Source organism: Pseudomonas sp. PDM05 (genome assembly GCF_014851685.1).
Lineage (GTDB): Bacteria > Pseudomonadota > Gammaproteobacteria > Pseudomonadales > Pseudomonadaceae > Aquipseudomonas.
Genome location: NZ_JACVAC010000010.1, coordinates 57,672 through 114,869 on the forward strand (window position 1 = coordinate 57,672; position 57,198 = coordinate 114,869).

Sequence of the window (57,198 nt, forward strand, 5' to 3'; positions counted from 1 at the left end):
ACCTGCCAGAGCTGGCTGCTGACCACCCAGATCGAATGTGACGAAAGCCTGTTCTCACAAAAAATGTGGATGGCCCTCGACCGCACGCGCTACATGCAGTCCTCGAAAACCTTCGTGATGGTCGACCGCCCCTTCTGGAAAGACAAAGACCCGGAAACCGGTCGCGACCTGATGAGCATGACCCTCACCGATCGCCTGACCCGTGGCACCTACCTGTTCGACAACGGTGACGACAAGCCGGGGGTGATCTGCCTGTCCTACGCGTGGATGAGCGACGCGCTGAAAATGCTCCCGCAACCCATCGACAAACGCGTGAAGCTGGCCCTCGACGCCCTGAAGAAGATCTACCCGAAAGTCGACATCAAGGCGCGCATCATCGGCGACCCGATCACCGTATCCTGGGAAGCCGACCCGCATTTCCTCGGGGCCTTCAAAGGCGCGCTGCCCGGTCACTATCGCTACAACCAGCGTATGTATGCGCACTTCATGCAGAAGGACATGCCCGCCGAACAGCGTGGGATCTTTATCGCCGGTGACGACGTTTCCTGGACACCGGCATGGGTAGAAGGCGCCGTGCAAACCTCGCTGAATGCTGTATGGGGCATCATGACCCACTTCGGCGGCAGCACTCACCCCGAGAACCCGGGGCCAGGCGATGTGTTCGATGAAATCGGCCCGATTGCCCTGCCTGAGTAAGGAGTTGACCATGCGTGTCGCCTTGTACCAATGCCCGCCGCTGCCACTGGATGTGGCCGGCAACCTGGCACGCCTGCACCAGCTGGCGCATGAAGCGTCCGGTGCGGATGTGCTGGTGTTGCCGGAAATGTTCCTCAGCGGCTACAACATCGGCGCCGAGGCGGTGGGGGCCTTGGCCGAGGCCCAGGATGGTCCGTCCGCGCAGAGAATTGCCGCGCTGGCGCAAAGTGCCGGGCTGGCAATTGTCTACGGCTACCCGGAGCGGGCCGACGACGGGCAGATCTACAACGCCGTGCAACTGATAGACGCCCACGGCCAGCGCCTGTGCAACTACCGCAAGACGCATCTGTTTGGCGATCTGGATCACGGGATGTTCAGTGCCGGGGGCGATGACTTCCCGGTAGTGGAACTCAACGGTTGGAAGCTGGGCATGCTGATCTGCTACGACCTGGAATTCCCGGAAAACACCCGCCGCCTGGCCCTGGCCGGTGCCGAGCTGATCCTGGTGCCCACCGCGAACATGGTGCCGTTCGACTTTGTCGCCGATGTCACCGTGCGAGCGCGGGCCTTCGAGAACCAATGCTACGTGGCCTACGCCAATTACTGCGGGCATGAAGGCGACATCCACTACTGCGGGCAAAGCAGTATTGCCGCGCCGGACGGCCAGCGCATTGCCCAGGCCGGACTGGATGAAGCGCTGATCATCGGCACGCTGGATCATCAATCGATCCTCACCGCCCGCGCCGCCAACCACTACCTGCACGACCGCCGTCCCGAGCTGTACAGCGCGCTGCACAAGCCCTGACCTTGTGGGTTTGTTAGCATAGGCACTTCCTACGTTTCGGAAGTGCCCATGCCTGCGCCGGCCCACCCTCTTCACCGTCAACTGACCCTGGCCAATGGCCTGCGGGTTTCCCTGCGCCATGCGCCGCGCTTGAAGCGCAGCGCGGCGGTTTTACGGGTCGCCGCCGGCAGCCACGATGTGCCCCTGGCCTGGCCGGGGTTGGCGCACTTTCTTGAGCATCTGCTGTTCCTCGCAACCGAGCGTTTTCCCACAGACGAAGGGCTGATGGCCTACGTGCAACGTCACGGCGGCCAGGTCAACGCCAGCACCCGCGAGCGCACCACGGACTTCTTCTTTGAACTGCCGGTGTCGGCCTTCGCCGATGGCCTGGAGCGCTTGGCCGACATGCTGGCCCAGCCGCGTCTGGCGCTGGAAGATCAACTGCGCGAACGCGAAGTGCTGCACGCGGAGTTTGTCGCCTGGTCCCAGGATGCCAAGGCCCAGCAGCAGGTGGCGTTGTTCGCAGGGCTGGCGGCGGATCATCCACTGCGCGGTTTTCATGCGGGCAACCGCGACAGCTTGCCGGTGGAAAGTCAGGCATTTCAGCAGGCATTGCGGGAATTTCATCAGCAGTTCTACCAGAGCGGACAAATGACCTTAAGCCTTGCAGGCCCACAGTCGCTGGACGCACTGGAAACTCTCGCGCAGCGATTCAGCACTGTGTTGAATTCGAGCCCTCAACGCCCACAACTCGCACCACCGCCGTTGATGCCCGGTGACGTCCAGGGCTACCAGCACAAAGCTGACAATCACCTGCACCAAGTCATCACTTGCAACGCGCCCCGCGCAGCCCTGGAGTTCCTCTGCACCTGGCTCAACGCTTCGGCTCCAGGCGGATTGTTGGCCGAACTGCAAACACGAAAACTGGCCACCGACCTGCAAGCGAGGGTGCTGTATCACTTTGCCGGGCAAGCACTGTTGGACGTCGATTTCACCCTCGACACTCAAGATGAACCGGCGACAGCGATTGAAGCATTGCTGCACGACTGGCTGAGCTTTTTCGCACACAGCGATTGGACGGCACTGCAAGAAGAATTCGCCCTGCTGGCCTCTCGCCAGCAACAAACCGGCGGCGCCCTCGCCTTGGCTCGACACGACAGCGAAGACCTGTCGGAGCAGGCCCTCACGGCCCTCAAAACCCTGCTCGCCGCCCTGCACCTGCCACCGGCGCAGCACACGTGGCAACTGCCACCGAACAATCCATTCCTGCGCCCGCCGGCCAAGGAAGAGCGTGCGGGCCTGATTCGTGGCCAGACCAGCGCCCACCGCGGTTTGCGCACCTTCGCCCAGGACCGTTCACGGGGCCGCCGGGAAGTGTCGGCGCTGTCCTTCAGCCAAGCGTGGGCGAATGACACCGATGAAGCCGCGCTGTACCTGCGCTGGCGCTCTGCTCCCAGCGACCTGCAAGGCGCATTGCAGCCACTGCGTGAGAATGCTCGCCAGGCGGGCGTTGAATTGTCGTTTGAAACCATCGGCAACGACTGGCTGGTGAAAATGGTCGGGCTGCACGAACCCATGCCGGCGGTGTTGGATGCCTTGGCGCACAGCCTGAACCAGGCACAACAGAAACCCTGCGCCCCGACGCCGACGATCGCCATTCGCGAATTGCTCAAGGCACTGCCCGCTTACTGCGCCACCCCGCCCGAGCACCGCGAAACCTCCTGGGTCAACGCCCGCTGGCAGGGCCTGGGGCTGGGTTTTCCGGCCGCGTCCGAAGCGGCGATCAAGGCAGCCGCAGCGCACCTGCCCGGGCAACCCGCACCGACCGAGCAGTTCCTGCCAACCCTAGGCGGCCAGCGCATCTGGCACGAGGTGAAGACCGATTCCAGCGAGGCCGCCTTGCTGCTGTTTTGCCCGGCACCCAGCCAATCCCTGGAGGATGAAGCCGCTTGGCGCCTGCTTGGGCATCTGCTCCAGGGTCCGTTTTACCAACGCCTGCGGGTAGAGCTGCAAATCGGCTACGCCGTGTTCAGCGGCGTCCGACAGATCAACGGGCAAACGGGCCTGCTGTTTGGCGTGCAATCGCCCAATGTGTCCCGGGAAGCAATCGTTGAGCAGTTACATATCTTCCTGACGCAATTGCCGACGCTGATCAACAACGCTGACGACATGGCCAACACGGCACTGGCGGGCCAGTTCTCGGCAAGCACGCTACCGCTTGCCCAAGCCGCCGAACTGCTCTGGCATGCGCGTTTGGCCGGGCACCCGGCGGATTATCTGGAGCGCGTTCAACAGTCGATCCAACGCCTGACCCGCGAAGATCTGCTACACGCCGCCGAACAGTTGAACAACGCCACAGGCGGCTGGCGCTATGTCGCCAACGGCCCGCGCATCACAACAGGCTGATACCGGCGGGCTGATCATTGCCAACCTTGCAACAGGCTTTTTCCAGCGAGACAGCGCTAACTTGAGCAGATCTGAGTATTATTCCTACTCACGCTGCTGAACATCTCCGATCGGAGATGGACTATATGTATTACTTGGTAGTGAAAGTCCCATCCCTTGGTAGGAGTAAGAATATGACCTGGTCCAAACCTGCTTACACTGATCTGCGTATCGGTTTCGAAGTCACCATGTACTTCGCCAGCCGTTAATCCGCTGGGTACTACAACGCCTCGGCCCGCCCGGGGCGTTTTTGTTTTGAGCTTTGCTTGGGAGCTACCATGTTTGTCCAGATTCTAGGTTCCGCCGCCGGCGGTGGTTTCCCACAGTGGAACTGCAACTGCGCCAACTGCGCAGGTTTTCGTGATGGCAGCTTGCGGGCCCAGGCACGTACCCAGTCGTCCATCGCAATCTCCGACGATGGCGTGAATTGGGTGCTGTGCAACGCCTCGCCGGATATTCGCGCGCAACTGCAAGGCTTTGCGCCGATGCAGCCCGGCCGTGCGCTACGCGACACCGGCATCAGCGCCATCATCCTGATGGACAGCCAGATCGACCACACCACCGGCCTGCTGAGCCTGCGCGAAGGCTGCCCGCACCAGGTGTGGTGCACCGACATGGTCCACGAAGATCTCAGCACCGGCTTCCCGCTGTTCCCCATGCTTACCCACTGGAACGGCGGCCTGGCCTGGAACCGCATCGAGCTGGACACCAGCTTCAGCATCCCGGCCTGCCCCAACCTGCGGTTCACCCCACTGCCACTGCGCAGCGCTGCACCGCCCTACTCACCGCACCGCTTCGACCCGCACCCGGGCGACAATATCGGCCTGATCGTCGAAGACCTGCGCACCGGCGGCAAGCTGTTCTATGCCCCCGGCCTGGGCAAGGTCGACGCACCACTGCTGGAGATCATGGCCGGCAGCGACTGCCTGCTGGTGGACGGCACAATGTGGGACGACGATGAAATGCAGCGCCGTGGCGTCGGCACCCGCACCGGCCGCGAAATGGGTCATCTGGCGCAGAACGGCCCCGGCGGCATGCTGCAAGTGCTGGAACAACTGCCCGAGCAGCGCAAAGTGCTTATCCACATCAACAACACCAACCCGATCCTCGATGAAGACTCCCCCGAGCGAGCCGAGCTGGTGCGGCGCAATGTCGAAGTGGCTTACGACGGCATGAGCATTGAACTGTAGGAGCGATCGAAATGACTGATACGCCGTTGACCACCGCCGAATTCGAAGCCGCCCTGCGTGCCAAGGGCGCCTTCTACCATATCCATCACCCGTACCACGTGGCGATGTACGAAGGCCGCGCGAGCCGCGAGCAGATCCAGGGCTGGGTCGCCAACCGTTTCTACTATCAAGTGAATATTCCGCTCAAAGACGCGGCGATCCTGGCCAACTGCCCTGACCGCGAGATCCGCCGCGAATGGATCCAGCGCCTGCTCGACCACGACGGCGCCCCCGGTGAAGACGGCGGCATCGAGGCCTGGCTGCGCCTGGGGCAGGCCGTCGGTCTCGATCCCGACCAACTGCGCTCGCAGGAATTGGTACTGCCCGGCGTACGCTTTGCGGTCGATGCCTACGTCAACTTCGCCCGTCGCGCCAGCTGGCAGGAAGCCGCCAGCAGTTCGCTGACCGAGCTGTTCGCGCCGCAGATCCACCAGTCGCGCCTCGACAGCTGGCCGCAGCATTACCCGTGGATCGACCCGACCGGCTACGAATATTTCCGCACCCGCCTGGGCCAGGCCCGCCGGGATGTGGAACACGGTTTGGCGATCACCTTGCAGCACTACACCACCCGCGAAGGCCAGGAGCGCATGCTGGAAATTCTCCAGTTCAAACTGGATATTTTGTGGAGCATGCTGGACGCCATGAGCATGGCCTACGAACTCAAACGCCCGCCGTATCACAGCGTGACCGACCAGCGGGTGTGGCATAAAGGGATCGCCCTATGAGCTTTGATCGCAGCAAGAAACCGACCTGGCGCCAGGGCTATCGCTACCAGTACGAACCCGCGCAAAAAGGCCATGTGTTGCTCTACCCCGAAGGCATGATCAAGCTCAACGACAGCGCTGCGCTGATCGGCGGCTTGATCGACGGCGAGCGCGACGTGGCGGCGATCATCGCCGAGCTGGATAAGCAGTTCCCCGGCGTACCTGAGCTGGGTGACGACATCGAGCAATTCATGGAGGTCGCCCGTGCAGAACACTGGATCACCCTTGCCTGAAAAACCGCCGATCGGCCTGCCGCTGTGGCTGCTCGCCGAGTTGACCTACCGCTGCCCGCTGCAATGCCCGTATTGCTCCAACCCGTTGGATTTCGCCGAGCAGGGCAAGGAACTGAGCACCGAGCAGTGGTTCAAGGTGTTTCGCGAGGCGCGGGAAATGGGCGCAGCACAGCTGGGGTTTTCCGGCGGTGAACCGCTGGTGCGCCAGGACCTCGCCGAGCTGATCGCCGAAGCGCGCAAGCTGGGGTTCTACACCAACCTGATCACCTCCGGCATCGGCCTGACCGAGCAGAAGATCAGCGACTTCAAGAAGGCTGGCCTGGACCATATCCAGATCAGCTTCCAGGCCAGCGACGAGCAGGTGAACAACCTGCTGGCCGGCTCGAAAAAAGCCTTCGCGCAAAAACTGGAGATGGCCCGGGCGGTGAAAGCCCACGGCTACCCGATGGTGCTGAACTTCGTTACCCACCGGCACAATATCGACAAGATCGACCGCATCATCGAGCTGTGTATCGCGCTGGAGGCAGACTTCGTTGAGCTCGCCACCTGCCAGTTCTACGGCTGGGCGCAGCTCAATCGTGTGGGTTTGTTGCCGACCAAGGAACAATTGGTGCGCGCCGAACGCATCACCAATGAATACCGCGCCAAGCTCGAAGCCGAAGGCCACCCGTGCAAGCTGATCTTCGTTACCCCGGATTACTACGAAGAACGCCCGAAAGCCTGCATGAACGGCTGGGGCAGTATTTTTCTGACAGTGACGCCAGACGGCACCGCCCTGCCCTGCCACGGCGCCCGACAGATGCCGGTGCAATTTCCGAATGTACGCGACCACAGCATGCAACACATCTGGTACGACTCGTTCGGCTTCAACCGCTTTCGCGGCTACGACTGGATGCCCGAGCCGTGCCGTTCATGCGATGAAAAAGAAAAGGACTTCGGTGGCTGCCGCTGCCAGGCATTCATGCTCACCGGCGACGCCAGCAACGCCGACCCGGTGTGCAGCAAATCCGAGCAGCACGGCATCATCCTTCAAGCGCGCGAAGATGCCGAACACGCCACCCAGACCATCGAACAGCTGGCCTTTCGCAACGAGCGCAACTCACGCCTCATCGCCAAAAGCTGACGGCCTCAGCGCTTGGCGATGATGTATACCGCGTGAATGATGCCGGGGAAGTAGCCGCACAGGGTCAGCAGAATATTCAGCCAGAACGCGCCGGCGAAGCCCACTTGCAGGAACACGCCCAGTGGCGGCAGCAGGATGGCGATGAGGATACGAATGAAATCCATGGGTCAGCTCCAGAAAATCGGCTCGTGTGAGCCGTGTAGCTAATCGACCTTGGGGGTTCGTGAGGGTTCAGTGGGATCTGGCTTAGAGCCATCTATACCGACGTACACAAAAAAACGCCCCCAGCCAAAAGAATCAGGCTGGAGGCGCCGCGTATACCGCGAGACGGTTCAGGAAATTGGGGTTAAACGGCGATGCCCTTGCGGCATTGCAACTGCGCAGTACGCACGCGGGAGAAAGCGCGCGCCAGGCGTAGGAGCATTTCGTCGATGTTGCCTTTGCTGACGGTCAACGCCGGGGTAAAGCGCAGGCAATTGGGTTGCGGGGCGTTGAGGATCAGGCCTTCGTGCAGCGCCGCTTTTACCACTGCATCTGCAGAATCATCCGACAAGGTCAGGCCCCACATCAGGCCGTGGCCGCGCAGTTGGCCGTGGTCGTAGCGGTAGGCCAGGCGGGCAAGGCCTTCGCCCAGATGCAAGCCGGCTTCACGTACATGTTCAAGGAAGCCGTGCTCCAGCACCGTATCAAGCACCGCCATGCCGGCTGAGGCCATCAACGCGTTGCCGTGATGGGTGCCGTCCAGCTCGCCCAACTCGAAGCAACAGGCTTTGCCCCGGGCCAACAGCGCCGCCAGGGGTACGCCGCCGCCCAGGCCTTTACCCAGGGTGATGATGTCGGCGCGTACGCCGTATTGCTGTTCGGCAAGCAGGGTGCCGCAACGGCCAAGGCCGGTTTGTACTTCGTCCAGGATCAGCAGGATGCCCAGTTCACGACACAGGCGCTCAACACCCTTGAGGTAGTGCTCGGTGGCCGGGATCACGCCGGCTTCGCCCTGGATGGGTTCGAGCAGGATGGCCACGGTTTGCGCATCGACTGCGGCGTGCAGGGCCGGCAGGTCGTTGAAAGGCACATGGCTGAAGCCTGGCAGTTGCGGTTCAAAACGATTGTCCGGACCACCGGCCGAAGCCGACATCGCCGCGAAGCTGCGCCCATGGCAACCGCCGCTGGCACTGATGATGCGGTAGGCGCCACCGCGATGCAGTTGGCCCCATTTGCGCGCCAGCTTGATCGCCGCCTCACAGGCTTCCGCGCCACTGTTGAGTAGGTAGGCCTGGTCGCTGCCGGTACGATGGCAGAGCCGTTCGGCGAGGTTGAGTTGAGCACGGTTATGCAGGCCGTTGCCCGGGTTGATCAGCGCCTGGGTCTGGTCGGCCAAGGCCTTGATCAACACCTGTGGGCTGTGGCCGAGGCTGTTGGCAGCATTGCCTTGGCTGAAATCCAGGTAGGCACGCTCGTCGCTGTCCCACAGCCAGGAGCCCTGGCCGCGTACGAACACTTGCGGTGGACGCGCCACAGTGGGCATCAGGGATTCGCTCGACGCATCATCACGCGACTCGTCCAAAATCAGGTCATCCAGGCTGGGCGTCGGGCGGCGCATATTGAACAGGTTCACAGCTCCCCCCCAATAGCAACCGGACCTTGGTCGGTGCGACCGAGCATCAGTGCCTTGAGGTTTTTTGCCTTGCCTATGTAAACGCTATCTAAATAAACGCTATTCATTGCCCGATCTGGCCCTGTAAGCCCTGCGAATAGGCGCTAGACTAGGCGCCCCGGGGGCCAACGGCCATTTCGATTTTCCAGCTTTTTCGATAAGCAAATCTTATGGATTTCAAGCAACTGCGTTATTTCGTCGCGGTGTATGAGGAAGGCCACGTCGGCCGTGCCGCGGAGCGTCTGTCGATCTCCCAGCCGGCGTTGTCCCAGCAGATCCGCCAGTTGGAACAAAACCTCGACGTGAGCCTGTTCGAGCGCAGCAGCAAACGCCTGCTGCCGACCCTCGCCGCACACACCCTGTACAACCACGCGTTGCCGTTGATCGATGGCATGCAGCAAGCCGTCGAAGCCCTGCGCAACTTCAAGGGCCAGGCCATGCGCACCTTGGCCATCGGTGTGCTGCAAACCGTGCATACCAGCCTGGTCCCGCAAATGCTCGAACGGGTGCGCAAGGCCCAGCCACACCTGGTGGTGCAGATCTACGAGTTGACCGGGCTGGAGATTGAACGGCGACTGCTCAATGGCTCGCTAGACATCGGCATCAGCTACCTGCCGCCACGCCAGCCGGGCCTGCACGGCGCACTGTTGTATGAAGATGAGTTGAAGGTGGTCATCCCCGAGGATCACCCGTTGCGGGAATTCAAGAAAGTCTCGCTGAAACAGGCGGCCGAGTTGCCGATGTTGCTGCTGGGGGAAGAGTTTCAGGTCAGACAAATCTGGCAGGGCCAGTTGGCCAACCTCGGACGGCGCCCGCAGGTGCAGGCCGAGCTGAACACCATGGTGGGGATTCTCGACAGCCTGCCCCATTCCAAACTGGCGACGGTACTGCCGGGCCGCTCCCAAGACGAACACAACAGCAAGGCACTGCTGTGGAAACCCTTGAGCGAACCCAGGGTGCCGTTGAAAGTCGGTTTGGTGTGCCGTGATGCGCAACGCCAGCAGGCGACGGTAGCGCTGTTGCGCACGTTGCTGGAAGACGTGATGAATGCGCCGCAGGCAAGCGCCTGACTTTTTCGCGGGCAAAAGAAAACCCCGCCGAAGCGGGGCTTTGCAGACTGTTTCCCTGACATCCATTTCACTCCGCCATCCTGGCAGAATCCTACGTGTCCGTGTTGTTGCTTTGCGCTTCCTGCGCGACGTCCATGTGAAGTAGATTAACTGTGGATCCAATTTGGCGATAGAGGACGAATAGCAGCACGTCATGTAAGAGAATACTTACACGCCCTCTCCCCTTAAAACAGCGCCTCATCCAACAGGAACAGCGATTCACTACCGGCCTTTACCGACGCGTTCAGCGACTGGATACGCGGCAGCAGGCGGGCAAAGTAGAAGCGCGCAGTCCCCAGCTTGCTGGCGTAGAAGGCCTCCTCAGCCTCTTTGCCCAACGCCGCCTTTGCCATGCGCGCCCACATATAGGCGTAGGCCATGTATCCAAATGCATGCAAATACTCCACCGACGCCGCACCGATTTCATTCGGGTTGGTTTTCGCGCGATCCAGCACCCACGCCGTCAGTTCGTCCAGGGTGTCGACCGCCGCACTCAGCGGCTTGGTGAACTCCGCCAACTCGCCAGCGGCCGAGGCAATAAATGCGCGGATCTCGTCAGCGAACAAGGTGTAGAACGCCCCACCACTGCCAACAATTTTGCGCCCCATCAGGTCCAGCGCCTGGATGCCGTTGGTGCCTTCGTAGATCTGGGTGATGCGCACGTCACGCACCAGTTGCTCCTGGCCCCACTCGCGGATATAGCCGTGGCCGCCGAACACTTGCTGGCCGAGCACGGTGGTTTCCAGGCCAAGGTCGCTCAAGAACGCCTTGGCCACCGGGGTCAGCAAGGCCACCAGGTTATCCGCACGCTCGCGGGCAGCCGGGTCTTCGCTGAACTTGGCGATGTCCAACTGCGTCGCCACGTAGGTGGAGAACGCGCGACCGCCTTCGTTCGCGGCCTTCATGGTCAGCAGCATGCGACGCACGTCCGGGTGGACGATGATCGGATCGGCCACCTTGTCCTTGGCCTGGGCACCGGTCGGCGCACGGCTTTGCAGGCGGTCACGCGCATATTCAATCGCGTTCTGATACGAGCGCTCACCGGACGCCAGGCCCTGGATACCCACCCCCAGACGCTCGTAGTTCATCATGGTGAACATCGCCGCCAGGCCACGGTTCGGCTCGCCCACCAGATAACCCACGGCCTGGTCGAAGTTCATCACGCAGGTCGCGGACGCCTGGATGCCCATCTTGTGCTCGATCGAGCCACAGCTCACCAGGTTGCGCGCGCCCAGGCTGCCATCGGCATTCACCATGAACTTCGGCACCAGGAACAAAGAGATGCCCTTGGGACCGGCCGGCGCGTCCGGCAGCTTGGCCAGCACCAGGTGGATGATGTTTTCGGTCAGGTCGTGTTCGCCACCGGTGATAAAGATCTTGGTGCCGCTGATCGTGTAGGAACCGTCCGCTTGCGGCTCGGCTTTCGTGCGAATAATCCCCAGGTCCGTACCGGCATGGGCTTCGGTCAGGCACATGGAACCGGCCCACTCACCGGAGTACATCTTCGGCAGGTAGGTGGCCTTGAGTTCTTCACTGGCGTGGGTATTGATGGAGACACAGGCGCCGGACGTCAGCATCGGGTACAGGCCAAACGCCAGGCTCGACGAGTTGATCATCTCTTCAACCTGGGCCGAGACCGCCTTGGGCATGCCCATGCCACCGAACGCCGGATCACCGCCTACACCCACCCAGCCACCTTCAGCGTAGGTTTTATAAGCCTGCGGATAACCATCCGGGGTAAACACCGCTGTGTCTTGCCAACGGCAACCCTGCTCATCGCCACCACGGCTAAGCGGGGCGATGGATTTGGCAGTGACTTTGCCGGCTTCTTCGAGGATTGCCTCTACGGTTTCGGCATCAACGGTGTCTGCCAATGCCGGCAACTGAGCCCAAATGTCGGCGACCTCAAAGACTTCGTTGAGGACGAAGCGCATATCACGCAGCGGCGCTTTGTAATCAGCCATGGCAAACCTCGTGAGAACGTGAAAAGTAATTCGGTAAGGGTCGGTTTTACAGGCTCCGAGTGTACCCGAACAACTTTTCAGACACATAGGGTCCACTTGTGACTGGCCGGTATTTTTAAGTCATCACAACGCAAATGCCTCCGCAGGCAGACTCATCAGGCATTCGCTGCCCGCTTCCACGGCGGCGCGGTGGGTGGCGGTGCGGGGCAGCAGGCGCTTGAAGTAGAAGTCGCAGGTGGCCAGTTTGGCTTGGGCGAACGCGGCATCCTCGACCTGCGCTTGGGCGGCAACCGCCATGCGCAGCCACAGATAGGCGAGCACGATGTACCCGCTGTACATCAAGTAATCCACTGCCGCCGCGCCGACTTCGTCGGGATTCTTCATGGCCGCCATGCCCACTTTGGTCGTCAGCTCGCCCCATTCCCCATTGAGTTGATTGAGTTGCGCCACATAGGCCTTGAGCTGCGCATGCTCGGCATTCGCCGCGCAAAACTTATGCACAATCCTGGTAAACCCGCGCAGCAACTTGCCCTGGCTACCCAACACTTTACGCCCCAGCAAATCGAGGGCCTGGATGCCGTTGGTGCCTTCATAGATCGGCGCAATCCGCGCATCCCGCGCCAGTTGCTCCATGCCCCATTCGCGAATGTAGCCATGGCCGCCAAAGATCTGCATGCCGTGGTTGGTCACTTCAAGGCCGGTGTCGGTCATAAAGGCTTTGCAGATCGGCGTGAGGAACGCCAACAGGTCTTCGGCCTCCTGACGTTGCGCGGCGTCGCTGCTCAGGTGCGCGGTGTCGAGCAATTGCGCAGTGAAGTAGGTCAGCGCCCGGTTGCCTTCGTTGAAGGCCTTCATGGTCAGCAACATGCGCCGCACGTCGGGGTGCACGATGATCGGGTCGGCGGCTTTGTCCGGGGCCTTGGCGCCGGTCAAAGAGCGCATCTGCAGGCGGTCGTTGGCGTATTTGATCGCGCCCTGGTAACTCGCCTCGCCGTTGCACAACCCCTGCATGCCGGTGCCCAGGCGCGCATGGTTCATCATGGTGAACATGCAGTTGAGGCCCTTGTTCGCCTCGCCGATCAGGAAGCCCTTGGCCCCGTCGAAATTCAGCACGCAGGTGGCCGAGCCCTTGATACCCATCTTGTGTTCGATAGAGCCGCAATGCACCGCGTTGCGCTCGCCGGAATCGGCATGGAACTTGGGCACGATAAACAACGAGATGCCCTTGGTGCCCGCCGGCGCATCCGGCAGCTTGGCCAGCACCAAGTGGATGATATTGGCGCTCATGTCGTGCTCGCCGGCCGAGATGAAGATCTTGCTGCCGGTCAGCGCATAGCTGCCGTCCGCCTGGGGCACGGCGCGGGTCTTGATCAGGCCCAGGTCGGTGCCGCAATGGGCTTCGGTGAGGCACATGGTGCCGGTCCATTCGCCGGCGGTGAGCTTAGTCAGGAAGGTGTCTTTCTGTTGCGCAGTGCCATGGGCGTGGATCGCTGACATCGCGCCATGCGTCAGCCCCGGGTACATGCCCCACGAGGTATTGCTGGAGCCGATCATCTCACTGAGCACCAGGCCCAGGGACTGCGGCAAGCCTTGGCCGCCGTAGGCCGGGTCCGCCGCCACGCCGTGCCAGCCGCCTTCGACATACTGGGCGAACGCTTCCTTGAAACCCTTGGGTGTGGTGACGACGCCGTTGTCGAAATGACAGCCTTCTTCATCACCGCTGCGGTTGAGCGGCGCGAGCACGTTTTCGCAGAATCTGGCGCCTTCTTCGAGGATCGCACTGACCATGTCGGGGCTGGCATCCGTCGCGCCCAACGCGGCGTAGTGGCCGTGGAAATCAAACACGTTGTCGATCAGAAAGCGCATGTCGCGCAGGGGAGCTTTGTAGTCAGGCATGGCAATGTCTCCGGCAGCAGATCGCTTCAACCTACTGCCGGCCAAGCCCTCGGACAATCACTGTAGCGCTGCTGAATACAGCGCCATTACTCAACCGGCAGCGCTTTGCGTGCGCACGGCGCCACGCCGGGTCTGCCCGGCCGCGATCACGCAATTGCGCCCCGCGCCCTTGGCGGCGTACAGCGCCTGGTCGGCAGACTTGAGCACTTCTTCGCTGGTACGTTGCTCAGCCTGACGCTCGGCCACGCCGATGCTGACGGTTACCGACACACTGCTGGCGCCATTGCCCACCCGCCGTTGGCGCCCTTGCTGATCGTCCTGGGGACGATCCGGGTTGCGCAGCTTGATGTCGTAGTTGGCGATGATCTCGCGGATTTCTTCCAGATGCGGCATGCACTCATCCAGGCTCTTGCCGGCAAACACCACAGCGAACTCTTCACCACCATACCGGTAGGCGCGACCGCCACCGTTGACCTTGGCCAGCTTGCTCGCCACCAGGCGCAGCACCTGATCACCCACGTCGTGGCCGTGGGTGTCGTTGAAGCGCTTGAAGTGATCAACGTCGGTCATCGCCAGCACGTAGTTGCGCCCCAGGCGCTGCATGCGTTCGTTCAGCGCACGCCGTCCGGGCAGGCCGGTCAGTTCGTCGCGGAAGGCCATTTGATAGGCCTCGTGGGCCACACCCGCGGCGATCATCAGCATCACCTGGCTGCACATGATGTTGAGGGTGAACGGCAGGATAAAGGTTTGCGGCAGCATCCAGAACAAACCGATAAACCCCACCAGTTGCGCGGCGTGCAGCGGGCGTGGCTGATACCAGTATTGCGCCACCAGGGTCAGGAAGCCGATCAGGAACATCGGGTACGACAACTGGATCAGGCTCATCCAGGCCCCATGCAACGCCGGCCAGCGGATCTCTGCCAGCCAGTTCAACAGCGCCTGGGGATAACTTTGCTCCAACGCCAACGCAACACTGCCTACGGCAAGCAACACAGCACAGCGTGCGACCAGGTCGCGGAACAGGTGGGTTTTTTCCTGCCATAACGCATAGATGCTGAACAACAGCGGCAAGAGCAGGCAACACAAATGGAACACCACGGCGGCGTCTTCACGCACGCGGCCATTGTCGCGGTAGTAGTCGGTCTGGGTATCGAGCAGGAAGTAGGCGATATACACCGTGATCATCAGAAACAGTTCGCGCTGGCGTCGATACACCGCGCAATACGAACCGCCGAGCAACAGCACCAGGGTCGGCAGCACGTTGAACAGCGAGGTGAAGAAGACGTTGAGGTCCTTGACGTACGCAGCCGAGAGCCCGGCCAGCAACAGCAGCAACGAAGGTAGGAAATGACTGAACCGTACAGCGGACACGCGTGACAAGGGTAAAACTCCGACCCGCAAAAGAATGATGGCACTGTGCCTCTGCGCGAACAGTTAAGCATAACCTGGCACGCATGTATCACATTGCCATCACTTTAACGGCAGCCAACGGCAATCCCTGAGCGCTGTACTGTGGTTTTTTATTGCCCAAAAAAAAGCCGCCGCTTCCGATAGGAAGCGGCGGCTCAGGAAGTGACCCGGTAAGGCTTAGTAAGCCAGGCCGAAGTCTTCTTCTTTCATGTCCATCAGGTTGTTGGCGCCCGACAGCATGGTGGCCACGTGGGTACGGGTACGCGGCAGGATGCGCTGGAAGTAGAAGCGCGCCGTCTGCAGCTTGGCCGTGTAGAACGCTTCTTCGGTGGTGCCGGCCGCCAGTTTCTCAGCCGCCAGGCGCGCCATGTCGGCCCAGAAGTAAGCCAGGCACGCGTAACCGGAGTACATCAGGTAGTCCACCGAGGCGGCGCCGACTTCTTCGCGGTCTTTCATCGCGGCCATGCCGACCTTCATGGTCAACTCGCCCCACTCTTTGTTCAGTGCAGCCAGCGGTGCGACGAACTCTTTGACCGCTTCGTTGCCCTCGTTGGCCTGGCAGAACTTGTGCACGATCTTGGTGAAGCCCTTGAGCGCTTCGCCTTGGGTCATCAGCACTTTACGGCCCAGCAGGTCGAGAGCCTGGATACCCGTGGTGCCTTCGTACAGCATCGAAATGCGGCTGTCGCGCACGTTCTGCTCCATGCCCCACTCGGCAATGAAGCCGTGGCCGCCGTAGATCTGCACGCCGTGGTTGGCGGACTCGAAACCGACTTCGGTCATGAACGCCTTGGCGATAGGAGTCATGAAGGCCAGCAGGCCGTCGGCCTGTTTCTTGGCTTCGTCGTCGGTGCCGTACTTGACGATGTCCACTTGCTTGGCGGTGAAGTACACCATCGCACGGTTGCCTTCGGCGAAGGCTTTCATGGTCAGCAGCATGCGACGCACGTCAGGGTGCACGATGATCGGGTCAGCAGCTTTGTCCGGTGCTTTCGGGCCGGTCAGGGAGCGCATTTGCAGGCGATCACGGGCATATTTCAGGCCACCCTGGAAGCCAATCTCGGCGTGGGACAGGCCTTGCAGCGCGGTCCCCAGGCGAGCGGTGTTCATAAAGGTGAACATGCAGTTCAGGCCTTTGTTCGCCGGGCCGATCAGGAAACCGGTGGCCTGGTCGAAGTTCATCACACAGGTGGCGTTGCCGTGGATGCCCATCTTGTGTTCCAGCGAGCCACAGCTCACCGCGTTGCGCGTGCCGATCGAGCCGTCGGCGTTGGGCAGGAACTTCGGCACGATAAACAGCGAGATGCCTTTGGTGCCAGCCGGAGCGTCCGGCAGGCGGGCCAGTACGATGTGGACGATGTTGTCGGCCATGTCGTGCTCACCGGCCGAGATGAAGATCTTGGTGCCGGAGACCTTGTAGGAACCGTCCGCCTGAGGCTCGGCCTTGGTGCGCAGCATGCCCAGGTCGGTACCGCAGTGAGGCTCGGTCAGGCACATGGTGCCGGTCCATTCACCCGACACCAGTTTGGTCAGGTAAGCCTCTTGCTGCTCGGGGGTGCCGTGCTCGGAAATGGTGTTCATCGCACCGTGGGACAGGCCTGGGTACATGCCCCACGACCAGTTGGCGGTACCAACCATTTCGCTCACGGCCAGGCCCAGGGATTCCGGCAGGCCTTGGCCACCGTGCTCTACGTCGTGGGCCAGGCTTGGCCAGCCGCCTTCGACGAATTGTTTATAGGCTTCTTTGAAACCAGTAGGGGTTTTAACGCCAGACTCACTCCAGGTGCACCCTTCGATGTCACCCACGCGGTTCAACGGGGCCAGCACTTGCTCACAAAACTTGGCGCCTTCCTCAAGGATGGCGTCAACCATGTCCGGGGTAGCGTCCTGGCAAGCCGGCAGGCTCTGATAGTGCGCTTCATAGCCAAGCAGTTCGTCACGAACGAAGCGAATATCACGCAAGGGGGCCTTGTAGTCAGGCATAGCGATAAACCTCTGCTGATGTATCTGGAATGAACAACCGCGTGGAATTGTTGTGGCGGTCAAACAGGTGTTTGAAACATACGTTTACGACTTGGGGATGTCAAGACGCCGTTTGTCATGCGGCAAATCAATGGCGCGCACGACAGCGCCGTGGCGAGATGCCACTGCACAGGAAAGTGTAGAAGTTCAGAGGGTTGGCGCAGAACAAATGTGGGAGCTGGCTTGCCTGCGATACAGGCGCCGCGGTGCATCAGGAAGAAAAAGTAGAAGCTATCGCAGGCAAGCCAGCTCCCCCAGAAGAGCCAGCACGCCTGGGCGCAGAGGGGTCAAGCGAAGGTATCGATCAAGGTGCCGAGCATTTCATCCGAAGCCTTGGCGACTTTGGCGCCCAGCTCCACCTGAAACTTGCCTTCAGCCATCTCGACCATATTGCTCGCCGAATTCGACGGCTGGGCCCGGTCGTTGGCGCGCAGACGATCAAGCTGTGCATCCGATGGCTGGGTCGTCGCCGCGCTGGCGATCTTGCCGGCGGCCTGGTCGACACGGTTCTGCCCGGCCTGAATGGTGCTCAGTCCCGAATAAAACGCGCTGCTTCCAGAGATGTCCATGGCGTAAACCTGCCTTTATAGAATCGTGAGCCCTGATTGAAGCAGAGAAACCGGCAAAACACCCGTCAAAAACACTAATGGCACAATGCCTTAGTGATAGCCAAAATCAGTCAAGCAGGTCCAATTGCAAGTACTCGGCCACCGCTTCAGCCCCGGCGTGCTTGAGCTTCGGCACACGCCCCAGGCACGGCGCAGGCAATCGCTCGGCCAGGGTGGCGAGGTTCTCTTCCAGACGGGAGGTCTTGGGATCGATGATATTCGCCACCCAGCCCGCCAGCGACAAACCGTCCCGGGCGATGGCCTCGGCAGTCAGCAATGCATGACTGATGCACCCCAGGCGCACGCCCACCACCAGGATCACCGGCAGCTTCAGCGCAATGGCCAGGTCCGACAGGTTCGCCTGATCCGCCAGCGGCACGCGCCAACCGCCCGCGCCCTCGATCAGGGTGAAATCCGCATCCCGCGCCAGGATCTGCTGCATCGGCTTGAGCAACGCTTGCACCGTGAGCGCAACCCCCGCTTCGCGCGCCGCCAGATGGGGCGCGATGGCCGGCTCGAACGCCAGCGGGTTGACCTCGGCATAACTCAGCGGCAGCGAGCATTCGGCCAACAGCGCCAGTGCGTCGGCGTTGCGCAAGCCTTTGGGCGTGACCTGGCAACCAGAGGCCACCGGCTTACCGGCGGCAGTACTTTTTCCGGCTTGCCGGGCGGCGTGCAACAGGCCGGCGGCGATGGTGGTCTTGCCGACATCCGTATCGGTACCGGTGACAAAATAGGCGCTCATAGCGGTTTCTCCAGTACGGCGTACACCACTTGATACGTGGCGGGCAGGCCCTGGGCCTGACGGAACTGCTCGTAAGCGTCCACCAGTGCAACAATCCGCGCGCGCCCCGTCAACCCTCCCGGCCGGCCGGGGTTGAGGTTATGGGCGCCCAACGCCTTCAATTCATGGGTCAGGCTACGCACATCCGGGTAGTGCAGCACATGGGGCTGGCGCTCCAGGCTCACCACCCGCAGGCCGCTGGCCGCGCACAATTGCTGATACATCTCGAAGGTGCGGAAACGGTTGACGTGAACCATACCGTCCGCCGCCCGCCAGCTTTCGCGCAGCTCATCCAGGGTGCCCACGCACAGGCTGGCGAACGCCAACACGCCACCGGGTTGCAGCACGCGATAAGCCTCGCTGAGCACCGCGCCGAAATTCGCACACCATTGCACCGCGAGGGAGGTGAAGAGCAGCCCCACGCTTTCAGCTTTAAGCGGCAAGCGCTCGGCATCACCTGCGATGAAGTGCTGTGCGCCACCCAGGGGCCGCGCGTGGTTGAGCATGCCTTCGGCAATGTCCAACGCAATGCCCTGGCTGGCGGGCAGGCGCGCGCCCAGCACACGGCTGAAATACCCGGTGCCGCACCCCATATCCAACCAGCGTTGCGGTGCAATACCGGCCGGCACACGTGCCAGCAATTCAGCGCCGACAGCCCGCTGCAACTCGGCAACGCTGTCATAGCTGGCCGCCGCACGGGAAAACGACGCCGCCACCTGGCGCTTGTCCGGCAGGGCACCCGGCAACGGGGCGTGGGATAAATCAGTCATCAGCGCACTCATGCAAAAAAGCCTGGATGGCCCCCGCTACACCGTGGGGGTCCTCCAGAAGAAAAGCGTGACCAGCCTGTTCAATCAGGCCGATTTCAACATCGGGCAGCAAGCTCAGCAGGTCGCTCGCGGCTTCGGCGGGCACCAGTTCGTCGCCCCCGGCAAACAGGTGCATCTGCGGGCCCCGATAGGCCAGCAAGGCGTCGCGGGTGTCGAGTCGGGCAAGCAATTCAAGGCCGCTCATCAACGCCCGGGGTGGAGTGTTCGGCGCCCCGCCCACCAGCAAACGCGCCAGCCCACGCGGGTCGGCGGCGCCCTTGGCACACAACAGGCCGAAGCGTTTCAGGGTGACTTGGGAATCGGCATGACAACCGGCGAGGAAGGCGTCGAAGGTCTCGGCAGGCATCGCACTCGGCCAACCGTCATGGGCGACAAAACAGGGGTTGCTCGCCAGGGTCAGCAAGCCGCAGCAGCGTTCGCCACGTCGTGCCGCCAGTTCCGCAGCGAGCATGCCGCCGAGGGACCAGCCGCCCAGCCAGGCGTTGTCCGGCAGCGTCGCGTCGAGTTCATCGAGCCATTCATCCAGGTCGCTGGCGTCCAGCGTCGGCAACGGTTCGATCTGCACCCGCAGGTGTTCGTCCAGACCGTGCAAGGCAGCGGCCAACGGCTCCAGCGGCGATACGCCGAGCCCCCAGCCAGGCAACAAAATCAGTCGATCACGCATGGTCGGGCTCCGTGGCGCCTAACAAGCGGAAACACTCTTCCAATCCGTTCAACAATAGCTGCACCTGCGCCTCGGTGTGGGCCGCCGTTAACGTCACGCGCAAACGTGCGCTGCCAGCGGGTACGGTGGGCGGGCGGATCGCCGTGACCATCAGGCCACGCTCGCGCAGCATTTGCGACAGGCGCACGGCCTTGGCGCTGCTACCGACCAGGATCGGCTGGATCGGCGTAAAACTCGCCATCAAATCCAGGCCAAGCTGCTCGGCGCCCCGGCGGAACTGGCGGATCAGGCCGTCGAGGTGCTCGCGCCGCCAATGCTCGGTGCGCAGCAACTCCAGGCTTTTCAAGGTCGCACAGGCCAGCGCCGGGGGCTGGCTGGTGGTGTAGATATACGGCCGCGCGAACTGGATCAGGCTTTCGATCAGCTCTTCGCTGCCCGCCACAAAGGCGCCCGCCGTACCGAAGGCTTTACCGAGGGTGCCGACCAGTACCGGCACGTCCTCCTGGCTCAAGCCGAAATGCTCGACGATCCCACCGCCATTGGCGCCCAACGGGCCAAAACCGTGGGCATCATCCACCATCAGCCAGGCGCCTTTTGCGCGGGCTTCACGGGCCAGCGCGGGCAAGTCGGCCAGGTCGCCGTCCATGCTGAACACGCCGTCGGTGACCACCAGCGTGTTGCCAGTGGCCTTTTCCAGACGCTTGGCCAGGCTTTCGGCGTCGTTATGCAGGTAGCGATTGAAACGCGCACCGGACAGCAAGCCGGCATCCAGCAGCGAGGCGTGGTTGAGCCGGTCTTCCAGCACCGTATCGCCCTGCCCCACCAACGCCGTGACTGCGCCGAGGTTGGCCATGTAGCCGGTGGTAAACAGCAATGCGCGCGGGCGCCCGGTGAAGTCGGCCAGGGCCTCTTCCAGCTCGTGGTGCGGCGTGGCATGCCCGACCACCAGGTGCGACGCGCCGCCGCCGACACCCCAACGGGACGCACCGGCGCGCCAGGCTTCAATCACTTGCGGGTGATTGGCCAGGCCCAGGTAATCGTTGTTACAGAACGCCAGCAGCGGTTGGCCGTCGACCACCACTTGCGGGCCTTGGGGGCTTTCCAGCAGCGGGCGTTGGCGATATAGGTGCTCGGCACGGCGGGCAGCGAGGCGCGCGGAGAGATCGAAAGACATGCAGGCCTCGATTAAACAGACTGAACACAGTCTCAATGTGGGAGCTGGCTTGCCTGCGATGACGGTGGCACATTCAGCATCAATGTGTCTGAAAGGCCGCTATCGCAGGCAAGCCAGCTTCCACAATGGATTGCATTCCAATAGAGAGATGGGCGTCAAACCACCGCGTTGTAGAACTGCTCGCTGCTTTTTTGCTCAACCAGTGCCTGTTCGATTGCCGCCTGATGCACTTCATCGGCGTGCTCTTCGCGGGCTTCGGGCAGGATCCCCAGGCGCGCGAACAGTTGCATGTCCTTGTCCGCCTGCGGGTTGGCAGTGGTCAGCAATTTGTCGCCATAGAAGATCGAGTTGGCGCCGGCAAAAAACGCCAGGGCCTGCATCTGCTCGTTCATCGCTTCACGGCCGGCCGACAGGCGCACGTGGGACTGCGGCATCAGGATGCGCGCCACGGCCAGCATGCGGATGAAGTCGAACGGGTCGATGTCCTCGGCATTCTCCAGCGGCGTACCGGCCACCTTCACCAGCATGTTGATCGGCACCGACTCCGGATGCTCCGGCAGGTTGGCCAGCTGGATCAGCAGGTTGGCTCGGTCATCCAGCGACTCGCCCATGCCAAGGATGCCGCCAGAGCAGATCTTCATCCCTGATTCACGCACATAGGCCAGGGTTTGCAGGCGCTCGCTGTAGGTGCGGGTGGTGATGATCGAACCGTAGAACTCCGGCGACGTATCCAGGTTGTGGTTGTAGTAATCGAGACCGGCCTGGGCCAGGGCTGCGGTCTGGTCCTGGTCGAGGCGGCCGAGGGTCATGCAGGTTTCCAGGCCCATGGCCTTCACGCCTTTGACCATCTGCAGCACGTAGGGCATGTCTTTGGCCGACGGGTGCTTCCACGCGGCGCCCATGCAGAAGCGGGTCGAACCGATGGCCTTGGCGCGGGCGGCCTCTTCGAGGACCTTCTGCACTTCCATCAGCTTTTCTTTTTCCAGGCCGGTGTTGTAGTGGCCCGACTGCGGACAATATTTGCAATCTTCCGGGCAAGCACCGGTCTTGATCGACAGCAAGGTCGACACCTGCACACGGTTCGCGTCGAAATGCGCGCGATGCACGGTCTGCGCCTGGAACAACAGGTCATTGAACGGCTGCACGAACAGCGCTTTGACTTCGGCGAGGGACCAATCGTGACGCAAGGTGGCGGTGGTGCTGGCGCTCATGGGCGATTCCTTGATTATGCTTGGGCAAGCGCTGTGGGAAGGGCAATACCCACAGACACGACACGGATGCTCGGCATATTTAAGGAAGATTCATGCACTGTCAACCGGACTACAAACGCCAGGTTTACATCTGGTTAAAAAACGAACACACCTGTTTGATCTGCGATGAAGCGACGGAATCCGCCCATTGTGTGTGCAACGTCTGCGAAACCGAGCTGCCCTGGCTGTTGGAGCAGTGCGAGATTTGCGCCGTGCCCCTGCCGATGGACGGCCTGGTTTGCGCACAATGTTTCAAACAGCCACCGGCGTTTAAACATGTGATCGCGCCCTGGACCTTCAGCTTTCCGGTCGACAGCCTGATCAGCCGCTTCAAGCACCAGGCACGCTGGCCGTTCGGCCACCTGCTCGCGCGCTTGCTCGCCCAGCACCTGCAACACCGCTTCGACAACGCCGAACTCCCGCGCCCCGACTGCCTGCTGCCGGTGCCCATGGCGCGCAAACGCCAGCGTGAACGCGGCTTTAACCAGGCACTGATGCTGGCGCGGTGGCTGAGCCACGACCTCGACATCGCACTGGATGAACACGTGCTGCTGCGGCCCCAGGAAACCGTCGCGCAGCAAGCCCTTGACGCCAAACAGCGCAAACGCAACTTGCTCAAGGCCTTCGCCGTGGCCGCCAACGCCGAGGTGACGGGGCGCCACTTCGCCCTGGTCGACGACGTACTCACCACCGGCGCCACCGCCCACAGCCTTGCGCGCCTGTTGATCAACGCCGGTGCGCGGCAAGTCGATGTGTATTGCCTGGCCCGCACGCCCAAACCGGGGGCCTGACTTGACGCAAGCGCGCCTTGCCCGCAACGTTCTGTTTATCTCATCCAAGCGTATCGCCATGTCTTTGCCAGCCTCCCTCAGCCAACACATCATCCGCCGCCCCCAGCGCATTGCCTTGCTGGGACATATCGCCGAACAGGGTTCGATTACCCGCGCAGCGAAAAGCGCCGGTTTGAGCTACAAAGCCGCCTGGGACGCCATCGACGAACTGAACAACCTCGCGCAAAAACCGCTGGTGGAGCGCAGCGTCGGCGGCAAGGGCGGCGGCGGTGCCAGGCTGACGGCAGAGGGTGAGCGGGTCCTGCGCCTCTACCAGCGCCTGCAAGTGCTGCAAGCCGAACTGCTCGGTTCGGATGAAGCCGCCAGTGACTTCAACCTGCTTGGCCGCTTGATGCTGCGCACCAGCGCGCGCAACCAGTTGCACGGCCAGGTCATGGCGATTGAGAGCCATGGGCGCAACGACCTGATCCGCCTGCAACTCGCTGGCGGCCTGACGCTGCAAGCGCAGATCACCCACGACAGCACGCAACGGCTGGAACTGGAAAGCGGTGTGGAAGTGGTCGCACTGATCAAGGCCGGCTGGCTGGAATTGCTGGCCCCCGGGTCCTCTGCAACACCTGGACACAATTGTATGAGCGGCAGGATCGAGGCGATTCTCGACGCTGAAGACGGCCCCAGCGAAGTGCGTATCACCCTGCCCAACGGCCAGGTTTTATGCGCCCTGGCGCCGCCCGGCACGCTCACGGCCCTGGGCGCCGCCGAAGGCCAGACGATCCGTGTGCAATTCGCCCCGAGCAATGTGCTGCTGGGCACACCGGTATAGGCGACGGCCATCCTCAAACTGCAACAATTTCGTCACGCGCGCTCCTTAAGGTGTCTGCAAAAACCGCAGGGAGCCTGACGATGAGCCTATTAAAAGAAAACCAAGCCACCGACCTCGAACAGATGGTCGGCCTCACCCGCCGCCGCTTTATCGGCGCCGGTGCCCTGTGCGGTGCCGCGATGTTCCTCGGTGGCAACCTGTTGAGCCGCAGCGCGATGGCCGTCAACGCCGCAAGCGCCAGCCCGTTGCTGGGTTTCGCCAGCATCGCCGCCGCCACCAGCGACGCCATTACCTTGCCGCCGGGCTACAGCGCCTCGGTGCTGATCAGTTGGGGCCAGCCGCTGAGCAAGAGCGCACCGGCGTTCGACCCGTCCGGCAACGGCACGGCCCTGGCCCAGGAGCAGCAGTTCGGCGACCACAACGACGGCATGAGCCTGTTCGCCTTCCCCGGCGACGACAACCGTGCGCTCATGGCGATCAACAACGAATACACCAACTACCGCTACCTCTTCGCCCACGGCGGTGCGCCGCAATCGGCCGAGGACGTGCGCAAGGCCCAGGCCAGCGAAGGCGTGTCGGTGATCGAAGTGCGGCGCCAGGGCGATACCTGGCAGTTCGTGCAGGACTCGCGCTACAACCGGCGCATCCACGGCAACTCGCCGATCCGCCTGAGCGGCCCCGCCGCCGGCCACGCCTGGCTGAAAACCGGCGCCGACAAGAGCGGCACAAAGGCCCTTGGCACGTTCCAGAACTGCGCCAACGGCAAAACGCCATGGGGTACTTATCTGACCTGTGAAGAGAACTTCACCGACTGCTTCGGCAGCACCAACCCACAACAAACCTTCGATGCCGGGCAAAAGCGCTACGGCGCCGTGGCCGCCAGCAAAGACATCAACTGGCACCAGCACGACCCGCGCTTTGACCTCGCCAAGAACCCCAACGAACTCAATCGCCACGGCTGGGTAGTGGAAATCGACCCGTTCGATCCCAAGTCCACCCCGGTCAAGCGCACTGCCCTGGGCCGCTTCAAACACGAAAATGCCGCGCTGGCCGAAACCCGCGACGGGCGCGCCGTGGTGTACATGGGCGACGACGAGCGTGGCGAGTTCATCTACAAATTCGTCAGCCGCGACAAGATCAACCACAAGAACCCCAAGGCCAACAAAGACCTGCTCGACCACGGCACCTTGTACGTGGCGATTTTCGACGCCGGCGACGGCAACGCCGACCATCCCAAGGGCAAAGGCCAATGGGTCGAGCTGACTTTCGGGAAGAACGGCATCGACGCCAGCACAGGTTTCACCAGCCAGGCCGAGGTGCTGATCCACGCACGCCTCGCCGCCAGCGTGGTGAAAGCCACACGCATGGACCGCCCGGAATGGATCGTGGTCAGCCCCACCGATGGCCAGGTGTATTGCACCCTGACCAACAACGCCAAGCGCGGCGAAGACGGCCAGCCGGTGGGCGGGCCCAACCCGCGCGAGAAAAACGTCTACGGCCAGATCCTGCGCTGGAAGGCCGACGCCGATAACCACGGCGCCGCGACGTTCAGTTGGGACTTGTTTGTGGTGGCCGGCAACCCGGGTGTCCACGCCGGCACACCTAAGGGCGGCTCGTCCAATATCAACCCGCAGAACATGTTCAACAGTCCTGATGGCTTGGGTTTCGACAAGGCTGGGCGCCTGTGGATTCTTACCGACGGCGACTACAGCAACACGGGCGACTTCGCGGGCATGGGCAATAACCAGATGCTGTGTGCCGACCCGGCCACTGGGGAAATCCGCCGCTTCATGGTAGGACCGGTGGCATGTGAGGTGACAGGCATCAGCTTCTCGCCGGATCAGAAAACGTTGTTTGTGGGGATTCAGCATCCGGGGGAAACCGGCGGTTCGACCTGGCCGGAGCATGTGCCGAACGGCAAGCCAAGGTCGTCGGTCGTGGCGATTCGTAGGGATGATGGTGGAATAGTCGGCGCCTGATAAGCCCGCTCCCACATTCGACCGCATTCTCATATTGGAACTCGGTCAACTGTGGGAGCGGCGGTGCGACGATTCGACTTGTCCGCGAAGGCGTCCGCACAGCCACCGCCTATCTATGCTGTTACCATACCCGGCCGGACGCGGCGCCCTGCTGCGCGCAGGAGTTCGCATGGCCCATCCGTTTGAAACACTCACCCCTGATCTGGTCCTCGACGCCGTCGAAAGCATCGGTTTCCTCAGCGATGCCCGCGTACTGGCGCTCAACAGCTACGAAAACCGCGTGTATCAAGTCGGCATCGAAGATTCCGAGCCGCTGATCGCCAAGTTCTACCGCCCACAGCGCTGGACCAACGAAGCGATCCTCGAAGAACACCGCTTCACCTTCGAACTGGCCGAGTGTGACGTGCCAGTGGTTGCACCACTTATCCACAACGGCGAAAGCCTGTTCGAACACGAAGGTTTCCGCTTCACCCTGTTTCCCCGCCGTGGCGGCCGTGCGCCGGAGCCGGGCAACCTCGACCAGCTGTATCGTCTTGGGCAACTGCTGGGCCGTTTGCATGCGGTGGGTTCCACCCGCCCGTTCGAACACCGTGAAGCCTTGGGTGTGAAGAATTTCGGCCACGATTCCCTCACCACCTTGCTCGAGGGAAACTTCATCCCCAAGAGCCTGCTGCCGGCCTACGAGTCCGTGGCCCGCGACCTGCTCAAGCGCGTGGAAGAGGTGTACAAGGCCACGCCGCACAAAAACATCCGTATGCACGGCGATTGCCACCCCGGCAACATGATGTGCCGTGACGAGATGTTCCACATCGTCGACCTGGATGACTGCCGCATGGGCCCCGCAGTGCAGGACCTGTGGATGATGCTTGCCGGTGATCGTCAGGAATGCCTGGGACAGTTGTCGGAATTGATGGACGGCTACCAGGAATTCCACGACTTCGACCCGCGCGAACTGGCGCTGATCGAACCGCTGCGCGCCTTGCGCCTGATGCATTACAGCGCCTGGCTGGCGCGGCGCTGGGATGACCCGGCGTTTCCCCACAGCTTCCCGTGGTTTGGCACTGAGCGGTATTGGGGGGACCAGGTGTTGGCATTGCGTGAGCAGCTGTCAGCGTTGAACGAAGAACCCCTGAAACTCTTCTGACCCAACCCCTCTCCTTGTGGGAGCTGGCTTGTCGGCTCCCACAGAAAAGCGCCGCCCATTGCCTGGCAAATGTACTTACAATCGCGCCTTTGTTAGCTGCCTAAGCAAGGATTCTGCAATGCACGCCGCCAACCCCCGCAAGGGGTACATCCTGGGCCTGAGCGCCTATGTCATCTGGGGTCTGTTCCCGCTCTATTTCAAAGCTATCGCCAGCGTCCCGGCCGCCGAAATCATCGTGCATCGCGTGTTGTGGTCGGCGCTGTTCGGCGGCTTGCTGCTGATGGTATGGAAGCACCCCGGCTGGTTCCGTGAACTGCGTGACAACCCCAAGCGCCTGGCGATCCTGGCCCTCAGCGGTTCGTTGATTGCGGGCAACTGGCTGACCTATGTGTGGTCGGTGAACAGCGGGCGCATGCTGGAAGCGAGCCTCGGTTACTACATCAACCCGCTGGTGAATGTGTTGCTGGGCATGCTGATCCTCGGCGAACGCCTGCGACGCTTGCAGTGGGCGGCGGTCGGGCTGGCGGCAGTGGGTGTGGCACAGCAGGTGTGGCAGGTCGGCAGTTTGCCGTGGGTGTCGCTGGTGCTGGCACTGACCTTCGGCTTCTATGGGCTGATCCGCAAACAGGCGCCGGTCAAGGCGCTGCCGGGGCTGGTGGTGGAAACCTGGATGCTGGTGCCGATTGCCGTGGCGTGGTTGCTGTTCAACCCGACCGCCCACAGTGCACAGCTGGCGTTCTGGAGCACGTCCGAAGCCTGGTGGCTGGTGGCCGCAGGCCCGGTGACGCTGATCCCGCTGGTCTGTTTCAACGCCGCCGCACGGCACCTGCCCTACACAGCCCTGGGCTTTTTGCAGTACGTCGCGCCGACCCTGGTGCTGCTGGAAGCGGTGCTGTTGTTCGGTGAACACCTGGCACCGAGCACCCTGATCGCCTTCGCGTTTATCTGGGCGGGCCTGGTGGTTTACAGCGTGGATGCGTGGATGAGCGTGCGCAAACGCTGATCAAATAACGTACAAAACTCTGCAAGCCACAGCGGGCGTGGCTTGCAGACATCCACCCCAAGGTTATCCACAACCTGATCCCCGCCATCTGTGCACAAGCTTTTGAAATTGCTCGTTTTTTGCTCAAGCAGCGCAGAAGCCCGGCCGGCGTGGCCTGGCGCCGGGTCTCTACAGGTTATCCACAGGCCCATGCAAGATTTCCATGCATAACCCTGTGGGCAGATTATTCCTCGTGGTGCAGCTCCACCATCAAGTCGTCGGCCAGGGTTTCCAGGGAGAGCTGCAAGGTGTCCAGGGATAACGCTGCCGGCACCCGCAACAGCGCCTCGGCGGTAAACAGTGGATCACCGCTCATCGGAGCCGGCCGCACATCGGTGCTCAGGCTCTCCAGGTTCACCCCCTGTTTGCTCAACAACGCCGTGATCTCCCGCACGATGCCCGAGCGGTCATTGCCCACCAGCGTCATCAGGATGGATTTGGACGCCGACGCCTGCCCACTGCTGCCCTCACCCACCAGCACACGGATGCCATGTGTGGATAAGTCCTCCAGCGCGCCTACCAGGGCCTGACGGTTTTCTGCAGGAACGCTGACCCGCAGGATCCCCGCAAACTGCCCGGCCATGTGCGCCATGCGGCTTTCCAGCCAGTTGCCGCCGTGGGCGGCGATGTTCTGTGCAATGCGTTCCACCAGGCCGGGTTTGTCGGCGGCGATGATTGTGAGTACAAGATGGTCCATGGCGATGCCCTCTGGAATTCAATCTACAAGGTGGACCCGGAAGCCCTTGATAACAAATCGTGTACCATTTTTATATTTATCTGGAACAATCCAATAGTTTTTTGAGAACATCCGGTTCTCCGCTGTGACCGTACGACCAAAGTGGGTCGCTAAACGACGTATTTAGTCTAATTTTCACAACCGCAAGTCATCATGTAGTATGCCCAACCGTGCACTACATAATGAAAATCTGAAAAAGCGCATAAGCTCCGTAGAGTGAGGCAAGCAATGACTGAACACGTTCAAGTCGGTGGCCTGCAGGTCGCCAAAGTCCTGTTCGACTTCGTGAACAACGAAGCCATTCCCGGCACCGGCATTACTGCCGAGCAGTTCTGGGCCGGTGCCGACAAGGTCATCCATGACCTGGCACCGAAGAACAAAGCCCTACTCGCCAAACGCGACGATTTCCAGGCGCGGATCGACACCTGGCACCAGACCCACGCGGGCCAGGCTCATGACGCGGTGGCCTACAAGGCCTTCCTGCAAGACATCGGATACCTGCTGCCAGAAGCCGCAGATTTCCAGGCCACGACCCAAAACGTCGACGACGAGATCGCCCGCATGGCCGGCCCGCAGCTGGTGGTGCCGGTGATGAACGCGCGTTTTGCCCTCAACGCATCGAATGCGCGTTGGGGCTCGCTGTATGACGCGTTGTATGGCACCGACGCCATCAGCGAAGCCGACGGCGCCGAAAAGGGCCAGGGCTACAACAAAGTGCGCGGCGACAAGGTGATTGCCTTCGCCCGCGCCTTCCTCGACGAAGCCGCACCGCTCAGCGCCGGCAGCCACGTCGACTCCACCGCTTACAAGATCGTTGATGGCAAGCTGATCGTCGGCCTCAAGGGCGGCAGCAACAGCGGCCTGCGCGACGATGCGCAACTGATCGGTTTCCACGGCGACGCGGCACAACCGACTGCCGTACTGTTGAAACACAACGGCCTGCACTTCGAAATCCAGATCGACGCCAGCACCCCGGTCGGCCAGACCGACGCCGCCGGTGTCAAAGACGTGCTGATGGAAGCTGCGCTGACCACCATCATGGACTGCGAAGACTCCGTCGCCGCCGTCGATGCCGATGACAAAGTCGTGATCTATCGCAACTGGCTCGGCCTGATGAAGGGCGACCTGGCCGAAGAAGTGGCCAAGGGCGGCAAGACCTTCACCCGCACCATGAATGCCGACCGCGTCTACACCGGCGTGAATGGCCAGGACGTAACCCTGCACGGCCGTTCGCTGTTGTTTGTGCGCAACGTGGGTCATCTGATGACCATCGACGCGATCCTCGACAAAGACGGCAACGAAGTACCGGAAGGCATCCTCGACGGGCTGATCACCAGCCTGGCCGCGATCCACAGCCTCAACGGCAACAGCACTCGCAAAAACAGCCGCACCGGCTCCGTGTACATCGTCAAACCGAAGATGCACGGCCCGGAAGAAGCCGCATTCACCAACGAGCTGTTCGGTCGCATCGAAGAGGTGCTGAACCTGCCGCGCAACACCCTCAAAGTCGGGATCATGGACGAGGAGCGCCGTACCACGGTCAACCTCAAGGCCTGCATCAAGGCGGCCAGCGAGCGCGTGGTGTTTATCAACACCGGCTTCCTCGACCGTACCGGCGACGAAATCCACACCTCCATGGAAGCCGGCGCGATGGTGCGCAAGGCGGCGATGAAGGCGGAAAAATGGATTGGCGCGTACGAAAACTGGAACGTCGACATCGGCTTGAGCACCGGCCTGCAAGGCCGTGCGCAAATCGGTAAAGGTATGTGGGCAATGCCCGACCTGATGGCTTTGATGCTCGAACAGAAAATCGCCCACCCGCTGGCCGGCGCCAACACCGCTTGGGTGCCGTCGCCAACGGCGGCTGCGCTGCACGCGTTGCACTACCACAAGGTCGACGTATTCGCCCGCCAGACCGAACTGGCCAAGCGCGAACGCGCTTCGGTGGACGACATCCTGAGCATTCCTCTGGCAACCAATACCAATTGGTCTGACGAAGAAATCCGCAACGAACTGGACAACAACGCCCAGGGCATCCTCGGTTACGTGGTGCGCTGGATCGACCAGGGCGTCGGTTGCTCGAAAGTGCCGGACATCAACGATGTGGGCCTGATGGAAGACCGCGCCACCCTGCGCATTTCCAGCCAGCACATCGCCAACTGGCTGCGCCACGGCATCGTCAACCAGGATCAGGTGCTGGAAAGCCTCAAGCGCATGGCGCCGGTGGTGGACCGTCAGAACGCTGGGGATAAGTTGTATCGCCCACTGGCCCCGGATTTCGACAGCAACATCGCGTTCCAGGCAGCGGTGGAGTTGGTGATTGAAGGGACCAAGCAGCCCAATGGCTATACCGAGCCGGTGTTGCATCGTCGGCGTCGGGAGTTCAAGGCTAAAAACGGCCTGTAATTAACGTCGATACAAAAAAACCCTGGTCCAGCGATCAGGGTTTTTTATTGAGATGGAAAAACTCAGGGAAAGAACTTCTTGAACTCACCGTTCACCACCACTTGATCAGCGCCGTTACTCAATACTGCCTGCCTAATTGTTCCTGTGATCTCGGCAACTTCCTCATCCCCCTCGCCGATGATGTTAACTTGAACATCTAGCGTCCCTGCCAGAACCTGTGTGTAAGCATCAAATGCTGAGCTATAGAAGACAGCACTTAGAAGCTGAGTGAAAGGGAAATGGTTGTGCCCTGGCTGCAATCCTCCAGGGTATTTCCAGCCAAGGGCCACGCCCGAGCCCTCAGCTATCAACGTTTGGCTAAGCCCTCCTGACACTCCAGCGGTAGTGAAGGAGTGGTTCTGGTTATTTAATGTGTAGTGGATTTCAGCATGGTTCAGCCCTGCTTTGGCGTCTGCGTGGGCGTCTTGAAACTCTTGATAAGTAAAGTGGGGGGCAGATGCATTCATTACTATTAACTCCTGTTTTCCGGTAATAAGGCTATGCGCAAGGCCTTTACAACCAGTTAACAAGCACTCTGCTTCCCCGGATACTGTGAAAGCTGACAGTTATTGAACGCCGCCGACCGACGGTTGTAACCAGGCAACGCGACTTGATACCCAACATGAAAAAAGCCCTGGTCGAGAGACCGGGGCTTTTTCCTTGAGTTGTGGTGACTGGGGCGGCCTCATCGCAGGCAAGCCAGCTCCCACATTTGACTGAGTTCCTACAGGATGTACGCGATCAAAAGTGGGAGCTGGCTTGCCTGCGATAGGGCCCGCCCAGTCAGCACAACAATCAGGCAGCCATCCCCAACTCCCGCTTCACCAGTTTCGCCAACTTCACGCTATCAATCGGCTTGAGCAAAAAGTCCACCACGCTCAAATGCATTGCATCGATCACATCCAGCGCTTCAGCGTCCCCCGACATGATGATGATCGGCAACGCCGCCCGTGTGGACTCGCGCACCCGACGAATCAACTCCAGGCCATTGCTCGGCGCCATGCGCAGGTCGGTGATCAGCAAACCAATGGAACTGTTGGACTGCAACAATGCCCAGGCGGCTTCGCCATTCTCGGCGGTCATGCAGCGAATGCCGTCCAACCCAAGTATCTCCGCGAGCAGTTCACGGGCGTCCTTGTCGTCATCGACGATCAACACCCGTTGCGGCGGTAAATCAGGCTCCAGCATCACGGCGCTCAGCGCCTCGCGCTCGGCATCACTTAAAATATCGTGGTCGGACATACGGTTCTCAGCAGTTCTCATCCAGCTCCCGGCACATTCGTCAGACATCGGCGCACGGACGAACAATGTGCACTTCGTCGGAAAGTTTGCCTAGTGGGCGTTCTACGGGTTTTGCACGATCCTCATCTAAGGTTTTGCCCTAGGTTTACGCCGCTTGTATCGACCTAGACTTACGTCCAATGGGCACCCGCAGCGCAGGAGTCGACCATGCAGACCGATAACGACAAAAAAATGCGGTCACTGTCATGAGTAAAGCTGATGCCTTCGCCCAGGCGGGGAAAACTGCCGTACTACAGAATATCCACGGCACCTTGCAGTTCCTGCAGCGCTTCCCGCCATTCAACCAGATGGAAAACGCCCACCTGGCGTTCCTGGTGGAGCAATGCCAACTGCGCTTCTTCGGCCCCGGCGAGAGCATCCTCAAGCCGTCGGGTGGGCCCGTCGAACACTTTTACATCGTCAAGCAAGGCCGCGTGGTCGGCGAACGCCCGGACTCGACCGAAACCACCTTCGAAATCACCACCGGCGAATGCTTCCCCCTCGCTGCCCTACTGGGTGAACGGGCTACCCGCACCGAGCATAAAGCCGCCGAAGACACCTTCTGCCTACAGCTGAACAAACCGGCGTTCATCAAACTGTTCGCCCTTTCCAGCCCGTTTCGCGACTTTGCCCTACGCGGCGTGAGCAGTCTGCTGGATCAGGTCAACCAGCAAGTCCAGCAAAAAGCCGTGGAAACCCTCGGCACCCAATACTCCCTGAACACCCGCCTCGGCGAGTTGGCCATGCGCCATCCGGTAACGTGCAGCCCCACCACGCCGCTACGCGAAGCCGTGACGCTGATGCATGAGCAACAGGTCGGCAGCATCGTGATCGTCGACGAGCACAAGGCGCCGCTGGGGATTTTCACCCTGCGCGACCTGCGTCAGGTGGTGGCCGACGGCACCAGTGATTTCAACCAGGCCATCGAACGCCATATGACCCAGGCGCCGTTCTATCTGACGCCAGACCACAGTGCATTCGACGCCGCCATCGCCATGACCGAGCGACATATCGCCCACGTCTGCCTGGTCAAGGAGCAACGCCTGTGTGGCGTGGTATCCGAGCGCGACCTGTTTTCCCTGCAACGGGTAGACCTGGTGCACCTGGCCCGCACCATCCGCAACGCGCCCCGGGTCGACAACCTGGTGGCGATTCGCGGCGAGATCGGCCAGTTGGTCGAGCGCATGCTGGCCCATGGCGCGTCGTCCACCCAGATCACCCACATCATTACCCTGCTCAACGATCACACCGTGTGCCGGGTGATCGAACTGACTCTGGCCGAAAGAGGCGACCCCGGCGTGCCCTTCAGTTGGCTGTGTTTTGGCAGCGAAGGCCGCCGCGAACAGACGCTGTATACCGACCAGGACAACGGCATCCTGTTCGAGGCCAAGGACGCCGCCGAAGCCGCACAGATCCGCGCCCAACTGTTGCCGTTGGCGCAGCAGATCAACCAGAGCCTGGCGCTGTGCGGCTTCAGCCTGTGCAAGGGCAATATCATGGCCGGCAACCCCGAGCTGTGCCTGTCGCGGGCCGAATGGGCGCGGCGTTTCGCGGCGTTTATCCGCGAGGCGACCCCGGAGAACCTGCTCGGCTCCAGTATTTACTTCGACCTGCGCGTGGTGTGGGGCGATGAACGCGGCTGTGAACAACTGCGCCAGGGCATTCTCGATCAGGTTGGGGATAACCGGCTGTTCCAACGCATGCTGGCCGAGAACGCCTTGCGCCAGCGTCCGCCCGTAGGACGTTTCCGCGATTTTGTGCTCACACGCAAAGGTGGCGAAAAGGCCATGCTGGATCTCAAGGTGCAGGGCCTCACGCCTTTCGTCGATGGTGCGCGCCTGCTGGCCCTGGCCAATGGCATCCACGCCAACAACACCCTGGAGCGCCTGCGCCAACTGGTGCTCAAGGAAATCATCGAGCCGCTGGACGGCGCCGCCTATGAAGAGGCGTATCACTTCATCCAGCAAACCCGCATGCAGCAGCACCAGTTGCAGACCCGGGAAAACCAGGCGTATTCCAATCGCGTCGACCCCGACAGCCTCAACCACCTGGACCGACGCATCCTGCGCGAATCCCTGCGCCAGGCCCAACGCCTGCAAAGCAGCCTGACGTTGCGGTATCAGCTGTGAGTTTGTTCAGTTGGCTGCGTGCGAAAAAGCCTGGCCTCGACAGCACGCAACTACAACGCCTGGCGCAACTGCCGGAGCCCGCGGCGCTGGGCAATAACGCCTTGCGCACGCAACGCTGGGTGGTCGTCGACCTGGAAACCAGCGGCCTGAACCTCAACCGCGATCAGGTGCTGTCCATCGGCGCAGTGGTGATCGAAGACGGCGCGGTGGATTTCTCACAGATGTTTGAACGCACCCTGCAACGGGCCGAGACCAAACTCAGCCCCAGCGTGTTGATCCACGGCCTCGGTCCCAGTGCAATTGCCGCCGGCAGTGATCCGGTGGAAGCGCTGTTGGAGTTCATGGCGTTTGTCGGCGACAGCCCGTTGCTCGCGTTCCACGCGCCATTCGATCAACACATGCTGTGCCGGGCGCTCAAGGACAGCCTGGGTTACCGCCTGACCCACCCGTTCCTCGACGTGGCCGACATCGCCCCGCTGCTGTGCCCTGGAGCGCATATCCGCGAGGCCGGGCTGGACGACTGGATCAGCCACTTCAATTTGCAGGTCGGCGAACGCCACCACGCCAGCGCCGATGCCCTGGCCACGGCCGAGTTGATGCTCATCTTGTTCAGCCGCGCGCGCCAGCAGTTCATCGACACGCCCCACGCCCTGCAAGAGCGTTTAAGCCAATGGAAACGGCGTAAACAAGCGCCATCGTTTTAATAGCACCGCCCGACAGACGCCAATTGCGTCCACCCTACGGCTCTGACACAATCGCGAATAATTCTCGTTAGTTTAAACGTTTTGTTTGCCAGGTGATCCTTGTCGTCGATCCAGACCCCACGCAGTGAGCTTGTTGGCGCGTTGTATCGCGACCATCGCGGCTGGCTGCTGGCCTGGCTGCGACGCAACGTGGCCTGCCCGAGCCGTGCCGAAGACCTGAGCCAGGACACGTTCATGCGCCTGCTCGGCCGTGACGAACTGCGCGAACCGCGCGAGCCACGGGCGTTCCTGGTGGCCATCGCCAAGGGCCTGCTGTTCGACTACTTCCGCCGCGCCGCACTGGAACAGGCCTATCTCACCGAACTGATGCTGATCCCGGAAAGCGAACACCCCTCGCCGGAAGAACAGCAACTGATCCTCGAAGACCTCAAGGCCATCGACCGCCTGCTCGGCAAGCTGTCGAGCAAGGCCCGCGCCGCCTTCCTCTATAACCGCCTCGACGGCCTCGGCCACGCCGAAATCGCCCAGCGCCTCGGCGTGTCGGTGCCGCGCGTGCGCCAGTACCTGGCCCAGGGCATTCGCCAGTGCTACGTCGCGCTGTACGGCGAGCCGCAGTGAACACGATCAGTTCCAAACCGGTGTCGTCCCGCGTGCTGGACGCGGCGATTGCCTGGCAACTGTCCCTCGATTCCGGCGACGGCAGCCCGGTTGAGCGCGAAGAGTTCGATAAATGGCTGGCCAGCGACGAAGAACACGCCCGCGCCTGGCGCCAGTTGGGCATGCTCGACCAGCGTTTCAGTGCCGCCTCGGGCCCGGCGCGGGTGGCGTTGTTGCAGTCCCGCGAGGGCATTCGCCAGCGGGTGCGCAAGCTCGGCAGCGGGCTGGCAAGCATCGCGCTGGTCATCGGCCTGGCGTTGTTCGCCGGCGAACGCTACGTACCGATCCACTATTGGCTGGCCGACCAACGCACCGCCACTGGCGAGCAGCGCACGCTGAAGTTGCCGGACGGCACGCTGATCAACCTCAACACCCACAGCGCCATCGACGTACGCTTCGATGAAAAGCGCCGGCTGATTGTGTTGCAGGACGGCGAAATCCTCGTCGAAACCGGCCACAACGACGCGCGGCCGTTCTATGTGCAGACCCGCGACGGCAGCCTGCGGGCGCTGGGCACGCGGTTTATCGTCAAGCGCGAAGACCACGCCACGCGCTTGAGCGTGCTGCAATCGGCCGTCGGCGCCCAGCCCGAAACCTCGCCGCACGAACAGGTGTTCAAGGAAGGCCAGCAAGTGCTGATGCGCAGCGACGGGCTGGGCCCTACGTTGGCCGTCACCCCGGCTACCGACGCCTGGACGCGCGGCATGCTGGTGGTCGACAACGCTCGCCTGGGGGATGTGATCGAGGAACTCAGCCGTTATCGCACCGGGCACCTGGGCGTGGATAACAATGTGGCCGACCTGCGGATCACCGGCAGCTTCCCGCTGCATGACACAACCCTGGCGTTGAATGCGCTGCTGCCGACTTTGCCGGTTCAGATCGAGCAGCTTACGCCGTGGTGGCTGACGGTCAGCGCCAAGCCTTAGGTTCTGCGGTGCCTGGGCGATTGCCATCGCAGGCAAGCCAGCTCCCACATTTGATTTGTGAACACAGTCAAAGGTGGGAGCTGGCTTGCCTGCGATGGGGCCCTCAAGAACGCCCCAAAAAATATTTTTCCCCAGCCCTATCACTTTTCGATTCTCGTTCGGCACCTAGGCAATTGAGAAATATTTCCATTCAGGAGCCACCCCATGTCCCGCACGCTAGACACCCTGCTGCGCCCCAGCCTGTTAGCCGTGGCCATCGCCCTCGGTACCCCGCTGGCCAGCCCCTTGCTGATCGCCGCCGAACAGGCCTCCAGCGTGCGTGCCTACAACCTGCCGGCGGCGCCCCTGGCGGCCACCCTGAACCAGATCGCCAGCCAAGCGGGCCTGGCCCTGACCCTCAACCCGGCACTCGCCGCCGGCAAGACCTCGGCCCCGGTCCAAGGCCAGTTCGATGCACCGGGCGCACTGCGCGAAGCCCTGCGCGGCACGGGCTTGCAGTTGGAACAGAGCAGCGCCGGCACGTACACGCTGGTGGCAATCCCGGAGGGTGTAGTGGCGTTGCCGCAGACCAATATCATTGGCCAAGGCAGCTATGAAAGCGCCTGGGGCCCGGTGGACGGGTATGTCGCAACGCGCACCGCTGCCGGGACCAAGACCGATACCGCCCTGGTCGAGGCGCCGCGCTCGATTTCCGTCGCCACCCGCCAGCAGATGCAAGACCGCAACGTGCAGAACCTGGATGACGCGGTCAAATACATGCCCGGTATCGTTTCCGCGAGCTACGGCAGCGACACCCGCTACGACTGGATGCGTGTACGCGGCTTCGAACCGACCCAGTTCCTCGACGGCCTGCCACTGCCGCGCGGCGTCTACGCCAACCCGAAGGCCGAGACCTGGAACCTCGACCGCCTCGCCCTGCTGCGCGGCCCCGCGTCGTCGGTGTACGGCCAGACGCCACCGGGAGGCCTCCTGGACATGGTCAGCCGCCGTCCCAGCGAAGAATCGAGCCATGCCGTCCAAGTGCAATACGGCAGCGACAACTACCGCCAGATCAACTTCGCCAGCACCGGCAAGATCGACGATGAAGGCCAGTTCCTCTACGGCCTCAGCGGCGTGGTACGCGATGCCGGCACTCAGGTCGATCATATCGATAACAAGCGCTACAACATCGCCCCCAGCCTGACCTGGAACGTCGACCCCGACACCAAGCTGACCTTGCTCTCGCAGTTCACCCGCGACGATACCGGCACCACCAGCCAGTTCATGCCGATCCAGGGCACCAAGATCAAATCGCCGCTGGGCGAAGTGTCCCATCACAAGAACCTGGGCGACCCGGACTACGAGTTCTACGACCGTACCTACTACGCGCTGGGTTATGCCTTCGAACACCGTTTCAACGATACGTGGCAGTTCAAGCAGAACCTGCGCTACACCAAGTCGGAATTATCGTTCCAGCAGCTGACTGTGGGCTCCTATGCCTATTCGCCGGCGGATGCCGCGGGCAATATCAGCCGTTCGACCACCAATGTGGACGAGAACATCGGCCAGTTTGCGGTGGACAACAACTTCCAGGCCGACTTCGCCACTGGCGACGTGATCCACACCTTGCTGCTGGGCCTGGACCACCAGCGTACCGATACGTCCTACCGCGCGATTTACGGCACCGCTTCGGGTATCAACATCTTCAACCCGGTCAATACCACGCCGACGGTACGCCCGACCGACGTCCGGCCGTTCTACGACTACAACCAGAAAACCGTGCAGACCGGCCTCTACGTACAGGACCAGATGGCCCTGGACAAATGGCGCCTGACCCTGGGCGGGCGTGAAGACTGGGTGCATCAGGCCACCACTTACTTCAACGGCAGCGATGCGACCAACACCGACCGCATCAAACACTTCAGCGGCAACGCAGCGCTGAGCTATGTGTTCGATTCGGGCTTCGTACCGTACTTGTCCTACGCCGAATCGTTCCAACCGGCAAGCAACGCCGATACCAGTGCGGCCAAGACCTTCAAACCGACCGAAGGCAAACAGTGGGAAATGGGCGTCAAGTATCAGCCGCCCGGTTCCAACACGCTGCTGACGGCGGCGGTCTACGATCTGACCCAGAAGAACGTGCAAGTGACCACCCTTGGCGCTGGCAACCAGCAGATCAACAGCCAGACCGGCGAAGTGAAGGTCAAGGGCCTGGAGCTGGAAGCCGTGTCTGACGTGACCGAGAACCTCAAGGTCATCGCCGCTTACACCCTGGCCAAGTCCGAGGTGCAAAAAGGCATCTACAAAGGCAACCGCCTGACCTTGATGCCCAACCAGCAAGCCTCGCTGTGGACTGACTACACGTGGCACACAGGCCCACTCGATGGTTTCGGCGTCGGCTTTGGTGCGCGTTACACCGGCAACACCTATGGCGACCAGGCCAACACCTGGCTGGGCAAGGCCAACGCCTACACCGTGTTCGACGGTTCGGTGCATTACGACCTCGGCCGCCTGGACAACGCCCTCAAGGGCGCATCGGTGAAGCTCAACGCCACCAACCTGTTCAACAAGGACTACCTGTCGACCTGTGACGCCAACTATTGCTACTTCGGCGACCAACGCAGCGTCGTTGCCAGCGCCACCTACCAGTGGTGATCGGCTGAGTTAACAGCCGGGCCGCCCCCCAGTGGGCGGCCTCGGCATGTCTGAAGGTTGGAAAATGAAAAGCACCACTATCCGCCGCTGGTCCTTCGTCCACACCTGGACCAGCCTGATCTGCACCGTATTCCTGCTGCTGCTTGCCCTCACCGGCCTGCCGCTGGTGTTCCACCACGAGATCGACCACCTGCTGGGCAACGAGCCGGCACTGGCGCAGATGCCCGCCGATACGCCGCGGCTCAACCTCGAACAGCTGGTGGCCAAGGCCCAGGCCCATCGCCCCGGCGAGGCCATGCAGTACCTGGCCTGGGACGAGGACGACCCGAACGGTGTGATCGCGATCATGGCCGCCACTGCCGGTACCGAACCCAATTCGTCGCACACCTTCATGCTGGATGCGCGTACGGGTGATGCGGTGCAGATGCCGTCGGCAAATGGCGGCTTCACCCTGTTCCTGCTGCGTCTGCATGTGGATATGTTCGCCGGGCTGCCGGGCAAGTTGTTGCTGGCGTTCATGGGCATTCTGTTTGTGCTGGCGATCATCTCGGGCACGGTGTTGTACCTGCCGTTCATGCGCCGCCTGAGGTTCGCCACGGTGCGCCACGACAAATCCACACGCCTGCGCTGGCTCGACCTGCATAACCTGATCGGCGTGGTGACCCTGACCTGGGCCCTGGTGGTCGGCGTCACCGGCGTGATCAGCGCCTGCGCCGACCTGATCATCGCCGCCTGGCGCCAGGACAGCCTCGGCGCCATGATCGAACCCTACAAAAACGCCCCGCCCTTGACCCAGCGCGCCCCGGCAACGGACTTGCTGACCATCGCCGCCAAGGCCGCACCGGGCATGCAGCCAGACTTTATCGCCTTCCCCGGCACGCGCTTTTCCAGCGAGCACCACTACGCGGTGTTCATGAAGGGCAGCACGCACCTGACCTCGCACCTGCTCACGCCGGTGCTGATCGACGCCAGTACCCTGGCTGTCACCGCCATCGCCGAGCGGCCGTGGTACATGGACGCCATGGGCATGTCCCAGCCGCTGCACTTTGGCGACTACGGCGGCATGCCGATGAAGATTTTGTGGGCTGTGCTGGATGTGCTGACCATCATCGTGTTGCTCAGCGGTATTTACCTGTGGATCGTCAGGCGCAAGACATGAAGCCAAGACAGTCGAGTTTCTGGAAGGTGTTTGGCATTCCCTTGGGGATTGGCGTGCTGAGTGCAGCCGGGTTGTTTGCGGCGTTGCTGGGGGATGGGTGGTGGGATTCGTTGAGTTGGGTGGGGTTGGGGGTGCCGGCGGCGCTTGGCACTTGGGGGTTGTTTAAGCGGCGTAGCTGATGGCGCTTTCGCGAGCAAGCCCGCTCCCACATTCGACCGCGATCCGCCTGACAAAATGGGGTCAAATGTGGGAGCGGGCTTGCTCGCGAAGAGGCCTTCAAAAACACCACAAATGCCTCTAGGCTAGCCGCTGCCATCTTGAGGAATACCCATGTCCACCATGACCCTGTTCCACAACCCCGCCTCGCCCTTCGTGCGCAAGGTCCGCGTGCTGCTGATCGAAACCGGCCAACAGGACCGCGTGGCGCTGCAAGCCACCCTGCCGACGCCGGTCCAGCCCGACCTGCAAGTGGTGCAAGGCAACCCCGTGGGCAAGATCCCGGCCCTGCGCCTGGCCGACGGTTCGATGCTGCACGACAGCCGGGTGATCCTCGATTACCTCGACCACCAGCACGTCGGCAACCCGCTGATCCCCCGCGACGGCTCCGCCCGCTGGCGCCGCCTGACCCTGGCCTCAATGGCCGACGGCATCATGGATGCCGCCGTGCTGGTGCGCTACGAGACCGCGATGCGCCCGGTGCAGAAGCATTGGGACCAGTGGCTGGATGAGCAGCGCAACAAGATCCGGCGCAGCGTGGCCGAGTTGGAAGCGGATGCGATTGCGGAGCTGGCCAGCCATTTCGATATCGCGGCGATCAGTGTGGCGTGTGCCCTGGGTTACCTGGACTTCCGCCACCCGGACCTGCAATGGCGCCTCGACAACCCGAAGCTCGCCGCCTGGTACGCCGAGGTCAGCCAGCGTCCCTCGATGCTTGAAACCCAACCTCCCGCCTAACCCCCACCGACATTCCCCTGTAGGAGCGGCGGTGCGACGATTCGACTTGCTCGCGAATGCGGTCTATCAGTAACGGATTCATTGACTGACCCACCGCTTTCGCGAGCAAGCCCGCTCCCACATTGTCCAGTGGTGTGGTTGAGGAAGTTGACTAGCCTCGCCTTCATCTGCTGATCTTCCCTTAACCCAATCATTGCACCGCCTCCAGATCGAACTGCAACGGCTCCACCGCCTTGCGCTTGCCCACGCCATACCAATCCAGTTTGCGCGTCAGCACCATCACCGTGCCCAGCAACCCAAACAGCAACAGCGAGCCCATCAGCAGCGCGTAATCCTCGGCACTCAACAGCCCGTAGAGCAAGGCATACAACGCCGCCAACCCCGCCGAAAACCCCAGCCCGTGGCTGACGCTGCGCAGCACATGGCACACGTAGAAACCGATCAACAACACGCAGGCACTCGCCGAGATCAGGTAAGCCAGGGCAAAGCCGATGTGCTCGGACAACGACAACAGCAGCAGGTAGAAAAACGCCAGCGCAAAGCCCACCAACGCGTACTGCACCGGGTGCACTGCCAGGCTCTTGAGCACTTCAAACAGAAAGAAGCCGGCAAAAGTCAGGGCGATAAACAGCAGCGCATATTTGATCGCGCGGTCGCTCTTGAGGTACTGGTCCACCGGGTCGATGAAGTTGACGCCGAAGCTGCGGTTGTTGAAGTCCTTGCAGCCCTGCCCGTCCAGGCAACTTTGCAGCGCCTGCTCAAGGTTGGTGGAAAAGAATGAGGTCTGCCAGTTGGCGCTGAAGCCCTGATCGGTGACGTCACGCTGGGCCGGCAGGAAGTTGCCGATAAAGCTCGGATGCGGCCAGTTGGAGGCGAGCGACACTTGGCTGACCTTGCCCACCGGCACCACTTGCAGTTGTTCGGTGCCTTGCAGGCGCAGGTCGAAAGCGAAGGTCACGACATAAGGTTTTTTACTGTCCTGCTCCGGCAGCGCCACGTGCACGCCCTCGCCCAGCCAGTCGACTTGGGAGCCCGGTTCGAAGTCCAGGCGCTGGCTGCCCAGTTCCAGTTTCAGCGAGTTCTCGATGCCACGAATATCGCTGATACCCACCGCCAGGAACGCCGGTTCAAAGCGGTAGTCGGCAAAGTCTTCGGTGATGCCCAGTTGTGCCGGCAGTTCAAAATGCCCGCTGATACGGTTGTCGGCATGGAACAGCCGCGCCTGGTAGATGCCACGGGCGCGCAGTTCGGTCTGCACCTTGCCGTCGAGTTCGAAGCGGTCCGGCAGGAAGTACAAACGGCCGCGCTCTTCACGGGTGACTTCGTAGCGTTTGTTGAGTTTTTCATTGAGCTTCCACTCGCGCACAGTCTTGCGGTACGGCACCACCATTAACGGGCCAGTCAGACGCTGGCTGTAGCTGGAGCTGCGGGCGATGTCATCCAGCACGGCATCGCGAGTGTTTTGGCGATCACCGATGATGCCGTTGATCATCAGCAGTGGAATCAGCAACACCAGCATCAGCAGCGCAATCGCGCCAAGTTTGAAAAGCAGACTGCGGTTCATGGGACTCTCCCTGTTTTGATGGGGAGAGTCTGGGCAGCCTGTGTGGGAGATTTATGTGGGCACTGTGGAGACTGTGTGGAGATGCAGCACCACGTTCACCCCACCTTGCACATTGCCGATCTGCAACGCGCCGCCGTGCAGCTTCATCACTTCTTCGACAAAGTTGAGGCCCAGGCCGGTGCTTTTGCGCCCGCTGGCCGGGCGTGGCAGCGAGTAGAAACGCTCGCTCAGGCGCGGCAGGGCATAGTCGGGAATCGGTGCGGCCTGGTTGAACAGGCTGACGTGCACAGCGTTGTGCTGCACCTGCGCGCTGAACCGCAACACCCCACCGGGCGGGGTGAAGTCCAAGGCGTTGTCCAGCAGGTTGCCGAGGGCCTGGCGCAGCAGGAAGGGTTCGCCATACACCTTCACATCCGCCGTTATCCGTTGCTCGACATGCAGGCCCGCGCCTTCGATCCGCGCACATTGGGCCTTGAGCACGTCCTCGACCATAGTCGCCAGCGGAATCTGCGCCTGCTCTTCCAGCCCCTGGCGTTGCTCGACTTGCGCCAGGTTCAGCAGGCGTTCGATCAACTGCTGCAAGCGCGCGCTTTCGCTGTCGATATTGCCGACAAAGCGCTGCTGCTGCTCGCGGCTCATGTCGCCCTGCAACAGCTCCGCCGCGCCGCGAATCGCCGCCAGCGGGCTTTTCAGTTCGTGGGTCAGGGTGTGCACGTAATGTTCGACGTAGGCCTTGCCCTCCAACTGCGTGCGCATGTGCTCCACGGCGGTGGACAGCTGCTTGAGCTCGCCGCCCCGGTAATGCGGCAACTCGGCCCGCCGACCTTCGCTGACCGCCTCTGCGTAGGCCGTGAGCCGACGCAGGGCCACGCTCAGCCACCACGACAGCAACGCCCCGAGCAACAGGCCCAGCACCACCAGGCCGGCGCCGTACCACAGCAAGCGCCGCTCGGTGCGGTCCACATAGGGCTGCAACGAACTGTTGGGCTTGGCCACGGTGACCACGCCGATGATCTGGCCGTTGTCGCGGATCGGCGCACCGACGTGCATCACCGACGACGCGGCGTCATCCGCTGCGCTGCGGGTGGAGCGGGCGCCGTACTCGCCGCGCAGGGTCAGGTACACGTCGTTCCATTTGGAGTAATCCTGGCCCACCGCTTCGCCCGTGGAGTCGAGCAGCACGGTGCCCTTGGCATCGGTCACGTAGATGCGGTGGTTGACCTGGTTTTTCGGCAGCCCCCAGATGGTCGCCCCTGGCTGGCGGTTGCCATAGGCCTTGAGCAATTCGGGCCAGTGGCTTTGGCCAAGGGTGCCGTTTTTCACGTCATCGCGCAGGATCTCGGCGAGCAGGTTGGCGGTGTCCACCAGGGTTTCCTCGGTGGACTGACGCACGCCGGGGCGGATTTCCTTCATCACCGTGCTGAGCACGAAATAACCGGTCAGGCCGATAAACAGCGCGTATACCAAGAAAATCCGTAGCCCCAGGCGCATCAGCTGTGGCTCGGGCTGTAGCTGTAGCCGAGGCCGCGATGGGTCTGGATCGGCTCGGCCTCGGCGGCGACGCTGCGCAACTTGCTGCGCAGGCTTTTGATATGGCTGTCGATATTGCGTTCGTAACCGGCATCCGCGGCCACGCCGACCGCGTCCAACAATTGCTCGCGGCTGAACACACGCTCGGGCTGTTCCAGCAGGCTTTGCAACAAACGGAATTCGTGCCGCGTCAGGCTCAGGGGCTGACCGCGATAGTTGATCTGCATGCGTTCCAGGTCCACCTGAAACACCGCCGGCGCGACAGCGGGCCCTACACGCTTGAGGATCGCCCGCACTCGCGCCGCCACTTCCCGCGGGCTGAACGGCTTGACCACATAATCATCGGCGCCGATTTCCAGGCCCACCACCCGATCGATCTCGCCGTCACGGGCACTGAGGAACATCACCGGCACTTCGCTGAAGCGGCGCAATTGCTTGCAGGTTTCAAAGCCGGTGATGTCCGGCAGGCCGATGTCGAGGATGATCAGGTCAGCCGGGGTCTGGCGCTGATAGGCCAGCGCCTCCTGGCCGAGGCTCAGCCAGGTGGTGGTGAAACCCTCGCCTTGCAGGGCAAACAGCAGCGTATCGGCTATCGCCGCTTCGTCTTCGACAATCAGGATGTGGGGCATGGGGCTCTGTCAGCAGTCCGGTTTGTCGGCAGTGTAACGACGGGCCGGGTTTACCGCAGCGCCGAATTCACGCAGGGCCTTGGCACCGATCAGCAGCGGGTAGTTGAAGCTACTGCGGTCGGTGAGGTTGACCTCGACGGTGCGCTTGACGTTGCCCAGGCACATTTCCAGGTCGATCACCGGGCGCTTGGCCACGGCGGGTTCGTCCTTCTCGTCATCTTCGTCGGCGCGGCTCTTGATCTTGCTGATCCGCGCGACCTTGTGCTCGTAGACTTTGTCCGACGCATCCTTGCCGCCGAGGCGGAAACGTACCCAGTCATCGCCATCGCGCTGGAAGGTTTCGATGTCACGGGCCGACAGCGAAGCGGTGAGCGCGCCAGTGTCCATCTTGGCCTTGAAGGTTTGGCCGATCTCCGGCAACTGGATGTATTCGTAGCGACCGTAAAGGGTCGGTTCAGCAGCCATGACCGGCAAGGCAACCAGGGCAAGCGAGGCAAATAGAAGTTTCACGAAGGCATGTCCTCGGAAAGAAGTAGGCGGATTCTAGACCGCACGCGCGGCACTTAGTTAGCTCACCGGAACCATACCCGGCACATTGTGAAACATTCGTCCGATACTTTGCGATTTGGTCTCTAGACTCAGCTCTCTTATCATGGCCCGCCCACAAGATCCCAAGAGTTGCTTATGCGCCGCCTGCTCACCGGCTGTCTGGTCACACTGCTGCTATTGCTCAACACCCTGGTCCTGATCGGTCCGTTGATGGTGTTTGCCTTGCTCAAGCTGGTCGCCCCTGGCCGTTCTCGCGACTCTATGTCCTGGGCGGTGATGTGGATCGCCGAGACCTGGGCCGAGATCGACAAACTGATCTTCGCGCGCTGCATCCCCACCCGCTGGGATATTCGCGGCGGCGACGACCTGCGTCGCGACACCTCCTACCTGGTGATCAGCAACCACCAATCCTGGGTGGACATCCCGGCGCTGATCCAGGCCCTCAACCGGCGCACGCCGTTCTTCAAATTCTTCCTGAAAAAAGAGCTGATCTGGGTGCCGTTCCTCGGCCTGGCCTGGTGGGCGCTGGATTACCCGTTCATGAAGCGCTACAGCAAGGCGTTCCTGGCCAAGCATCCGGAACTGGCCGGGCAGGATCTGCAAATCACCAAACAGGCCTGTGAATTGTTCAAGCGCCAGCCGGTGACGGTGGTCAATTACCTGGAAGGCACGCGCTTCAACGAGGCCAAGCGCCAGCAGCAGGACTCACCGTTCAGGCGCCTGCTCAAGCCCAAGGCGGGCGGCGTGGCCTTTGTGCTGGCGGCGATGGGCGAACAGCTGGACGCGATCCTCGATGTGACCGTGGTGTATCCACAGCAAGAGATTCCGGGATTCTGGGATTTGATCAGCGGCGCGGTGCCAGAAGTGATCATCGACATCCGTACCCGTGAGTTGGACCCGGCGTTGTGGCAGGGGGATTACGAGAACGATCCGGCGTTTCGCCAGACCGTCCAGAACTGGGTGAACCAGCTCTGGAACGAGAAAGATGCGCGCATCGAACAACTGCGCGCAGAGCGTTCTTAGCTGCCGGTGCCCCACGCCTGGGCCAATTTGCCCAGCAACGATTCGTTGGCACCCTGGCCGCCCAGGAACTGCAGGATCACCGGGGCAAACTGGCCGATCATGCCGCTGTCCATACCCAGGGCGCCGAACGCGGTGTTCAGGTCGTTGGTGCTCTTCACGTTACCCAGCAGGCCGTCCAGGCCGCTGGTCTTGCTGCCACCGGCCTGGCCGAGCATCCCGCTCAAGGCGCCGAGGCTGCCCAGGGCATTGTTGCCCGACAGCTGATCCAGGCCCGGCACGCTGTTGCCCAGTTGCGAGTAGTCATTGCCACTCAGCTTGTTCTTGGCCAAGCCGAGCATCGCGCCGGTGCCGCCGATGGCTTGCTCGGGGGTGATGTTCAGTTGCGAGGTCAGTGTGCTCAGCAAATCGGCCGTCTCGGACGACGGTGCGGCAGCGGCAGCCTTGTTGTTGCCACCTTGCATGCCGGAAATCGCATTGGCTGCATCGCCAAGGCTGAAGCCTGCGGCAAACACCGGGCCGGCTGCCAGGGTCATCAGGCAGGAAAGGGCGAAACCGCGTGAAATCTTCATTGAAACAACCTCTGGATGTAAGAGCTGAAAGCATGGGTTTGACTGACTGTCCCGAAGGATTGTTCCCACATGGAGGTTAGTTCAGAAAAGGCTGCATCCGAATCCCCTGCCCTCGCGTATATCCACCATGCGCCGCCGCGAGTGAAATGGAATGAACGCACAAGCTGAACTACCCTTTGCCTACCGTGCGCATTGCCGTCGCCCTCGTTCGCGAGCCTGGAGATGCCTTATTTCGATCAACGACGCTGATCCGTTGTGCGCCTTGCTGGCCCGATGTGCCGAGGGCAATCGCCAGGCGTTCGAAACCCTTTACCGCAGTGTTTCGCCGCGCTTGCACGGCGTTGCCTTGCGGTTCATGGGGCGCCCGGACCTGGCCGAAGAGGTGCTGCAGGAAGCCTTCGTGCGTATCTGGTACAACGCCTCGCGCTACGAGGCCCACCTGGCGGCGCCGATGACGTGGATGGTCAACATCACCCGCAACCTGGCCATCGACCAACTGCGCAAACACCGCGAGCAACCCCTGGTCGACGGCCAGCAGGACGCCCTGCTCGATGACAGCCCCAGCGCCCACGAGCAACTCGACCGCGAACGCGATACCCATGCGCTGAACCGCTGCCTCGACAGCCTTGACGGCATGCAGCGTCAATCGATCAGCGTGGCCTACTTCAAGGGCCTGTCATGCGCAGAGTTGGCCGCGCACATGGCGGCGCCGCTGGGCTCGGTCAAATCCTGGATCCGTCGCGGCATGGAGCGCCTACGCAGGTGCCTTGAATCATGAACTACCAAACCACGACCCTGCGCCGCGCTCTCGCGGCCGACTACGCCATCGGTCTGATGCCCGCGACCGCGCGTCGGCGCTTTGATGGGTTGCTGCTGGAAGATCCCGCGCTGCGGGTCGAGCTCGGCCATTGGCAGGACGCCCTCGCCACGCTGACCGGCGAGCTGCCGGAACACCCGGTGCCGGATCACGTTTGGGCGGGCATCCAGGCGCGCATCGAACCGCAGGTGCTGCATATGCCGGCGAAGAAAGCGTTCAGGATCAGTTGGCGCTTGCTCGCGGCCGCTTGCGTGCTGGGCACGGCGCTGCTGGTGGGCGTGCTGTACCCCCGCGATCCAGGCGTGACGTACAACGCCACCCTGGTCAACGCCAGCCAGCAGCCGGCATTGCGGGTGCAGGCGGTGGGTGACCGACTGCAGGTCGAGCCGCTGGCCCTGGCCGCCGTGGAACCGGCGCGTGCCCTGCAACTGTGGGCGATCCCCGCCGGTGGCAAACCGATTTCACTGGGCTTGGTACCCACAGCGGGTAAAGGTCAAATCCAGCTGAACAACGCACAAAAAGCCCTGCTCTCCACGCCACTGACCTTGGCCGTGAGCCTGGAGCCACAAGGCGGCTCACCGACCGGCCAGCCCACTGGCCCAGTGCTATATCAAGGCAAATTGGCATCACTTTAGCGAAGATCACGGGCGATGGGTTCAGGAACCCATCGTCCTGCACAAGGTCCATGAGTTGACTACAAAATTTGTCAGGAAGAGACCTATGACTACGATCGACCCCCAAATGATTGAGCACAAACCCTCATTCTGGAACGGCCCGCGTCTGTTCGTGGGCGCCTGCCTTGTGGTGCTCGCGGGTATCGGCGGTGCCCTTTACACCCAAGACTCGGTCAAATCCGCCGCGACCCTGGTGACCACGACCCAGCAGCCCGCTGCGCAGATCATGGCCCACAAGGACTACCTGGAAGTGCAACCGATTGCCGCCGCCACCCCTGCGCCAGACCAGAGCCTGGAACTGTGGGCAATCCCCGAAGACGGCGTGCCAGTGTCCCTTGGCCTGTTGCCGGAAGACGGCAAAGGCATCATCGGCCTCAACCCGCGCCAGCAGGAGTCGATCAAGAAGCCGGTCACGCTGATGGTGAGTTCGGAAACCAAAGGCGGCTCGGTGAGCAAACAGCCGACAGGCCCGACGGTGTACCAAGGGGCGTTGGCCAATCGCTGATCCTTCCCACACTGCCATTGTAGGCACGAGCGGACACTTGAGTAGTCCGCTTCTGAAACGTTAACCATGCTCCAGTTAGCGTCTTACTCCATCTGTGGCGCCTTCTTATAGTCGTGCGCCACAGTCTTGGAGGTGTACGCGATGCAAGGACCCTACGCATTCATCAACGAAAGGCCTCAGCCTTATCCACTGCTCAAACTAAGCCTGTCACTCAACCTGCACACGCACACAAAGTTCGATCTCCTCAATCAGCACATCCGCAACACCGTGGTGTTGCCTGGGCAGTTGGTCATTATCGGAGATAACCGAACAGCGTCCTGCACGGCAGAAGAAGCGCGATTGATGCGCTCAGCCGAAAACATCAAACACTCGTTATTGGCGCACTCTGCCGTCGATCAATTCTTGGTCAAAAACTACGATCAACTACAAGTAATCATGTCCCTGGCCTCTCTTGGCATTGGCAGCACCAGTGGTGCCTGGAGCAATCACCTGGCAAAGATCGAGAAAACGCTCAAGGACATCGATGATTTGCATAAGCAGTACTTGAGAAAGGGCACCCTGGCTGCAAGAGATGAGTTCTTGTTTAAACGCAGGGAACTGTTTGCGAAGCTTGATATTCAACTCTCAGGATTTGCGCACTGGGGCACAGGGTTGAAACGCGAAGGTTCGATTAAAAAGATGCTAGGGATTTCCAGTAAGAGCTATTGGCACCATGGGGAAATCCAGGGGTACGAGCAGTCGGTCAAGCGTATAGCCAAGGCCTCGCAAATGCTGAAGAAGGGGCAACGGCGTTGGAGATAACGGAGGCTTGCTCTACCGGACGTGAGCAAGACTGCACCCAGGCAAAGTACGTTGAAGGAGGCAAGCTAGTACTTGGCATCGGTGGTGCTGCTGCGGGAGGTACATTCGGGGCCCCTATCGGTATTGCGGCATGCATGATTGTTTTTGGCATACCGACGGCAGGCGCCGGCGCCTTGGCATGCGCAGTTGTATGTGGTGCAGCAGGCGGACTGGTCGGTGGCAAGGTGGGGAGCGAGTTGGGGGAAAGTACTGGAAGATTTCTCTTCAAGACTGTGAGGGATTAGATGTTCATTGAATACATCGGCATCTGCTCGGGGGCCATCATGCTACTTAGCTTCCCGCTGATCTTTTACGCCATGTTCAAAAAACTCGATGCTGCAGAGCGCTATGTGGACTGCAGCGCCTATATCATCGTGCACAAGAGTGCACTTCGTAATGCTCCCTTTGAAGGGCGGCCCTCTCGTCTCGTCGCCATGGCGCTCATCATTCTAGTTCCCACACTATTTCAATGGAGGCATTTGGTACGTGTTGAGGATGTCGAAAAAATACCTGCGCATCTCAAGTACTGGATGGTCATCCCCACCCTGATCAGCTTCATCTCTTTCATCAGTATGTGTATCAGCTGGTTGTTTATAAAAAACTGACCCATGAGATAAGGGCGACCCTGAGTCGCCCTTATCTGTCGATTACGCGGCGCTGAACAGCTTGTGCGGATCGATCACAAACTTCTTCGGCACGCCTGCGTCAAACTCGCCGTAGCCTTTTGGCGCGTCGTCCAGGCTGATGACCTGCACACCGACGATCTCGGCGATGTTGATACGGTCCCACATGATCGCTTGCATCAGCGCGCGGTTGTACTTCATCACCGGGGTCTGGCCGGTGTGGAAGCTGTGGGATTTGGCCCAGCCCAGGCCGAAGCGGATGCTCAGGCTGCCCATTTTCGCGGCGGCGTCGACGGCACCCGGATCTTCGGTGACGTACAGGCCCGGAATGCCGATCTTGCCCGCCACGCGCACCACGCCCATCAGCGAGTTGAGCACGGTGGCCGGGGCTTCCGCCTTGACGCCGTCGTGCCCATGACCACGGGCTTCGAAGCCCACGCAGTCAACTGCGCAATCCACTTCAGGCTCGCCCAGCAACGCGGCGATCTGTTCATGCAACGGCGTGTCCTGGGACAGGTCGACAATTTCAAAACCCTGGGCCTTGGCGTGGGCCAGGCGGATGGTGTTGACGTCACCGATGATCACCACCGCCGCACCGAGCAGGCGAGCAGACGCGGCAGCGGCCAGGCCGACCGGGCCGGCACCGGCGATGTACACAGTGCTGCCAGGGCCAACGCCGGCCGTGACGGCGCCGTGGTAGCCGGTTGGCAGGATGTCGGAGAGGCAGGTCAGGTCACGGATTTTTTCCATGGCCTTGTCGCGGTCCGGCAGCTTGAGCAGGTTGAAGTCGGCGTACGGCACCAGCACGTATTCGGCCTGGCCGCCGGTCCAGTCGCCCATGTCGACGTAGCCGTAGGCCCCCCCGGCACGCGCCGGGTTGACGGTCAGGCACACGCCGGTGTGTTGCTCTTTGCACGAGCGGCAGCGGCCGCAGGCGACGTTGAAAGGGACGGAAACCAGGTCGCCGATCTTCAGGTTCTCGACGTCGCTGCCCTTCTCGATCACTTCACCAGTGATCTCGTGACCGAGCACCAGGCCGGTCTGGGCGGTGGTACGGCCGCGCACCATGTGCTGGTCGGAGCCGCAGATGTTGGTGGAGACCACGCGCAGGATGACGCCATGCTCGATCTTCCTGCCACGGGGGTCCTGCATTTTGGGATAGTCGATTTTCTGTACTTCGACCTTGCCGTTGCCGAGATACACGACACCACGATTACCAGACATGCTTTCACCTCGCTGTTGTTTTTATGGAACTGCGTTGCCCTTGGGTGGGCAGCGCGTTAAATGCTCGGGTACAGATGCTGTTTTTGCGTTGTTAGTGAAGGCCTCTTCGCGAGCAAGCCCGCTCCCACATTCGACTGCATTCCAAGGTTGGAACCCAGTCGAATGTGGGAGCGGGCTTGCTCGCGAAGGCGTCCATCAGAGCACCACAGTCCTATTGGCGTTCAAGAAAACCCGCCGCTCAATGTGATACCCAACGGCCCGGGCCAACGTCAGCCCTTCAATATCACGCCCCTTGGCGATCAAATCCTCGGGATAGTGGCTGTGATCCACCACCTCCACGCCCTGGGCGATGATCGGGCCTTCGTCCAGATCGTTGTTGATGTAATGCGCCGTGGCGCCCACCAACTTCACGCCCTTGTTGTACGCCTGATGATACGGCTTGGCGCCCTTGAACCCCGGCAACAACGAGTGGTGAATGTTGATGGCCTTTCCATCAAGTTTGCGGCACAGCTCCGGCGACAGCACTTGCATGTAGCGCGCAAGGATCACCAGTTCGGCACCGGTGTCTTCCACCACCTGCCACACCTGACGCTCCTGGGACGGTTTGTCATTGGGGTCGAGGGGGAAATGGTAGTAGGGAATCTGGTGCCAGTCGGCCAACGGCTTCAGATCAGGGTGGTTGGACACCACCGCAACCACGTCCATCGACAGTTGGCCGATGCGCTGGCGGTACAGCAGGTCGTTGAGACAGTGATCGGCCTTGGAGACCATGATCACCACTTTTGGCCGGTAGTTCGGCGCCGTCAGCTCGAAGATCATCCCAAAGGCTCCGCCGCGAGTGGCCAGGCCATCGCGGAAACCTTGCTCGTCAAAACCGTCGGGCTGGCGGAACTCCACGCGGATGAAAAACCGGCCCGAAAGCCGGTCATCGAACGAGTGGTGCTCGGTAACGTAGCAGCCCTGCTCGAACAGGTAGCGGGTGACCGCGTCCACCGTGCCGAGCACGCTGGGGCAGTCGGCGGTCAAAATCCATGTATCAGGTGCGCGGCTCATGGCTGATTCCTCAGGCTTGGACGTTGAGGCCGAATTCCGCCGAGGCGTCCTGCAACCACAACCACCAGTAGTCCGAGAAGCTGCGACGAATCAGCAGTTCCCAGGTGTTTTCGGCCGTGTGGCGGATCACCAGTTGCGACTTGGCGAACACCGTGCCTACCGCCTTGCCTACCGGGAAGTTGTCGGGGTGCACGTCGTAGCTGGTGGACTTCATCAACACGTCGCGCACGTTCGGGCCGCTCAGTTCAAGGATCTGCTGGCCGCCGCTGACGTTGACCACCTGGATATGCAAATCACCCAGGGCCTCGCGCAGGTTTTTCTCGGCGGCGAATTCTTCACCGCTTGGCACGATGAGCAACCACTCATCCGGGCCGAGCCATTGCAGGCTGGTTTCGCCTTTGACGATCACGGTCAGGGCGCTGGGCAGTTCGATGCCGAGGGCCTTGTGCACGCCGGCGGCGAAGGCTGCATCGTGCCCATCGCCCCGGATGGTCAGGTGGCCCAGGAGTTTCTTTTCACGCACGGTCACACCGGCGTTCTTGCGGCCCTTGCCAACCAGGCTGGCGAGGTCGGCATGGTGCAGCGACGACTCGGCCTTGGCCCCGGTGGTTGGGCGTTGTTGGTACACATTGGCTGCTGTCATAAAGCACCTATCCAAATTCTGTTGTGAGGCTACTGGCGTCTTCGCGAGCAAGCCCGCTCCCACAGGGGTTACGCATTCCAAATGTGGGAGCGGGCTTGCTCGCGAAGGCCGCTACTCGGTCCGTCAGATATTTTGACGATCGCCCTTGGGATCGAAGAACACCGAAGACACAATCTCCGCCTCGATCACACTGCCATCGGCCTGTGGCGAGAACACCCGTTCACCTATGCGCTTCAAGCCGCCCTTGACCACGCCCATGGCAAACGAATAACCAAGGGAGTTGTGCGCATAACTTGAAGTGACGTGACCGACCATCTTCATCGGGATCGACTGCTTCGGATCAAACACCAGTTGCGCACCTTCGGGCAGCCACACTTTCGGATCGACCGGCTTGAGGCCCACCAGTTGCTTGCGCTCTTCACGCACACAGTCTTCACGGTTCATGCCGCGCCAGCCGATCCACGAGAACGGCTTGGTGCGACCAACACACCAGCCCATGTTCAGGTCGTCCGGGGTCATCGAGCCGTCGGTATCCTGGCCGACGATGATGAAGCCCTTCTCGGCCCGCAGCACGTGCATGGTTTCGGTGCCGTACGGGGTCAGGTTGTACTTCTTGCCCGCCGCGACGATCTGTTCGAGCACGCCCATGGCGTAGTCGGCCTGCACGTTGACTTCGTACGACAGCTCGCCGGTAAACGAGATCCGGAACACCCGCGCCGGTACGCCGCCCACCAGGCCTTCTTTCCAGGTCATGAACGGGAAGCCGTCCTTGTCCAGGTCGATGTCGGTGACTTCGGCCAGCAGCTTGCGGCTGTTGGGGCCGGACAGGGTCATGGTGGCCCAGTGGTCGGTGACCGAGGTGAAGTACACCTTGAGGTCTGGCCATTCGGTCTGTTGGTAGATTTCCAGCCACTGCAGCACGCGAGCAGCGCCGCCGGTGGTGGTGGTCATCAGGAAGTGGTTGTCGGCGAGGCAGGCCGTTACGCCGTCGTCGAAGACCATGCCGTCTTCCTTGCACATCAGGCCGTAGCGCGCCTTGCCCACATCGAGCTTGGTCCAGGCGTTGGTGTAGATGCGGTTGAGGAACTCACGGGCATCCGGGCCCTGAATGTCGATCTTGCCGAGTGTGGACGCATCCAGCAGGCCCACGCTGTCGCGCACGGCCAGGCATTCGCGTTTCACCGCGGCGTGCAGGTCTTCACCGTTGCGTGGGAAATACCATGGGCGTTTCCACTGGCCGACGTCTTCAAACTCGGCGCCGTTCTTCACGTGCCAGGCTTGCAGTGCGGTGTAGCGCACAGGTTCGAAGATGTGCCCACAGTGACGGCCCGCCACCGCGCCGAACGTCACCGGCGTGTAGTTCGGACGGAACATGGTGGTGCCCATCTGCGGGATGGTCACGTTCAACGAACGGGCGGCAATCGCCAGGCCGTTGACGTTGCCCAGCTTGCCCTGGTCGGTGCCGAAGCCCAGCGCGGTGTAGCGCTTGACGTGCTCGACCGACTCGAAACCTTCGCGGGTCGCCAGTTCGATGGCGGCGGCGGTGACGTCGTTCTGCAGGTCGACGAATTGCTTCGGCGCCCGTGCGGTCGGCTTGTCGTGGGGCACCTGGTATACCGCCAGCGTTGGCTCTTCCAAGCGGCTCAGGGCTTTTGGCAGGGTGCCTTCCACCGGCGCAAAACCGGCTTCGCTGGCCGCGCGCACGCCGCCTTCAAAACCATCGGCCAGGGAATCGCCGAGGCCGTAGACGCCGTTGATGCCACCGACGCACACGCGTTTCTGCGGCGCTTCGCCCGGGACAAAACCGAGGATGTCTTCACGCCAGGTCGGCTTGCCGCCCAGGTGCGACGCCAGGTGAACCACCGGGCTGTAGCCGCCGGAACTGGCCACCAGGTCACAGTCCAGCCATTCGCCTGGGCTGGTGACTTTGTGCGCTTTCACATCGATCGCGGCCACACGGGCAGCGGTGACGTGCTTGCTGCCACGGGCTTCGATCACGGCGCTGCCGGTGAGGATGCGAATACCTTTGGCGCGGGCTTCTTCCACCAGCGCACCACGTGGGTTGTGGCGCACATCGGCGACGGCGACCACTTGCAGGCCGGCGTCGAGCCAGTCCAGCGCAACGCGGTAGGCGTGGTCGTTGTTGGTCGACAGCACCAGTTTTTTACCCGGCGCCACGCCGTAGCGACGCACGTAGGTAGAGACCGCACCGGCGAGCATGTTGCCCGGCACGTCGTTGTTGCCGTACACCAGTGGACGCTCGCACGCGCCCGTCGCCAGCACCACGCGCTTGGCACGCACACGGTGGATACGCTGACGCACCACGCCAATCGGCGCACGGTCACCGAGGTGATCGGTGAGGCGCTCGTGAATGGTCAGGAAGTTATGGTCGTGGTAGCCGTTGACGGTGGCGCGCGGCAGCAGCACCACGTCCGGCAGGGCCTTGAGTTCAGCGATGACGCTGGCGACCCATTCGGTAGCCGGCTTGCCGTCGAGGCTTTCGCGGGAATCGAGCAGCGAACCGCCGAACTCCTCCTGCTCGTCGGCAATGATCACGCGCGCGCCGCTGCGTGCGGCAGCCAGTGCGGCGGCCAGGCCGGCAGGGCCTGCACCGACCACCAGCACGTCGCAGTGACGGTTGAAGTTGTCGTAGGTGTCCGGATCGTTCTCGGTCGGCGAGCGGCCCAGACCGGCAGCCTTACGAATGTACTTCTCGTAGGTCATCCAGAACGATTGTGGGTACATGAAGGTTTTGTAGTAGAAACCCGGCGGCATCAGCTTGCCGCCGACCTTGCCGAGAATGCCCATCACGTCATTGTTGACGTTCGGCCAGCCGTTGGTGCTGGTGGCGACCAGGCCTTGGTACAGCGCCTGTTGCGTGGCGCGCACGTTGGGAATCTGGGTGGCTTCGG

At 61.7% G+C, this 57,198-nt stretch carries 53 protein-coding genes (2 of these 53 running past the window's edge); 29 read left to right on the plus strand and 24 right to left on the minus strand.

The genetic code is table 11. From position 1 onward, the window contains the following. The 8 genes from IB241_RS19325 to pqqE form a co-directional block, all read left to right on the plus strand. Nucleotides 1-696 carry the 3' portion of a flavin monoamine oxidase family protein gene (locus IB241_RS19325; protein WP_192299816.1) on the plus strand. Its footprint begins 996 nt before the window's first position, so 696 of the gene's 1,692 nt are visible here — the last part of the coding sequence; its start codon lies off the left edge, out of view; the stop codon is at nt 694-696. Nucleotides 697-706: 10 nt separating this feature from the next. Beyond that, on the plus strand, nt 707-1,501 hold the full coding sequence (locus IB241_RS19330; RefSeq protein ID WP_192299817.1) for a carbon-nitrogen hydrolase family protein: 795 nt from the start codon (nt 707-709) through the stop codon (nt 1,499-1,501). Between the two features lie 48 nt (nt 1,502-1,549). Continuing rightward, nucleotides 1,550-3,886 carry a pyrroloquinoline quinone biosynthesis protein PqqF gene (gene pqqF, locus IB241_RS19335; RefSeq protein ID WP_192299818.1) on the plus strand — a complete coding sequence of 779 codons (2,337 nt, stop codon included), beginning with the start codon at nt 1,550-1,552 and terminating at the stop codon, nt 3,884-3,886. Between the two features lie 173 nt (nt 3,887-4,059). Then, a complete protein-coding gene (gene pqqA / locus IB241_RS19340) occupies nt 4,060-4,134 on the plus strand; it encodes a pyrroloquinoline quinone precursor peptide PqqA (protein WP_003194766.1) in 75 nt (24 codons plus the stop codon). A 69-nt stretch (nt 4,135-4,203) separates the two neighbouring features. After that, nucleotides 4,204-5,115 carry a pyrroloquinoline quinone biosynthesis protein PqqB gene (pqqB, locus tag IB241_RS19345; RefSeq protein WP_192299819.1) on the plus strand — a complete coding sequence of 304 codons (912 nt, stop codon included), beginning with the start codon at nt 4,204-4,206 and terminating at the stop codon, nt 5,113-5,115. A gap of 11 nt (nt 5,116-5,126) precedes the next feature. After that, nucleotides 5,127-5,879, plus strand: a complete 753-nt coding sequence (pqqC, locus tag IB241_RS19350) for a pyrroloquinoline-quinone synthase PqqC (protein WP_017739525.1) — start codon at nt 5,127-5,129, stop codon at nt 5,877-5,879. Then, nucleotides 5,876-6,151 (plus strand): pyrroloquinoline quinone biosynthesis peptide chaperone PqqD, encoded by a 276-nt coding sequence (gene pqqD / locus IB241_RS19355; protein WP_003194772.1) that lies wholly within the window; start codon nt 5,876-5,878, stop codon nt 6,149-6,151. The genes pqqC and pqqD overlap by 4 nt, the downstream gene beginning before the upstream one ends. Next, nucleotides 6,123-7,274: a pyrroloquinoline quinone biosynthesis protein PqqE gene (gene pqqE / locus IB241_RS19360; RefSeq protein ID WP_192299820.1), complete on the plus strand. Its 1,152-nt coding sequence runs from the start codon at nt 6,123-6,125 to the stop codon at nt 7,272-7,274. The genes pqqD and pqqE overlap by 29 nt, the downstream gene beginning before the upstream one ends. A gap of 5 nt (nt 7,275-7,279) precedes the next feature. Here pqqE and IB241_RS19365 read toward each other — a convergent pair whose 3' ends face one another. Beyond that, nucleotides 7,280-7,438: a YqaE/Pmp3 family membrane protein gene (locus IB241_RS19365; RefSeq protein WP_192299821.1), complete on the minus strand. Its 159-nt coding sequence runs from the start codon at nt 7,436-7,438 to the stop codon at nt 7,280-7,282. Between the two features lie 182 nt (nt 7,439-7,620). Further along, entirely contained in the window at nt 7,621-8,889 is a 1,269-nt protein-coding gene (locus IB241_RS19370; protein ID WP_192299822.1) for an aspartate aminotransferase family protein, read from the minus strand. A gap of 209 nt (nt 8,890-9,098) precedes the next feature. Here IB241_RS19370 and IB241_RS19375 point away from each other — a divergent pair, with 209 nt between their 5' ends. Further along, nucleotides 9,099-9,998 (plus strand): LysR family transcriptional regulator, encoded by a 900-nt coding sequence (locus tag IB241_RS19375; protein WP_192299823.1) that lies wholly within the window; start codon nt 9,099-9,101, stop codon nt 9,996-9,998. A 224-nt stretch (nt 9,999-10,222) separates the two neighbouring features. Here the strand turns inward: IB241_RS19375 and IB241_RS19380 are convergent, their stop codons facing one another. The 10 genes from IB241_RS19380 to bioB form a co-directional block, all read right to left on the minus strand. Next, complete coding sequence (locus tag IB241_RS19380) at nt 10,223-12,001, minus strand: acyl-CoA dehydrogenase C-terminal domain-containing protein (protein WP_192299824.1); 1,779 nt, start codon at nt 11,999-12,001, stop codon at nt 10,223-10,225. 123 nt (nt 12,002-12,124) lie between these two features. Further along, nucleotides 12,125-13,897, minus strand: a complete 1,773-nt coding sequence (locus tag IB241_RS19385) for an acyl-CoA dehydrogenase C-terminal domain-containing protein (RefSeq protein ID WP_192299825.1) — start codon at nt 13,895-13,897, stop codon at nt 12,125-12,127. Nucleotides 13,898-13,987: 90 nt separating this feature from the next. Then, on the minus strand, nt 13,988-15,277 hold the full coding sequence (locus IB241_RS19390; protein ID WP_192299826.1) for a sensor domain-containing diguanylate cyclase: 1,290 nt from the start codon (nt 15,275-15,277) through the stop codon (nt 13,988-13,990). Nucleotides 15,278-15,484: 207 nt separating this feature from the next. Then, nucleotides 15,485-17,290: a phenylacyl-CoA dehydrogenase gene (locus IB241_RS19395; protein WP_192299827.1), complete on the minus strand. Its 1,806-nt coding sequence runs from the start codon at nt 17,288-17,290 to the stop codon at nt 15,485-15,487. Nucleotides 17,291-17,616: 326 nt separating this feature from the next. Continuing rightward, the gene (locus IB241_RS19400) at nt 17,617-17,898 is read right to left on the minus strand and encodes a pyrroloquinoline quinone biosynthesis protein PqqE (RefSeq protein ID WP_192299828.1); all 282 of its coding nucleotides are present in this window, start codon (nt 17,896-17,898) and stop codon (nt 17,617-17,619) included. A gap of 106 nt (nt 17,899-18,004) precedes the next feature. Beyond that, nucleotides 18,005-18,682 (minus strand): dethiobiotin synthase, encoded by a 678-nt coding sequence (gene bioD, locus IB241_RS19405; RefSeq protein WP_192299829.1) that lies wholly within the window; start codon nt 18,680-18,682, stop codon nt 18,005-18,007. Next, entirely contained in the window at nt 18,679-19,491 is an 813-nt protein-coding gene (gene bioC, locus IB241_RS19410; protein ID WP_192299830.1) for a malonyl-ACP O-methyltransferase BioC, read from the minus strand. The genes bioD and bioC overlap by 4 nt, the downstream gene beginning before the upstream one ends. Next, complete coding sequence (locus IB241_RS19415) at nt 19,484-20,215, minus strand: alpha/beta fold hydrolase (protein ID WP_192299831.1); 732 nt, start codon at nt 20,213-20,215, stop codon at nt 19,484-19,486. The genes bioC and IB241_RS19415 overlap by 8 nt, the downstream gene beginning before the upstream one ends. Further along, nucleotides 20,208-21,389 carry an 8-amino-7-oxononanoate synthase gene (bioF, locus tag IB241_RS19420; protein ID WP_192299832.1) on the minus strand — a complete coding sequence of 394 codons (1,182 nt, stop codon included), beginning with the start codon at nt 21,387-21,389 and terminating at the stop codon, nt 20,208-20,210. Before bioF ends, IB241_RS19415 begins: the two co-directional genes overlap by 8 nt. Nucleotides 21,390-21,544: 155 nt before the next feature. Then, nucleotides 21,545-22,600 carry a biotin synthase BioB gene (gene bioB, locus IB241_RS19425; RefSeq protein ID WP_192299833.1) on the minus strand — a complete coding sequence of 352 codons (1,056 nt, stop codon included), beginning with the start codon at nt 22,598-22,600 and terminating at the stop codon, nt 21,545-21,547. Nucleotides 22,601-22,692: 92 nt separating this feature from the next. On the opposite strand from bioB, the gene IB241_RS19430 reads away from it, so the two are divergent. From IB241_RS19430 to rarD, 5 genes are all read left to right on the plus strand, one after another. Continuing rightward, nucleotides 22,693-23,430: a ComF family protein gene (locus IB241_RS19430; protein WP_192299834.1), complete on the plus strand. Its 738-nt coding sequence runs from the start codon at nt 22,693-22,695 to the stop codon at nt 23,428-23,430. A 58-nt stretch (nt 23,431-23,488) separates the two neighbouring features. Beyond that, complete coding sequence (locus IB241_RS19435; protein ID WP_192299835.1) at nt 23,489-24,253, plus strand: TOBE domain-containing protein; 765 nt, start codon at nt 23,489-23,491, stop codon at nt 24,251-24,253. Between the two features lie 80 nt (nt 24,254-24,333). Further along, nucleotides 24,334-26,232 (plus strand): PhoX family protein, encoded by a 1,899-nt coding sequence (locus tag IB241_RS19440; protein WP_192299836.1) that lies wholly within the window; start codon nt 24,334-24,336, stop codon nt 26,230-26,232. A 169-nt stretch (nt 26,233-26,401) separates the two neighbouring features. Next, the gene (locus IB241_RS19445) at nt 26,402-27,376 is read left to right on the plus strand and encodes a serine/threonine protein kinase (protein ID WP_192299837.1); all 975 of its coding nucleotides are present in this window, start codon (nt 26,402-26,404) and stop codon (nt 27,374-27,376) included. A gap of 118 nt (nt 27,377-27,494) precedes the next feature. Further along, nucleotides 27,495-28,379 carry an EamA family transporter RarD gene (rarD, locus tag IB241_RS19450; protein ID WP_192299838.1) on the plus strand — a complete coding sequence of 295 codons (885 nt, stop codon included), beginning with the start codon at nt 27,495-27,497 and terminating at the stop codon, nt 28,377-28,379. 223 nt (nt 28,380-28,602) lie between these two features. On the opposite strand, the gene IB241_RS19455 is transcribed toward rarD, so the two are convergent. Further along, nucleotides 28,603-29,115, minus strand: coding sequence for a glycine cleavage system protein R (locus tag IB241_RS19455; RefSeq protein ID WP_192299839.1), 513 nt, complete (start codon nt 29,113-29,115; stop codon nt 28,603-28,605). Nucleotides 29,116-29,382: 267 nt separating this feature from the next. Between IB241_RS19455 and IB241_RS19460 the strand changes: the two genes are divergently transcribed. Then, entirely contained in the window at nt 29,383-31,560 is a 2,178-nt protein-coding gene (locus IB241_RS19460) for a malate synthase G (RefSeq protein WP_192299840.1), read from the plus strand. A gap of 62 nt (nt 31,561-31,622) precedes the next feature. Here IB241_RS19460 and IB241_RS19465 read toward each other — a convergent pair whose 3' ends face one another. Together IB241_RS19465 and IB241_RS19470 are read right to left on the minus strand one after the other, a co-directional pair. Then, nucleotides 31,623-32,066, minus strand: coding sequence for a hypothetical protein (locus tag IB241_RS19465; protein WP_192299841.1), 444 nt, complete (start codon nt 32,064-32,066; stop codon nt 31,623-31,625). Nucleotides 32,067-32,394: 328 nt separating this feature from the next. Next, nucleotides 32,395-32,841, minus strand: a complete 447-nt coding sequence (locus IB241_RS19470) for a response regulator (RefSeq protein WP_192299842.1) — start codon at nt 32,839-32,841, stop codon at nt 32,395-32,397. A gap of 245 nt (nt 32,842-33,086) precedes the next feature. Here IB241_RS19470 and IB241_RS19475 point away from each other — a divergent pair, with 245 nt between their 5' ends. The 8 genes from IB241_RS19475 (at nt 33,087) to IB241_RS19510 (ending at nt 42,043) form a co-directional block, all read left to right on the plus strand. Beyond that, a complete protein-coding gene (locus IB241_RS19475; protein ID WP_192299843.1) occupies nt 33,087-35,009 on the plus strand; it encodes a putative nucleotidyltransferase substrate binding domain-containing protein in 1,923 nt (640 codons plus the stop codon). Then, nucleotides 35,006-35,713: a PolC-type DNA polymerase III gene (locus IB241_RS19480; RefSeq protein ID WP_192299844.1), complete on the plus strand. Its 708-nt coding sequence runs from the start codon at nt 35,006-35,008 to the stop codon at nt 35,711-35,713. The genes IB241_RS19475 and IB241_RS19480 overlap by 4 nt, the downstream gene beginning before the upstream one ends. Nucleotides 35,714-35,812: 99 nt before the next feature. Further along, nucleotides 35,813-36,331, plus strand: coding sequence for an RNA polymerase sigma factor (locus IB241_RS19485; RefSeq protein WP_192299845.1), 519 nt, complete (start codon nt 35,813-35,815; stop codon nt 36,329-36,331). Beyond that, complete coding sequence (locus tag IB241_RS19490; RefSeq protein WP_192299846.1) at nt 36,328-37,296, plus strand: FecR domain-containing protein; 969 nt, start codon at nt 36,328-36,330, stop codon at nt 37,294-37,296. Before IB241_RS19485 ends, IB241_RS19490 begins: the two co-directional genes overlap by 4 nt. Nucleotides 37,297-37,500: 204 nt before the next feature. Further along, the gene (locus IB241_RS19495; RefSeq protein WP_192299847.1) at nt 37,501-39,930 is read left to right on the plus strand and encodes a TonB-dependent siderophore receptor; all 2,430 of its coding nucleotides are present in this window, start codon (nt 37,501-37,503) and stop codon (nt 39,928-39,930) included. Between the two features lie 64 nt (nt 39,931-39,994). Beyond that, a complete protein-coding gene (locus IB241_RS19500; RefSeq protein ID WP_192299848.1) occupies nt 39,995-41,089 on the plus strand; it encodes a PepSY-associated TM helix domain-containing protein in 1,095 nt (364 codons plus the stop codon). Further along, nucleotides 41,086-41,268, plus strand: coding sequence for a hypothetical protein (locus IB241_RS19505; RefSeq protein ID WP_192299849.1), 183 nt, complete (start codon nt 41,086-41,088; stop codon nt 41,266-41,268). Before IB241_RS19500 ends, IB241_RS19505 begins: the two co-directional genes overlap by 4 nt. Before the next feature lie 151 nt (nt 41,269-41,419). Next, on the plus strand, nt 41,420-42,043 hold the full coding sequence (locus tag IB241_RS19510) for a glutathione S-transferase family protein (protein WP_225595612.1): 624 nt from the start codon (nt 41,420-41,422) through the stop codon (nt 42,041-42,043). A gap of 190 nt (nt 42,044-42,233) precedes the next feature. Here IB241_RS19510 and creD read toward each other — a convergent pair whose 3' ends face one another. From creD to IB241_RS19530, 4 genes are read right to left on the minus strand one after another with little or no spacing between them, the layout of a single operon-like run. Then, nucleotides 42,234-43,607, minus strand: coding sequence for a cell envelope integrity protein CreD (creD, locus tag IB241_RS19515; RefSeq protein ID WP_192299850.1), 1,374 nt, complete (start codon nt 43,605-43,607; stop codon nt 42,234-42,236). Between the two features lie 51 nt (nt 43,608-43,658). Further along, nucleotides 43,659-45,098: a two-component system sensor histidine kinase CreC gene (gene creC, locus IB241_RS19520; RefSeq protein ID WP_192299851.1), complete on the minus strand. Its 1,440-nt coding sequence runs from the start codon at nt 45,096-45,098 to the stop codon at nt 43,659-43,661. Beyond that, nucleotides 45,098-45,766 (minus strand): two-component system response regulator CreB, encoded by a 669-nt coding sequence (creB, locus tag IB241_RS19525; protein WP_192299852.1) that lies wholly within the window; start codon nt 45,764-45,766, stop codon nt 45,098-45,100. Before creB ends, creC begins: the two co-directional genes overlap by 1 nt. Nucleotides 45,767-45,775: 9 nt before the next feature. Continuing rightward, nucleotides 45,776-46,276 (minus strand): ATP-dependent zinc protease, encoded by a 501-nt coding sequence (locus IB241_RS19530; RefSeq protein ID WP_192299853.1) that lies wholly within the window; start codon nt 46,274-46,276, stop codon nt 45,776-45,778. A gap of 174 nt (nt 46,277-46,450) precedes the next feature. Between IB241_RS19530 and IB241_RS19535 the strand changes: the two genes are divergently transcribed. Next, nucleotides 46,451-47,338: an acyltransferase gene (locus IB241_RS19535; protein WP_192299854.1), complete on the plus strand. Its 888-nt coding sequence runs from the start codon at nt 46,451-46,453 to the stop codon at nt 47,336-47,338. Here IB241_RS19535 and IB241_RS19540 read toward each other — a convergent pair. Next, nucleotides 47,335-47,907, minus strand: a complete 573-nt coding sequence (locus IB241_RS19540) for a DUF2780 domain-containing protein (RefSeq protein WP_192299855.1) — start codon at nt 47,905-47,907, stop codon at nt 47,335-47,337. The genes IB241_RS19535 and IB241_RS19540 overlap by 4 nt on opposite strands. A 151-nt stretch (nt 47,908-48,058) precedes the next feature. Here IB241_RS19540 and IB241_RS19545 point away from each other — a divergent pair, with 151 nt between their 5' ends. The 5 genes from IB241_RS19545 to IB241_RS19565 all read left to right on the plus strand — a co-directional run bounded on the left by IB241_RS19545 (nt 48,059) and on the right by IB241_RS19565 (nt 51,348). Then, nucleotides 48,059-48,685 (plus strand): RNA polymerase sigma factor, encoded by a 627-nt coding sequence (locus tag IB241_RS19545; protein WP_225595613.1) that lies wholly within the window; start codon nt 48,059-48,061, stop codon nt 48,683-48,685. Then, complete coding sequence (locus IB241_RS19550; RefSeq protein WP_192299856.1) at nt 48,682-49,359, plus strand: anti-sigma factor domain-containing protein; 678 nt, start codon at nt 48,682-48,684, stop codon at nt 49,357-49,359. Before IB241_RS19545 ends, IB241_RS19550 begins: the two co-directional genes overlap by 4 nt. A gap of 85 nt (nt 49,360-49,444) precedes the next feature. Beyond that, nucleotides 49,445-49,903: an anti-sigma factor domain-containing protein gene (locus tag IB241_RS19555; protein ID WP_192299857.1), complete on the plus strand. Its 459-nt coding sequence runs from the start codon at nt 49,445-49,447 to the stop codon at nt 49,901-49,903. Between the two features lie 141 nt (nt 49,904-50,044). Beyond that, nucleotides 50,045-50,704: a hypothetical protein gene (locus IB241_RS19560; protein ID WP_318652605.1), complete on the plus strand. Its 660-nt coding sequence runs from the start codon at nt 50,045-50,047 to the stop codon at nt 50,702-50,704. 284 nt (nt 50,705-50,988) lie between these two features. Further along, entirely contained in the window at nt 50,989-51,348 is a 360-nt protein-coding gene (locus IB241_RS19565; RefSeq protein WP_192299858.1) for a hypothetical protein, read from the plus strand. A 42-nt stretch (nt 51,349-51,390) separates the two neighbouring features. Here IB241_RS19565 and fdhA read toward each other — a convergent pair whose 3' ends face one another. The 4 genes from fdhA to IB241_RS19585 all read right to left on the minus strand — a co-directional run. Next, complete coding sequence (gene fdhA / locus IB241_RS19570; RefSeq protein WP_192299859.1) at nt 51,391-52,590, minus strand: formaldehyde dehydrogenase, glutathione-independent; 1,200 nt, start codon at nt 52,588-52,590, stop codon at nt 51,391-51,393. 195 nt (nt 52,591-52,785) lie between these two features. Next, nucleotides 52,786-53,643 carry a formyltetrahydrofolate deformylase gene (gene purU / locus IB241_RS19575; RefSeq protein WP_192299860.1) on the minus strand — a complete coding sequence of 286 codons (858 nt, stop codon included), beginning with the start codon at nt 53,641-53,643 and terminating at the stop codon, nt 52,786-52,788. A 10-nt stretch (nt 53,644-53,653) separates the two neighbouring features. Further along, entirely contained in the window at nt 53,654-54,286 is a 633-nt protein-coding gene (locus tag IB241_RS19580) for a sarcosine oxidase subunit gamma (protein ID WP_192299861.1), read from the minus strand. A gap of 123 nt (nt 54,287-54,409) precedes the next feature. Continuing rightward, on the minus strand, nt 54,410-57,198 hold the 3' portion of the coding sequence (locus tag IB241_RS19585; protein WP_192299862.1) for a sarcosine oxidase subunit alpha. 229 nt of this gene lie beyond the right edge of the window; only the last 2,789 of its 3,018 coding nucleotides appear in the window; the start codon falls outside the window, past its right edge; the stop codon is at nt 54,410-54,412.

Excerpts from the sequence above, each read along its gene's own strand:
- IB241_RS19330 (WP_192299817.1), top strand. The coding sequence starts at position 707 with ATGCGTGTCGCCTTGTACCAATGCCCGCCGCTGCCACTGGATGTGGCC.
- pqqF (WP_192299818.1), top strand. The coding sequence starts at position 1,550 with ATGCCTGCGCCGGCCCACCCTCTTCACCGTCAACTGACCCTGGCCAAT.
- pqqB (WP_192299819.1), top strand. The coding sequence starts at position 4,204 with ATGTTTGTCCAGATTCTAGGTTCCGCCGCCGGCGGTGGTTTCCCACAG.
- pqqC (WP_017739525.1), top strand. The coding sequence starts at position 5,127 with ATGACTGATACGCCGTTGACCACCGCCGAATTCGAAGCCGCCCTGCGT.
- pqqD (WP_003194772.1), top strand. The coding sequence starts at position 5,876 with ATGAGCTTTGATCGCAGCAAGAAACCGACCTGGCGCCAGGGCTATCGC.
- IB241_RS19365 (WP_192299821.1), bottom strand. The coding sequence starts at position 7,438 with ATGGATTTCATTCGTATCCTCATCGCCATCCTGCTGCCGCCACTGGGC.
- IB241_RS19375 (WP_192299823.1), top strand. The coding sequence starts at position 9,099 with ATGGATTTCAAGCAACTGCGTTATTTCGTCGCGGTGTATGAGGAAGGC.
- IB241_RS19380 (WP_192299824.1), bottom strand. The coding sequence starts at position 12,001 with ATGGCTGATTACAAAGCGCCGCTGCGTGATATGCGCTTCGTCCTCAAC.
- IB241_RS19385 (WP_192299825.1), bottom strand. The coding sequence starts at position 13,897 with ATGCCTGACTACAAAGCTCCCCTGCGCGACATGCGCTTTCTGATCGAC.
- IB241_RS19395 (WP_192299827.1), bottom strand. The coding sequence starts at position 17,290 with ATGCCTGACTACAAGGCCCCCTTGCGTGATATTCGCTTCGTTCGTGAC.
- IB241_RS19400 (WP_192299828.1), bottom strand. The coding sequence starts at position 17,898 with ATGGACATCTCTGGAAGCAGCGCGTTTTATTCGGGACTGAGCACCATT.
- bioD (WP_192299829.1), bottom strand. The coding sequence starts at position 18,682 with ATGAGCGCCTATTTTGTCACCGGTACCGATACGGATGTCGGCAAGACC.
- bioC (WP_192299830.1), bottom strand. The coding sequence starts at position 19,491 with ATGACTGATTTATCCCACGCCCCGTTGCCGGGTGCCCTGCCGGACAAG.
- IB241_RS19415 (WP_192299831.1), bottom strand. The coding sequence starts at position 20,215 with ATGCGTGATCGACTGATTTTGTTGCCTGGCTGGGGGCTCGGCGTATCG.
- bioF (WP_192299832.1), bottom strand. The coding sequence starts at position 21,389 with ATGTCTTTCGATCTCTCCGCGCGCCTCGCTGCCCGCCGTGCCGAGCAC.
- bioB (WP_192299833.1), bottom strand. The coding sequence starts at position 22,600 with ATGAGCGCCAGCACCACCGCCACCTTGCGTCACGATTGGTCCCTCGCC.
- IB241_RS19430 (WP_192299834.1), top strand. The coding sequence starts at position 22,693 with ATGCACTGTCAACCGGACTACAAACGCCAGGTTTACATCTGGTTAAAA.
- IB241_RS19435 (WP_192299835.1), top strand. The coding sequence starts at position 23,489 with ATGTCTTTGCCAGCCTCCCTCAGCCAACACATCATCCGCCGCCCCCAG.
- IB241_RS19440 (WP_192299836.1), top strand. The coding sequence starts at position 24,334 with ATGAGCCTATTAAAAGAAAACCAAGCCACCGACCTCGAACAGATGGTC.
- IB241_RS19445 (WP_192299837.1), top strand. The coding sequence starts at position 26,402 with ATGGCCCATCCGTTTGAAACACTCACCCCTGATCTGGTCCTCGACGCC.
- rarD (WP_192299838.1), top strand. The coding sequence starts at position 27,495 with ATGCACGCCGCCAACCCCCGCAAGGGGTACATCCTGGGCCTGAGCGCC.
- IB241_RS19455 (WP_192299839.1), bottom strand. The coding sequence starts at position 29,115 with ATGGACCATCTTGTACTCACAATCATCGCCGCCGACAAACCCGGCCTG.
- IB241_RS19460 (WP_192299840.1), top strand. The coding sequence starts at position 29,383 with ATGACTGAACACGTTCAAGTCGGTGGCCTGCAGGTCGCCAAAGTCCTG.
- IB241_RS19465 (WP_192299841.1), bottom strand. The coding sequence starts at position 32,066 with ATGAATGCATCTGCCCCCCACTTTACTTATCAAGAGTTTCAAGACGCC.
- IB241_RS19470 (WP_192299842.1), bottom strand. The coding sequence starts at position 32,841 with ATGTCCGACCACGATATTTTAAGTGATGCCGAGCGCGAGGCGCTGAGC.
- IB241_RS19475 (WP_192299843.1), top strand. The coding sequence starts at position 33,087 with ATGAGTAAAGCTGATGCCTTCGCCCAGGCGGGGAAAACTGCCGTACTA.
- IB241_RS19495 (WP_192299847.1), top strand. The coding sequence starts at position 37,501 with ATGTCCCGCACGCTAGACACCCTGCTGCGCCCCAGCCTGTTAGCCGTG.
- IB241_RS19500 (WP_192299848.1), top strand. The coding sequence starts at position 39,995 with ATGAAAAGCACCACTATCCGCCGCTGGTCCTTCGTCCACACCTGGACC.
- IB241_RS19505 (WP_192299849.1), top strand. The coding sequence starts at position 41,086 with ATGAAGCCAAGACAGTCGAGTTTCTGGAAGGTGTTTGGCATTCCCTTG.
- IB241_RS19510 (WP_225595612.1), top strand. The coding sequence starts at position 41,420 with ATGTCCACCATGACCCTGTTCCACAACCCCGCCTCGCCCTTCGTGCGC.
- creD (WP_192299850.1), bottom strand. The coding sequence starts at position 43,607 with ATGAACCGCAGTCTGCTTTTCAAACTTGGCGCGATTGCGCTGCTGATG.
- creC (WP_192299851.1), bottom strand. The coding sequence starts at position 45,098 with ATGCGCCTGGGGCTACGGATTTTCTTGGTATACGCGCTGTTTATCGGC.
- creB (WP_192299852.1), bottom strand. The coding sequence starts at position 45,766 with ATGCCCCACATCCTGATTGTCGAAGACGAAGCGGCGATAGCCGATACG.
- IB241_RS19535 (WP_192299854.1), top strand. The coding sequence starts at position 46,451 with ATGCGCCGCCTGCTCACCGGCTGTCTGGTCACACTGCTGCTATTGCTC.
- IB241_RS19540 (WP_192299855.1), bottom strand. The coding sequence starts at position 47,907 with ATGAAGATTTCACGCGGTTTCGCCCTTTCCTGCCTGATGACCCTGGCA.
- IB241_RS19545 (WP_225595613.1), top strand. The coding sequence starts at position 48,059 with ATGAACGCACAAGCTGAACTACCCTTTGCCTACCGTGCGCATTGCCGT.
- IB241_RS19550 (WP_192299856.1), top strand. The coding sequence starts at position 48,682 with ATGAACTACCAAACCACGACCCTGCGCCGCGCTCTCGCGGCCGACTAC.
- IB241_RS19555 (WP_192299857.1), top strand. The coding sequence starts at position 49,445 with ATGACTACGATCGACCCCCAAATGATTGAGCACAAACCCTCATTCTGG.
- IB241_RS19560 (WP_318652605.1), top strand. The coding sequence starts at position 50,045 with ATGCAAGGACCCTACGCATTCATCAACGAAAGGCCTCAGCCTTATCCA.
- IB241_RS19565 (WP_192299858.1), top strand. The coding sequence starts at position 50,989 with ATGTTCATTGAATACATCGGCATCTGCTCGGGGGCCATCATGCTACTT.
- fdhA (WP_192299859.1), bottom strand. The coding sequence starts at position 52,590 with ATGTCTGGTAATCGTGGTGTCGTGTATCTCGGCAACGGCAAGGTCGAA.
- purU (WP_192299860.1), bottom strand. The coding sequence starts at position 53,643 with ATGAGCCGCGCACCTGATACATGGATTTTGACCGCCGACTGCCCCAGC.
- IB241_RS19580 (WP_192299861.1), bottom strand. The coding sequence starts at position 54,286 with ATGACAGCAGCCAATGTGTACCAACAACGCCCAACCACCGGGGCCAAG.